58 protein-coding genes (2 of these 58 only partly in view) are annotated in these 54309 nt (G+C 65.4%); 41 read left to right on the top strand and 17 right to left on the bottom strand.

What is annotated here, in order from left to right; genetic code table 11:
- Positions 1 to 256: the 3' portion of an SET domain-containing protein gene (locus NG900_RS21880; protein ID WP_252683668.1), read on the top strand. Its footprint begins 284 nt before the window's first position; 256 of the gene's 540 nt are visible here — the last part of the coding sequence; its start codon lies beyond the left edge, outside the window; the stop codon is at positions 254 to 256.
- Positions 257 to 275: 19 nt separating this feature from the next.
- Here NG900_RS21880 and NG900_RS21875 read toward each other — a convergent pair whose 3' ends face one another.
- On the bottom strand, positions 276 to 1952 hold the full coding sequence (locus tag NG900_RS21875) for a sensor histidine kinase (RefSeq protein WP_252683665.1): 1677 nt from the start codon (positions 1950 to 1952) through the stop codon (positions 276 to 278).
- Between the two features lie 9 nt (positions 1953 to 1961).
- Positions 1962 to 2672 carry a response regulator transcription factor gene (locus NG900_RS21870; protein WP_252683663.1) on the bottom strand — a complete coding sequence of 237 codons (711 nt, stop codon included), beginning with the start codon at positions 2670 to 2672 and terminating at the stop codon, positions 1962 to 1964.
- 93 nt (positions 2673 to 2765) lie between these two features.
- Here NG900_RS21870 and NG900_RS21865 point away from each other — a divergent pair, with 93 nt between their 5' ends.
- Entirely contained in the window at positions 2766 to 2993 is a 228-nt protein-coding gene (locus NG900_RS21865) for a DUF3717 domain-containing protein (RefSeq protein ID WP_252683661.1), read from the top strand.
- A 30-nt stretch (positions 2994 to 3023) separates the two neighbouring features.
- Here the strand turns inward: NG900_RS21865 and NG900_RS21860 are convergent, their stop codons facing one another.
- Both NG900_RS21860 and phhA read right to left on the bottom strand, forming a co-directional pair.
- On the bottom strand, positions 3024 to 3329 hold the full coding sequence (locus tag NG900_RS21860; RefSeq protein WP_252683659.1) for a 4a-hydroxytetrahydrobiopterin dehydratase: 306 nt from the start codon (positions 3327 to 3329) through the stop codon (positions 3024 to 3026).
- A gap of 47 nt (positions 3330 to 3376) precedes the next feature.
- Positions 3377 to 4321: a phenylalanine 4-monooxygenase gene (gene phhA / locus NG900_RS21855; protein WP_252683657.1), complete on the bottom strand. Its 945-nt coding sequence runs from the start codon at positions 4319 to 4321 to the stop codon at positions 3377 to 3379.
- Between the two features lie 137 nt (positions 4322 to 4458).
- Here phhA and NG900_RS21850 point away from each other — a divergent pair, with 137 nt between their 5' ends.
- From NG900_RS21850 to NG900_RS21835, 4 genes are all read left to right on the top strand, one after another.
- Positions 4459 to 4935, top strand: a complete 477-nt coding sequence (locus NG900_RS21850) for an Lrp/AsnC family transcriptional regulator (protein WP_252683655.1) — start codon at positions 4459 to 4461, stop codon at positions 4933 to 4935.
- 96 nt (positions 4936 to 5031) lie between these two features.
- Entirely contained in the window at positions 5032 to 5793 is a 762-nt protein-coding gene (locus NG900_RS21845) for a lysoplasmalogenase (protein WP_252683652.1), read from the top strand.
- 36 nt (positions 5794 to 5829) lie between these two features.
- Positions 5830 to 6831 carry a delta(1)-pyrroline-2-carboxylate reductase family protein gene (locus tag NG900_RS21840; RefSeq protein ID WP_252683650.1) on the top strand — a complete coding sequence of 334 codons (1002 nt, stop codon included), beginning with the start codon at positions 5830 to 5832 and terminating at the stop codon, positions 6829 to 6831.
- Positions 6832 to 7037: 206 nt separating this feature from the next.
- Positions 7038 to 7757: an OmpW/AlkL family protein gene (locus NG900_RS21835; protein WP_252683648.1), complete on the top strand. Its 720-nt coding sequence runs from the start codon at positions 7038 to 7040 to the stop codon at positions 7755 to 7757.
- A gap of 64 nt (positions 7758 to 7821) precedes the next feature.
- On the opposite strand, the gene NG900_RS21830 is transcribed toward NG900_RS21835, so the two are convergent.
- Positions 7822 to 8022: a heavy-metal-associated domain-containing protein gene (locus NG900_RS21830; protein ID WP_252683646.1), complete on the bottom strand. Its 201-nt coding sequence runs from the start codon at positions 8020 to 8022 to the stop codon at positions 7822 to 7824.
- Between the two features lie 146 nt (positions 8023 to 8168).
- Between NG900_RS21830 and NG900_RS21825 the strand changes: the two genes are divergently transcribed.
- The 9 genes from NG900_RS21825 (at position 8169) to NG900_RS21785 (ending at position 18588) form a co-directional block, all read left to right on the top strand.
- On the top strand, positions 8169 to 10403 hold the full coding sequence (locus NG900_RS21825) for a heavy metal translocating P-type ATPase (protein ID WP_252683644.1): 2235 nt from the start codon (positions 8169 to 8171) through the stop codon (positions 10401 to 10403).
- Positions 10400 to 10852: a Cu(I)-responsive transcriptional regulator gene (gene cueR / locus NG900_RS21820; protein ID WP_252683642.1), complete on the top strand. Its 453-nt coding sequence runs from the start codon at positions 10400 to 10402 to the stop codon at positions 10850 to 10852. The genes NG900_RS21825 and cueR overlap by 4 nt, the downstream gene beginning before the upstream one ends.
- Before the next feature lie 65 nt (positions 10853 to 10917).
- Positions 10918 to 11787: an alpha/beta hydrolase gene (locus tag NG900_RS21815; RefSeq protein ID WP_252683640.1), complete on the top strand. Its 870-nt coding sequence runs from the start codon at positions 10918 to 10920 to the stop codon at positions 11785 to 11787.
- A 67-nt stretch (positions 11788 to 11854) separates the two neighbouring features.
- The gene (locus NG900_RS21810; protein ID WP_252683638.1) at positions 11855 to 13489 is read left to right on the top strand and encodes a GMC family oxidoreductase; all 1635 of its coding nucleotides are present in this window, start codon (positions 11855 to 11857) and stop codon (positions 13487 to 13489) included.
- Between the two features lie 234 nt (positions 13490 to 13723).
- Positions 13724 to 14494, top strand: coding sequence for an ABC transporter ATP-binding protein (locus tag NG900_RS21805; protein ID WP_252683636.1), 771 nt, complete (start codon positions 13724 to 13726; stop codon positions 14492 to 14494).
- A 102-nt stretch (positions 14495 to 14596) separates the two neighbouring features.
- Positions 14597 to 15337, top strand: a complete 741-nt coding sequence (locus NG900_RS21800; protein ID WP_252683634.1) for an ABC transporter ATP-binding protein — start codon at positions 14597 to 14599, stop codon at positions 15335 to 15337.
- A 75-nt stretch (positions 15338 to 15412) separates the two neighbouring features.
- On the top strand, positions 15413 to 16621 hold the full coding sequence (locus NG900_RS21795) for an ABC transporter substrate-binding protein (protein WP_252683632.1): 1209 nt from the start codon (positions 15413 to 15415) through the stop codon (positions 16619 to 16621).
- Between the two features lie 81 nt (positions 16622 to 16702).
- Positions 16703 to 17587 (top strand): branched-chain amino acid ABC transporter permease, encoded by an 885-nt coding sequence (locus tag NG900_RS21790; protein WP_252683630.1) that lies wholly within the window; start codon positions 16703 to 16705, stop codon positions 17585 to 17587.
- Positions 17588 to 17595: 8 nt separating this feature from the next.
- Positions 17596 to 18588 (top strand): branched-chain amino acid ABC transporter permease, encoded by a 993-nt coding sequence (locus NG900_RS21785; protein WP_252683628.1) that lies wholly within the window; start codon positions 17596 to 17598, stop codon positions 18586 to 18588.
- Between the two features lie 272 nt (positions 18589 to 18860).
- Here NG900_RS21785 and NG900_RS21780 read toward each other — a convergent pair whose 3' ends face one another.
- A complete protein-coding gene (locus tag NG900_RS21780) occupies positions 18861 to 19085 on the bottom strand; it encodes a hypothetical protein (RefSeq protein WP_252683625.1) in 225 nt (74 codons plus the stop codon).
- Positions 19086 to 19216: 131 nt separating this feature from the next.
- Here NG900_RS21780 and NG900_RS21775 point away from each other — a divergent pair, with 131 nt between their 5' ends.
- Both NG900_RS21775 and NG900_RS21770 read left to right on the top strand, forming a co-directional pair.
- Positions 19217 to 19672, top strand: coding sequence for a hypothetical protein (locus NG900_RS21775; protein WP_252683624.1), 456 nt, complete (start codon positions 19217 to 19219; stop codon positions 19670 to 19672).
- Positions 19673 to 19706: 34 nt separating this feature from the next.
- Positions 19707 to 20465, top strand: a complete 759-nt coding sequence (locus NG900_RS21770) for a sulfite exporter TauE/SafE family protein (RefSeq protein WP_252683622.1) — start codon at positions 19707 to 19709, stop codon at positions 20463 to 20465.
- On the opposite strand, the gene NG900_RS21765 is transcribed toward NG900_RS21770, so the two are convergent.
- Positions 20455 to 20832 (bottom strand): cupin domain-containing protein, encoded by a 378-nt coding sequence (locus NG900_RS21765; RefSeq protein ID WP_252683620.1) that lies wholly within the window; start codon positions 20830 to 20832, stop codon positions 20455 to 20457. The genes NG900_RS21770 and NG900_RS21765 overlap by 11 nt on opposite strands.
- A gap of 166 nt (positions 20833 to 20998) precedes the next feature.
- Here NG900_RS21765 and NG900_RS21760 point away from each other — a divergent pair, with 166 nt between their 5' ends.
- Entirely contained in the window at positions 20999 to 21562 is a 564-nt protein-coding gene (locus tag NG900_RS21760) for a phosphonate degradation HD-domain oxygenase (protein ID WP_252683618.1), read from the top strand.
- On the opposite strand, the gene NG900_RS21755 is transcribed toward NG900_RS21760, so the two are convergent.
- The gene (locus NG900_RS21755; protein WP_252683617.1) at positions 21548 to 22504 is read right to left on the bottom strand and encodes an SDR family oxidoreductase; all 957 of its coding nucleotides are present in this window, start codon (positions 22502 to 22504) and stop codon (positions 21548 to 21550) included. The two genes, NG900_RS21760 and NG900_RS21755, sit on opposite strands and share 15 nt — an antisense overlap.
- Positions 22505 to 22606: 102 nt before the next feature.
- Here NG900_RS21755 and NG900_RS21750 point away from each other — a divergent pair, with 102 nt between their 5' ends.
- The gene (locus tag NG900_RS21750) at positions 22607 to 23503 is read left to right on the top strand and encodes a LysR family transcriptional regulator (protein ID WP_252683615.1); all 897 of its coding nucleotides are present in this window, start codon (positions 22607 to 22609) and stop codon (positions 23501 to 23503) included.
- Positions 23504 to 23515: 12 nt separating this feature from the next.
- Here the strand turns inward: NG900_RS21750 and NG900_RS21745 are convergent, their stop codons facing one another.
- Both NG900_RS21745 and crgA read right to left on the bottom strand, forming a co-directional pair.
- A complete protein-coding gene (locus NG900_RS21745; RefSeq protein ID WP_252683613.1) occupies positions 23516 to 23731 on the bottom strand; it encodes a DUF3820 family protein in 216 nt (71 codons plus the stop codon).
- A gap of 5 nt (positions 23732 to 23736) precedes the next feature.
- Positions 23737 to 24645: a LysR family transcriptional regulator CrgA gene (gene crgA, locus NG900_RS21740; protein WP_252683610.1), complete on the bottom strand. Its 909-nt coding sequence runs from the start codon at positions 24643 to 24645 to the stop codon at positions 23737 to 23739.
- Positions 24646 to 24752: 107 nt separating this feature from the next.
- On the opposite strand from crgA, the gene NG900_RS21735 reads away from it, so the two are divergent.
- The 15 genes from NG900_RS21735 (at position 24753) to NG900_RS21665 (ending at position 39548) form a co-directional block, all read left to right on the top strand.
- On the top strand, positions 24753 to 25358 hold the full coding sequence (locus tag NG900_RS21735) for a short chain dehydrogenase (protein ID WP_252683608.1): 606 nt from the start codon (positions 24753 to 24755) through the stop codon (positions 25356 to 25358).
- Between the two features lie 156 nt (positions 25359 to 25514).
- The gene (locus tag NG900_RS21730; protein ID WP_252683606.1) at positions 25515 to 26681 is read left to right on the top strand and encodes an ABC transporter substrate-binding protein; all 1167 of its coding nucleotides are present in this window, start codon (positions 25515 to 25517) and stop codon (positions 26679 to 26681) included.
- Positions 26682 to 27184: 503 nt separating this feature from the next.
- The gene (gene mnmG, locus NG900_RS21725) at positions 27185 to 29134 is read left to right on the top strand and encodes a tRNA uridine-5-carboxymethylaminomethyl(34) synthesis enzyme MnmG (protein ID WP_252683604.1); all 1950 of its coding nucleotides are present in this window, start codon (positions 27185 to 27187) and stop codon (positions 29132 to 29134) included.
- Positions 29134 to 29814: a 16S rRNA (guanine(527)-N(7))-methyltransferase RsmG gene (gene rsmG / locus NG900_RS21720; RefSeq protein WP_252683601.1), complete on the top strand. Its 681-nt coding sequence runs from the start codon at positions 29134 to 29136 to the stop codon at positions 29812 to 29814. Before mnmG ends, rsmG begins: the two co-directional genes overlap by 1 nt.
- Positions 29815 to 29835: 21 nt before the next feature.
- Positions 29836 to 30621: a ParA family protein gene (locus tag NG900_RS21715; RefSeq protein WP_252683599.1), complete on the top strand. Its 786-nt coding sequence runs from the start codon at positions 29836 to 29838 to the stop codon at positions 30619 to 30621.
- A 19-nt stretch (positions 30622 to 30640) separates the two neighbouring features.
- Positions 30641 to 31555 (top strand): ParB/RepB/Spo0J family partition protein, encoded by a 915-nt coding sequence (locus NG900_RS21710; RefSeq protein WP_252683597.1) that lies wholly within the window; start codon positions 30641 to 30643, stop codon positions 31553 to 31555.
- A gap of 337 nt (positions 31556 to 31892) precedes the next feature.
- The gene (locus NG900_RS21705; protein ID WP_252683595.1) at positions 31893 to 32465 is read left to right on the top strand and encodes an ATP synthase subunit I; all 573 of its coding nucleotides are present in this window, start codon (positions 31893 to 31895) and stop codon (positions 32463 to 32465) included.
- Between the two features lie 229 nt (positions 32466 to 32694).
- Complete coding sequence (atpB, locus tag NG900_RS21700; RefSeq protein WP_252683592.1) at positions 32695 to 33576, top strand: F0F1 ATP synthase subunit A; 882 nt, start codon at positions 32695 to 32697, stop codon at positions 33574 to 33576.
- 80 nt (positions 33577 to 33656) lie between these two features.
- Positions 33657 to 33923, top strand: coding sequence for a F0F1 ATP synthase subunit C (atpE, locus tag NG900_RS21695; protein WP_003262709.1), 267 nt, complete (start codon positions 33657 to 33659; stop codon positions 33921 to 33923).
- Positions 33924 to 34029: 106 nt separating this feature from the next.
- Positions 34030 to 34500, top strand: coding sequence for a F0F1 ATP synthase subunit B (locus tag NG900_RS21690; protein ID WP_009239554.1), 471 nt, complete (start codon positions 34030 to 34032; stop codon positions 34498 to 34500).
- 2 nt (positions 34501 to 34502) lie between these two features.
- Complete coding sequence (locus tag NG900_RS21685) at positions 34503 to 35039, top strand: F0F1 ATP synthase subunit delta (protein ID WP_252683590.1); 537 nt, start codon at positions 34503 to 34505, stop codon at positions 35037 to 35039.
- Positions 35040 to 35112: 73 nt separating this feature from the next.
- Entirely contained in the window at positions 35113 to 36654 is a 1542-nt protein-coding gene (gene atpA / locus NG900_RS21680; RefSeq protein ID WP_252683588.1) for a F0F1 ATP synthase subunit alpha, read from the top strand.
- A 64-nt stretch (positions 36655 to 36718) separates the two neighbouring features.
- Positions 36719 to 37594, top strand: coding sequence for a F0F1 ATP synthase subunit gamma (gene atpG / locus NG900_RS21675; protein WP_252683586.1), 876 nt, complete (start codon positions 36719 to 36721; stop codon positions 37592 to 37594).
- Positions 37595 to 37636: 42 nt separating this feature from the next.
- Positions 37637 to 39040 carry a F0F1 ATP synthase subunit beta gene (gene atpD, locus NG900_RS21670; protein WP_420804180.1) on the top strand — a complete coding sequence of 468 codons (1404 nt, stop codon included), beginning with the start codon at positions 37637 to 37639 and terminating at the stop codon, positions 39038 to 39040.
- A gap of 91 nt (positions 39041 to 39131) precedes the next feature.
- A complete protein-coding gene (locus NG900_RS21665) occupies positions 39132 to 39548 on the top strand; it encodes a F0F1 ATP synthase subunit epsilon (RefSeq protein ID WP_009239559.1) in 417 nt (138 codons plus the stop codon).
- A gap of 94 nt (positions 39549 to 39642) precedes the next feature.
- On the opposite strand, the gene NG900_RS21660 is transcribed toward NG900_RS21665, so the two are convergent.
- Positions 39643 to 42066 (bottom strand): DUF6600 domain-containing protein, encoded by a 2424-nt coding sequence (locus NG900_RS21660; protein WP_252683582.1) that lies wholly within the window; start codon positions 42064 to 42066, stop codon positions 39643 to 39645.
- Positions 42067 to 42655: 589 nt separating this feature from the next.
- Here NG900_RS21660 and NG900_RS21655 point away from each other — a divergent pair.
- From NG900_RS21655 to NG900_RS21645, 3 genes are read left to right on the top strand one after another with little or no spacing between them, the layout of a single operon-like run.
- The gene (locus NG900_RS21655; protein WP_252683580.1) at positions 42656 to 43798 is read left to right on the top strand and encodes an RsiV family protein; all 1143 of its coding nucleotides are present in this window, start codon (positions 42656 to 42658) and stop codon (positions 43796 to 43798) included.
- Between the two features lie 14 nt (positions 43799 to 43812).
- Positions 43813 to 44274, top strand: coding sequence for a CoA-binding protein (locus NG900_RS21650; RefSeq protein ID WP_252683578.1), 462 nt, complete (start codon positions 43813 to 43815; stop codon positions 44272 to 44274).
- 58 nt (positions 44275 to 44332) lie between these two features.
- Entirely contained in the window at positions 44333 to 45292 is a 960-nt protein-coding gene (locus NG900_RS21645; RefSeq protein ID WP_252683575.1) for an alpha/beta hydrolase, read from the top strand.
- Positions 45293 to 45298: 6 nt separating this feature from the next.
- Here NG900_RS21645 and NG900_RS21640 read toward each other — a convergent pair whose 3' ends face one another.
- The 3 genes from NG900_RS21640 to gstA all read right to left on the bottom strand — a co-directional run bounded on the left by NG900_RS21640 (position 45299) and on the right by gstA (position 47556).
- Positions 45299 to 45502 carry a DUF3562 domain-containing protein gene (locus tag NG900_RS21640; protein WP_252683573.1) on the bottom strand — a complete coding sequence of 68 codons (204 nt, stop codon included), beginning with the start codon at positions 45500 to 45502 and terminating at the stop codon, positions 45299 to 45301.
- Positions 45503 to 45684: 182 nt separating this feature from the next.
- Complete coding sequence (gene pstS / locus NG900_RS21635) at positions 45685 to 46746, bottom strand: phosphate ABC transporter substrate-binding protein PstS (RefSeq protein WP_252683571.1); 1062 nt, start codon at positions 46744 to 46746, stop codon at positions 45685 to 45687.
- Between the two features lie 180 nt (positions 46747 to 46926).
- On the bottom strand, positions 46927 to 47556 hold the full coding sequence (gene gstA / locus NG900_RS21630) for a glutathione transferase GstA (protein WP_252683569.1): 630 nt from the start codon (positions 47554 to 47556) through the stop codon (positions 46927 to 46929).
- Between the two features lie 112 nt (positions 47557 to 47668).
- Here gstA and NG900_RS21625 point away from each other — a divergent pair, with 112 nt between their 5' ends.
- On the top strand, positions 47669 to 48550 hold the full coding sequence (locus NG900_RS21625; protein WP_252683567.1) for a LysR family transcriptional regulator: 882 nt from the start codon (positions 47669 to 47671) through the stop codon (positions 48548 to 48550).
- Between the two features lie 39 nt (positions 48551 to 48589).
- Here the strand turns inward: NG900_RS21625 and NG900_RS21620 are convergent, their stop codons facing one another.
- Positions 48590 to 49066 carry a hypothetical protein gene (locus NG900_RS21620; RefSeq protein ID WP_252683565.1) on the bottom strand — a complete coding sequence of 159 codons (477 nt, stop codon included), beginning with the start codon at positions 49064 to 49066 and terminating at the stop codon, positions 48590 to 48592.
- An 80-nt stretch (positions 49067 to 49146) separates the two neighbouring features.
- The gene (locus NG900_RS21615; protein WP_252683563.1) at positions 49147 to 50094 is read right to left on the bottom strand and encodes a sterol desaturase family protein; all 948 of its coding nucleotides are present in this window, start codon (positions 50092 to 50094) and stop codon (positions 49147 to 49149) included.
- A 257-nt stretch (positions 50095 to 50351) separates the two neighbouring features.
- Here NG900_RS21615 and NG900_RS21610 point away from each other — a divergent pair, with 257 nt between their 5' ends.
- A complete protein-coding gene (locus tag NG900_RS21610) occupies positions 50352 to 52154 on the top strand; it encodes a methyl-accepting chemotaxis protein (protein ID WP_252683561.1) in 1803 nt (600 codons plus the stop codon).
- Between the two features lie 11 nt (positions 52155 to 52165).
- Here NG900_RS21610 and NG900_RS21605 read toward each other — a convergent pair whose 3' ends face one another.
- Complete coding sequence (locus tag NG900_RS21605; RefSeq protein WP_252683558.1) at positions 52166 to 52513, bottom strand: GFA family protein; 348 nt, start codon at positions 52511 to 52513, stop codon at positions 52166 to 52168.
- A gap of 187 nt (positions 52514 to 52700) precedes the next feature.
- Here NG900_RS21605 and NG900_RS21600 point away from each other — a divergent pair, with 187 nt between their 5' ends.
- Together NG900_RS21600 and hemE are read left to right on the top strand one after the other, a co-directional pair.
- A complete protein-coding gene (locus NG900_RS21600; RefSeq protein WP_252683555.1) occupies positions 52701 to 53180 on the top strand; it encodes a cupin domain-containing protein in 480 nt (159 codons plus the stop codon).
- Between the two features lie 82 nt (positions 53181 to 53262).
- Positions 53263 to 54309, top strand: the 5' portion of a protein-coding gene (gene hemE, locus NG900_RS21595; RefSeq protein WP_252683553.1) for a uroporphyrinogen decarboxylase. It continues 48 nt past the right edge of the window; 1047 of the gene's 1095 nt are visible here — the first part of the coding sequence; it begins with the start codon at positions 53263 to 53265; its stop codon lies off the right edge, out of view.

Genomic DNA, 54309 nt, shown 5'->3' with positions numbered 1-54309 from the left:
CAAATACGGCGGCAACCGTGCGCGCTGGATCAACCACGCCTGCAAGCCCAACTGCGAGGCGCGTGAGAGCGATGGCCGCGTATTCATTCACGCGCTGCGCGATATCGAGGCCGGCGAAGAACTGTTCTACGACTACGGCCTCGTCATCGAAGGCCGCCAGACCAAGGCGCTGAAGGAACAGTTTGCCTGTCGCTGCGGCGCGAAGAAATGCCGCGGCACGATGCTGGCGCCGCCCGCGAAGACCAAGAAGAAGTAAGCCGCAGGTTCGCCGCGGTTCAGGCGGGGGTGCCCGCCAGCGGCAGGCGTAACACGAAGCGCATCACGCGGCTGCCATCACGGGCCACCGCATCGTCAATCGCGACCGTGCCACCGTGCAGGCGGACGATGTCATGCACGATGGCCAGACCCAGTCCGCTGCCCTGCGGCTGCCCAGGGCGATGATCGGCATCGCCACGGAAGAAGCGCTGGAACACTTCACCGCGGCGTTCAGGCGGAATGCCCGGGCCGTTGTCTTCCACACTCACCACGCCCCACCACTGTGAAGCGGCATCGGCTTCCATGCCGGCACGCAGGGTCACCCGTCCGCCGCGCGGCACATACTTGATGGCGTTGTCGAGCAGGTTGTTGATGGCTTCGCGCAAAAGCAGCACGTTGGCCAGCACCGGCGCCTGCAATGATCCTGGCGAAGTGGCGTCCTGCGGCCACGCCTCAAAGCCGAGATCGAGCCCACGCGCCAATGCACGCGGTACCCATTCCGCGCCGGTATCGAACGCGAGCGCGACCAGATCGACGTGCGTCGGCGGCCCCAACTGATCCAGCGTCATGCCGGGCTCCGCGCGCGCCAGCGTCAGCAGCTGGTTGGACAGGCGCACCGCACGGTTGGCGCCCGACTGTAGTTCCAGCAGGGCAGGCCGCGCGTCTTCCAGCGTCTTGGCATCGACCGCGCGATCGGCATGCAGCTTCAACGCGGTGAGCGGGGTGCGCAACTGGTGAGCCGCATCGGCGATGAACGTGCGCTGCGCTTCCAGTGCGTCGCGCAGGCGTGCGAGCAGCGCGTTCATCGCGTTGATGAGCGGCTGCAGTTCAGCGGGCACGCGTTCGGCGGATTCGGCAGGCAGGGGCGTCACCGACCGGGCGCTCTGCTGGTTGAGCGTGTCGGCCAAGGTTTGCAGTGGCTGCAATTCTTCCTTGAGCACGAGCGAGAGGATCAACCCGCCCACGGCCAGCAGCACGATCAGCGGAATTGATACCGACAGCAGCACTTCCTTGGCCGCCGTATCGCGGTGGTCCAGCAATTCGGCCACTTCCACGACGATGCCGTTCTCGCGCTGCATGGCATCGGGTGGATTGGACGGGTTAAACGCGGGCGCCGTCTGCGCCTGCGTGGGTGCAAGCGCTGGGCGCGTGACGTCGTCTTCAGGATCAGGCGGAGCGGGCTGGCGCGGCGAACGCGGCGTCGACACTTCGGCACTCAGGCCCGGCACCAGCAGGTGCACGGCGCGCACCTGTTTGCCGTCGATCCAGCTATAGAACACGCGTGCTTCGCCAATGCGCACCTGGCCCGAGCCGTAGCCCAGCGGCATGTCGCGCCCGATCAGCGTGCCGGTGGGGCCGGCGATGCGCCAGTAGATGCGATCTTCGCCACTGTTCTGCACCAGCGTCTGCGCGGTGAGGGCGATGTCATGCAGCTTGGCAGCCGGCACGTGCGGACCGGCGATGCGCAATTGTTCTGCCAGTGTGTTGGCCACGCCCACCAGCGCGCGGTCGAACACCTGCGCGGTGTAGTGAGCAGCGAGCCAGTACGACAGCGCACCGGTGCCCACGACCAGCCCGAACAGCGGTGTGGCCAGCGCGCGCAACAGGTGCAGGCGCAGGCTGATGGCGCCATTGCCTGCATCCGCGCCCGAAGCGGATGCCTTTGGCGACGAGGTGGGGCGGTGGCGCTTGAACATGGGCGAGTGCTACGCGGCGGAGCGTGCCTGCAACAGATAACCGAAGCCGCGCACGGTGACGATTTCCGCCTCGGAATGCTCGATCTTGCGGCGCACGCGATGCACATACACTTCGATGGCCGTGTCGCCCACCACGTCGTGGCTGGCCTCGCCGATAGCGTGGCCGAAGCTGGCCAGGTGGTCTTGCAATTGCCCCTTGCTGACCACGCGACCCTGACGCAGCATCAGCAGTTCGAGCACGGCAAACTCGCGCGGCGATAGTTCGAGCGGGACAGCATCGACGAAGATGCGCCGTTCCGCACCGCTCATGCGCAGACGGCCGACCATCACGTCGGGCCGCACCGCCGGCTCCGATGGGTCCCCGCGCCGGCGCAGCAGCGCGCCCACGCGGGCCACGAGTTCGAGCATCTCGAAGGGCTTGAGCAGGTAGTCGTCCGCGCCGGCGTTCAGGCCGTTCACCTTGTCGAGCAGGCCATCGCGGGCGGTGAGGATGAGCACGGGCGTGGCGCGATCGCGCGCGCGGAACTGCGACAGCAGCGTCATGCCGTCGATGCCGGGCAGGCCCAGATCGAGGATCACCAGATCGTGTGTTTGCCGGGCGAGTTGCTCGGCAGCGAACACACCGTCATGCACCACTTGCACGCGGTGGCCCGCCTGCGTGAGCCCGGCGTGGATGCCGCTGGCGATGGCGCGGTCGTCTTCAATCAGCAGGATGCGCATGCATGCAATCCATCGTGAGGGCCGTCAAGACGAGGCCCGGAAAGCGGAGCAGAAAAGAGGAATCGGCGAGTTTGGCAGGGCTACAATGCGCGGATGACCGATGCCATGCTCACCATCACCGACCTGGAGGCCGCCATCAATTTCTGGCGCGCCCGTTCGCCCGCCGAGGGCGAGGAACTGCGGCTGTGTGCCGAGGCGTCGGCGCTGGCCAAGCCGTATGCGCTGATGATTGTACAAGGCGCCACCCGCATCGCCCCGGAGCAATTGGGCGACAAGGCGCGGGCAGCGTATGAGGCGTGGCGCGCAGCCACGCAGGGCTGAGCGCCAGTGCTTGCAGGGTGACTGCGCGGGTTACTTCGCGCCGGTTGCCTTGGCGGCTTGCTCCATGAAGCGCGCGAGATCGGCGTCACGGTGTGTGAGCCCGTTCGCATCATGCGTGGACAACGTGACGTCCACGCGATTCCACACGTTGAACCACTCCGGATGGTGATTCATCTGTTCGGCCTTCATCGCCACGCGCGTCATGAAGCCGAACGCGGCGTTGAAGTCGGCAAAGGTGAAGGTCTTGTGGATGGCGTCGCGGTCGCTCTGCAACTGCCAGCCGGGCAGCTCGGCAAACATGGCCTTGCGTTGGTCTTCGTTCAGGGTCGGCATCATGGTGATCAGCGGAGTTCGGGTGTGAATGCGCGCAGTATAGTCAGCGCTCAAATGTCTGCCGTGTCCGCCCAGCCCTCGCGGTTGCCAACGTTCAGCACGAGATCCCCTTCCACCACATCGCCGGCACCAAAGGTCGGCAGCGCGACGAGTTCTTCATACAGCGGCGTGAAGTCCGGGCGCGTGGCGTCGAACAGCTGCTCGAAGTTGTCGATCGTGAAGTAGGTCTTCTGGAACGTGTCGATGCGGTAGCGCGTGCGCATGATGCGGCGCACGTCAAAGCCGATGCGGTTGGGGCTTGCAGAATCCAGCGCGTAGACCGATTCGCTCTTGCTTGACACGATGCCCGCACCGTAGATGCGCAGGCCAGCCGGCGTGCGGATCAGGCCGAACTCCACCGTGTACCAGTACAGGCGCGCGAGCATGTCGAGCGCGCCCAGGCGTGCCGCTTTCAGGCCACCCTTGCCGTAGGCTTCCATGTAGTCGGCAAAGATCGGATTAATCAACAGCGGCACGTGGCCGAAGATGTCGTGAAAGCAGTCCGGCTCCTGCAGGTAGTCGAGCTGGTCGGGACGGCGCATCCACCAACTGGCCGGGAAGCGGCGGTTGGCGAGGTGATCGAAGAACACTTCATCCGGCACCAGGCCCGGCACGGCAACGATCTGCCAGCCGGTGGCGCGCATCAGCGTTTCATTGAGCTTGTCGAACGAGGGCACGCCTTCGCGGCTCATGCCCAGCGTCGAGAGACCCTGCATGAATTCATCGCACACGCGGCCCGGCAGCAGCGCTTCCTGGCGGTCATACAGGGTGCGCCAAGTGGCATGGTCGGCGGCGGTGTAGCGGTGCACCGGCTGCTCCATGGTGAAGTCGGGGCGCAGCGTCTGGCCGTCCAGGCCGTCGGCAAATTGTTCGCGCAGCTTGTCGGTCAGGGTGCCGTTGAAGCCGGCCGGGGCGGCGTTTTGGGCCGCATCGGGGGCGTGGGTTGCGATGTCCATTTGTAATGTCGATCTCGTCAATCAGAGTCCGGCCAGTGTATTGGCGAGACCACGCGGGTTGGCCGCAAAACCCATGTCCATTGGATTCGGTTTGCAGAAATCATGCAAAATACCGACCTCCAACGCAGGAGATGTGCATGATTTCGCTGGATACCTTCGATCTGGCCCTGTTGGCGGCGCTTCAGCGCGATGGCCGTGCGACGCATCAGCAGCTCTCGGAACAGGTTCACCTGTCGGCCAGCCAGGTGGGACGGCGCTTGGCGCGGCTGGAATCGGAAGGGGTGATCGAGGGCTACCGGGTGGTGCTCTCGCCGACGGGGCTGGGGCTGGGCGTGACGGTGTTCGCCAGCGTCAAGCTCGCGCACCACGGTGACGCGATCGTCGAGCGCTTCCACGAAGAGATCATGCTGCTCGATGCCGTGCAGGAGTGCTATTCCGTGGCCGGCGACGCCGATTACATGCTGCGCGTGGTGGTGCCGGATCTGCCGGCGTTGTCGGAATTCGTCATGCGCAAGCTGATGCGCGTGCCGGGCGTGGACAATGTGCGGTCCAATATCGTCCTGACGGCCTTGAAGCGGGATGGGGCGCTGCCGCTATCCCACCTTCGGGGGTGATGCCTGTGCCTTGCGCCTGGGTGCGCGGCGTGTCACGCTGCAAGCCGGATGGACAGGCTGGATCGACAACGCGCCCGGCTGGGCGGGAGACAACGAATGGTTGAAGGGCACACCACGCATCCGGCGCACGCGCTGGTGCATCTGGCAGGCGGCTACGGCATGCCGGCACGGGTTCGCGCGTGGTGGGTGGCTGCTGCGGTGGCGGGCGTCACGTACGGCGGCATGCTGACCATGGTGGCCGTCGAGGTGCCGCCCGGCACGCCGCTGGTTGGTCGCATCATCGCCCAGCCACTGTGGAAGATGTTGATGGCGCTGCTGTTGGCGCGCGCGGCGGCGCTGCATGAGGTCCCGCGCGAGCGCCGCTGGCTGGTCGGCGCCATGCTGTTTTCCGCCCTGGGCGATCTGTGGCTGGCGTTGCCCGGCTGGAAGCCCTCGTTCATTGCTGGCCTGGGCTGCTTTCTGGTGGCGCATCTGTGCTACCTGCGCGTGCTGGTGGGGCTGCGGGGCGCATCGTCACCGATCCGGATGATCGGTGTGGGCGCCATGATGGGCGTGGCCATCGGCATGCTGGTCTGGTACTGGCCGGGGCTGGGCGAGATGAAAGGGCCGGTCATCGTCTACATGCTGGTGCTGTCGTCGATGGTGTGCGCAGCGCTGCTGGCACGTCTGCCGGGGCCGCTGACGGCCTGGGGTGCGCTCGCCTTTGCCGCGTCTGACGCGATGATCGGCATTAGCGTGTTCGTCTTTCCGTTCACCGATCATGAACTGGCGATCTGGTGGAGCTACGCCGCCGCCCAACTCCTCATCAGCGCAGGGCTGCTGACGCGCCGCACACCGCCGGCGCGCCGGGCAGCCTGAGTTTGTCCGACGTTTCTTCCGCTGCAGGAGCCCCCGATGCTGCAGACCCTCGACGCCGCCGCCACGGCTGCCCGCCTACCGTATGCCGCCTTGGCCGATGCCATCGCCCAGGTGTTGCGCGATGCGCGCGCCGGCCGGGCCCAGGCGCCGGCACGGCTGGTGATGCCCGTAGCGGGCCCGGGCAGCTTGCTGCTGATGCCGGCGTCCAACGCCAACATCGCCATCACCAAGATGATCACCGTGCATCCGCACAACCCCGCGCAGGGCTTGCCGGCCATTCACGGCGAGGTGGTGGTGATGGACGCCCGCACCGGTGAGCGCCGGCTGATGCTCGATGGGCCCACCGTCACCGCGCACCGCACGGCGGCCGTGTCGCTGTTGGCTGCTCGTTTGCTGGCGCCGGAACCGGCGGGTGATCTGCTGTTGATTGGTGCCGGTGCACAGGCAAGGGCACACCTGGAAGCCTTCCGCTTCGGGCTGGGCACGCGGCGCGTGACCATCATCGCGCGCACCGCCGCCAGTGCCGAAGGGCTGGCGGCCCACGCCCGCGCACTTGGCATGGACGCTACCCCAGTGGCCGGCGCCGATGCGGCGGGCGTGGCGAGCGCCGCCCGCACGGCGCTGCCGCGGACATCGCTGGTGATTACCGCGACGCCCTCTGCGCAGCCGGTGCTTCCCGACTTGGCGGAGCCGGATCACGCTTCCGGCTATGCCTGGGGCGCCCATCACTTCATCGCGGCCGTCGGCGCGTTCCGGCCCGATATGGCCGAACTGCCGCCGCGCCTGTGCGTGCACGCTGCGGCTGTTGATAAGCTCTACGCCGACACGCTCGTCGACCTGGAAGTGGAAGCCGGCGACCTGCTGCAGGCCGGCGTGCCGTGGTCGCGTGTGCGGCCGCTACAACAGTGCATCGACATGCCGCCGGACACGCGTGCGAAGTCCGCGCCGGTGTCGCCGGTGGTGTTCAAGAGTGTCGGCAGTGCCCTGTGGGATCTGGCCGCGTGCGTGCTCGCGCTGTCCAAGTCCAAGCCTGTTTAAAAACGGCGCATGTGCCGAGAAAGGCCGCCGCAAAACAATCTTGCGCGGCGCTTATAACAGGAAACCTCTAGAAAAACGGTTCTAGCCAAGGCAATCACACAGGATAATGGCCGTCCCTTCCGCCCTGGGAGGAGACTGAGAACGCACCGGCAAACGCACCCGCCGTGTTTGCCTCGGATGCGTCAGACACTGGAGCACATACAGAGATGGCCTATAAGAAAGCACTGGCGGCCGCCGCCGGGATGATCCTCGCCACCGCCGCGCACGCACAAGCTGCCGGCAGCAACATCGTCAGCCTGGGCTGGTTCCGCGTGATGCCGAACAGCTCGAGCGACCCGCTGTTGGTCAAGAGCATCGGCGGCATGCCTGTCAACCAATCGCAGTCGGGCACTGGCGCCAAGGTCAAGGATGCCGATACCGTTGGCCTTGCCTTCACGCATTTCTTCACCGACAACGTTGCCGTGGAACTGGTGGGCGGCATCCCGCCGCGCCACAAGGTCGAAGGTGCGGGCTCGCTCTCGAGCTATGGTGAAATCGGCTCCGTCAAGCAGTGGAGCCCGGCGATCGTGGCCAAGTGGTACTTCCTGGATGCGGATAGCAAGTTCCGTCCGTATGTGGGCGCGGGCCTGAACTACACGTGGTTCTCCGACGAGAAGATCACCAGCAGCGCGTTCCAGACCAAGCTGGGCGGCCCGGGCAGCACGAGCAGCGTGTCGGCCGACAGCTCGCTCAACCCGGTGCTGAACGTGGGCGCGACCTACGCCGTCACCAAGGACTGGTTCGTCGGTCTGTCGGTGTCGTATCTGCCGCTCAAGACGACGGCGACGATCGACACCAAGACGGCCACGGGCGTCCACGTCGTGAGCGAAGCGAAGATCAAGATCAACCCGGTCGTGACCTTCCTGAACGTCGGCTACCGCTTCTGAGCGGCTGCGGCGCAAACAAAAAGGCGTGCCACTGCGGCACGCCTTTTTTGTTACCTATGACCCGTCAAGCGACGGATTTGACCGGGTAACCGGCCTGCTCGATGGCGGCCTTCACGGCATCGGTGCTGGCGGCGCCGGTGACGGCCACGGTCTGTTTATCAAGATCGACCTGCACTTGGGCGCCGGCATCGACTTGCTGCACCGCGCGGGTGACGGCCGAAACACAATGGCCGCAGCTCATGCCTTCAACGGAAAACGTCGTCATGGTTGGCTCCAGAAAAGAAGGGGGGGGATACGTGTTGCCAGTATGAACCCTCCCATCGTGGGAAGCGCAAGCGTAAAATGGGCGCTTGACCTTGCCAAGATGGGAAGGTCTAGGGTGATGCCATCTTCCTCAGATCGGACGCTTTCATGACTGCCGCCAGCCCCGTCGTCGACATGACTGAGGTTGCCTCAACCGACCTCGATATCAGTGGGATGACCTGCGCCGCCTGCGCGGGCCGGGTCGAACGTGCCCTGCGCGCCGTGCCTGGCGTGACGGATGCAAGCGTGAACCTTGCCACCGAACGTGCCCGTGTACAGGGTGCGGCTGCGGCGGATGCGCTGGTCGCCGCTGTGTCGGGCGCCGGCTACGAGGCGCACATTGCGTCCGACGAAACTGCCACGCCTGGTGCTGCCGAACCCGATTTCTGGGAGGGCGCCGGCCCGGTGTGGATTGCCGCCGCGCTGTCGGTGCCGCTGGTGTTGCCGATGATCGCCGGCTGGTTCGGCAGCGGCTGGATGCTGCCCGCCTGGGTGCAGTGGCTGCTGGCAACGCCGGTGCAGTTCGTAGTCGGCGCGCGTTTCTACAAGGCAGGATGGAAGGCGGTGCGTGCGGGTGCCGGCAATATGGACTTGCTGGTCGCGCTGGGCACGTCGGCCGCGTATGGTTTGTCGCTGTGGCTGTGGTGGCGCGCGGGTGCAGACGGGATGCACCATGAGCCGCATCTCTACTTCGAGAGCGCCGCCGTGGTCATTACGCTGGTGCGCCTGGGCAAGTGGCTGGAAGTGCGCGCCAAGCGGCAGACGGCGCAGGCCATCCGCGCGCTGCAGGCGTTGCGCCCCGATACCGCGCGCGTGCGCGGTGCGGACGGCACGCTGCGCGACACGCCTGTCGCCAAGGTGCGGGTGGGCGATGTGGTGTCGGTGCGCGCGGGTGAGCGCATCCCCGTGGACGCCGTGGTGCTGGAAGGTGCCAGCCATGTCGATGAATCGATGTTGACGGGCGAAAGCCTGCCTGTGCCCAAGCACGAAGGCGATCGCGTGACCGCCGGCGCCATCGCCACCGACGGCGTGCTGCTGGTGCGCACCACGGCCATCGGCGCAGACACGATGCTCTCGCGCATCATCCGCCTGGTGGAAGACGCACAGGCCGCCAAGCCACCGATCCAGCAACTCGTCGATCGCGTCAGTGCGATCTTCGTGCCGGCCGTGCTGGTAGCGGCGTTGCTGACGCTGGGCGGTTGGGCTATCGCCGGGGCCGGATGGGAGGCAGCCATCGTCAACGCGGTGGCGGTGCTGGTGATCGCCTGCCCCTGCGCGCTGGGGTTGGCCACGCCGTCGGCCATCATGGCGGGCACCGGTGCGGGCGCGCGGCGCGGCATTCTGATTGCCGATGCGCGCGCACTGGAGCGTGCGCAGCAGGTGGACTTCGTCGTCTTCGACAAGACCGGCACGCTCACCGTTGGCCAACCGCGCGTCACGGCGGTGGAGGCAGCGCCGGGCATCGATGCCAGCGCGGTGCTCCATCAACTCGTCGCGCTGCAAGCCGAGAACACGCACCCGCTGGCGCAAGCCACGCGTGAGTACGCGATTGCGCAGGGTTACGCGATCACCCCTGCGCAATCGCCGGAAGTGCTGGCCGGACGCGGCACGCGCGGCATTGTGAATGGCGCATCGCTGCAGCTCGGCAACGCGCGCTGGATGGACGAACTGGGCGTCGATCGCAGCGCTTTGCAGCTGCGTGCCGACGCGTTGGAAGCGCAGGGCAACACGGTCTCGTGGCTCGCGCAGCGCAGTGAAGGCGGTGTGCAGTTGCGCGGCCTGATTGCCTTCGGGGATGCGCTCAAGCCGGGCGCCAGGGACGCCGTCGCTGCGCTGCAGGCCCGGGGCGTGCGCACTGCACTCGTGACGGGCGACAACGCCGGAGCCGCACGCAGCGTGGCCGATGCGCTCGGCATTGACGAAGTGGCTGCGCAGGTGCTGCCGCAAGACAAGGCCGCACGCGTGACGGCCTGGCAGCAGAGTGGTCATGTGGTCGCGATGGTGGGCGACGGCATCAACGATGCGCCTGCGTTGGCAGCGGCCGATGTCGGCATCGCCATGGCCACCGGCACCGATGTCGCGATGCAGGCCGCGGGCATCACGCTCATGCGTGGCGAGCCGCGTCTGGTGAGCGACGCGCTCGACCTCTCGCGCCGCACCGTCGCCAAGATCCGGCAGAACCTGTTCTGGGCGTTCATTTACAACGTGGTGGGCATTCCGCTGGCGGCCTTCGGCTTGCTCAGCCCCACCTTCGCCGGCGCCGCGATGGCGTTCTCCAGCGTGAGCGTTGTCACCAACGCGCTGATGCTGCGCCGCTGGCACGCTACCGGAGATAAGGCATGACGCGACGCGATCTCAACGTAAACCAAGGCCCGGTCAATATCGGCGAGGCCGCCCGTGCCAGCGGCGTGTCGGCCAAGATGATCCGCTATTACGAGAGCATCGGCCTGCTTCCGCCGAGCCCGCGCACCGAGGGCAACTACCGCATGTACGACGCGCGCGCAGTGCACGTGCTGCGCTTCATTCACCGGTCGCGCTCGCTCGGGTTCGCGCTGGAAGAGATCCGCACACTGCTCTCGCTGTGGAATGACCGCGAGCGTGCCAGCGCCGACGTGAAGGCCATCACCCTGCGCCACGTGGCCGACCTCGACGCGCGCATCGGCGAGTTGCAAAGCATGCGCGACACGCTCATGACGCTCGCCAACGCGTGCCACGGCGATGACCGGCCCGATTGCCCCATCCTCGCAGGCGTAGCAGGCGAGAGCGATGGCAAGGACGCCTGCTGCCACTGATGCAACCCTCCATTGCGCCGTAGGACGTCTATGCCACAATCTGGCAACCCAAGGAGGAGACGCCGATGACGCAAGCCCCCGCTCAGGCCACCGCCCATCCCGCGCTGGAAACACGCCAGCGCATGAAGGACGGCACTGAACTGCTGGTCCGCACCTGGTTGCCCGACACGCAAGCGGGCGAGCCGCGCGGGACAGTCATCCTCGTTCACGGCATGGCAGAGCACAGCGGGCGGTATCCCCATGTCGCCAAGGTGCTGACCGATCTCGGCCTGCGTGTGCGGGCTTTTGATTTGCGCGGCCACGGCAGGAGCGGCGGCCCGCGCATGGCGCTCGACGCGCCGGACAACTACCTCACGGACCTTGCAGAAATCGTCGATGCGGCTGTCGCCGAATGGCACGAGATGCCGTTCGTACTGGGGCACAGCATGGGCGGGCTGATCGTTGCGCGCTTTACGACCGCGCGCATCCGGCCGGTGCGCGGCGTGCTGCTGTCATCGCCCGCGCTGCGCGTCAAGCTGCCCCCAGGCACGGGGATCGTGCGCGGCATTCTGTCGGCGCTGGCGCCCAAGCTGGCGGTGCCCAATCCGGTGGACCCCTCCAAGCTCTCGCATGATCCGACGGTGGCCCCGGCCTATCGCGCCGACCCGCTGGTGCAGGGCACGATCAGTGCTTCGCTGCTCGAATTCATGCTCAATGCAATCACGCAGGCACAGCAGGATGCACCGCGCCTGGAAGCGCCGATGCTGCTGATGGCGGGCGGGGCGGATTCGATAGTGGACCCCTCCGGCAGCCGGGATTTCTACGCGAACGCTCCCGAAGATCTGCGCACGCTGGCCTGGTTCGACAGCGGCTATCACGAGATCTTCAACGAAGCCGAACCATTGCGAACCGAGGTGTTCGGGAAGATGCGGGAGTGGCTTTCCTCGCGGATTTGATGTGCAGTGAATGGGTTGGATCACAAGAACAAAAACCAATAACACCAAGGCAAAGAAGCACGGAGACATGGACACCTACGACTACATCATCATCGGCGCAGGCTCCGCAGGCTGCGTCCTGGCCAACCGCCTGACGCAAGACCCGGACGTCTCCGTGCTGCTGCTGGAGGCCGGCGGCAAGGACGACTACCACTGGATCCACATCCCCGTCGGCTATCTGTACTGCATTGGCAACCCGCGCACCGACTGGCTCTACCGCACGCGTGAAGAACCTGGGCTGAACGGCCGTTCGCTCGGCTACCCGCGCGGGCGCGTGCTGGGCGGCTGCTCGTCGATCAACGGCATGATTTACATGCGCGGCCAGCGCGAAGACTACGACGGCTGGGCCGCCATTACCGGTGATGACTCGTGGAAGTGGGATGCCGTGTTGCCGCTGTTCAAGGCCAGCGAGAACCACCACGGCGGCGCCAGCGCATGGCATGGCGCGGATGGCGAATGGCGCGTCGAGCCGCAGCGCCTGCACTGGCAGGTACTCGAAACCTTCATTGAAGCGGCCGTGCAGGCCGGCATTCCGCGCACGAGCGATTTCAACCGTGGGGATAACTTCGGTGTCGGCTACTTCGAGGTCAACCAGAAACGCGGTATCCGTTGGAACACCGCCAAGGGTTTTCTGCGCCCGGCATCGCAACGGCCGAACCTGACCATCATCACCGGGGCGCAGGTGCGTGCGCTGACGTTTGACGGCAAGCGCTGCACGGGCGTGACGTATCGCGGAGGCGGTCACGACCACACGGTGGCCGCGCGTGAGGAGGTGATTCTGTCGGCGGGCGCGATCAACTCGCCGCAGTTGCTGGAGCTGGCGGGCATCGGCCAGCCGGAACGGCTGCAGGCGCTGGGCATTGCCGTGCGCCAGGCGCTGCCGGGCGTGGGCGAGAACCTGCAGGACCACCTGCAACTGCGCAGCGTGGTCAAGGTGCATGGCGTGCCGACGCTCAACACGCGTGCGTCGAACTGGTGGGGCAAGGCGCTGATCGGCATGCAGTACGCGTTCAACCAGAGCGGGCCGATGAGCATGGCGCCGTCGCAGCTTGGCGTGTTCGCGCGCTCGAATCCGCAAGTGGCGCGGCCGGATGTGGAATACCACGTGCAGCCGCTGTCGCTCGACAAGTTTGGTGATCCGTTGCACGCGTTCAATGCGTTCACCGCGAGCGTGTGCAACCTGCGGCCGACCTCGCGCGGCACGGTGCACGTCACGTCGGCCGATCCGTTTGCCGCGCCGACGATCGCGCCGAACTACTTGTCCACAGAGGAAGACCGCAAGGTTGCGGCCGATTCACTGCGCCTCACGCGCCGCATCGTCGCGCAACCTGCGTTGGCCAAATACAAGCCGGAAGAATATCTGCCCGGCGTGGCCTTCCAGACTGACGAGGACCTGGCTCGCGCAGCCGGCGAAATCGGCACGACCATCTTCCACCCGGTTGGCACCTGCCGCATGGGGCGTGCGGATGACGCAAACGCGGTGGTCGACGCGCAACTGCGTGTGCGCGGCATCGAGGGCTTGCGTGTGGTCGATGCTTCCGTCATGCCGACCATTACGTCGGGCAACACCAACTCGCCGACGATCATGATTGCGGAGAAGGCGAGCGAGATGATTCGGGCGGCCCGCAAGGTGCGGGTGCGGGGTGAGGCCGCCGTGGTTTGAGTGCCAACGACACGGGCCTGACACACCGCCCGTGTCATATCGATACGCAATCCGCATCACCCCCATACGTAACTCTACGTAACCCCCTCCGGGGAGCTGGAAAACCAGTGCTGGCGCGGGTTTCCGGCGCGTAAGCAGGGTGTAATCGTCTCGGTAAAAACCCCGATGTTTTGCGACGCAACAGCCGTTGACAATCATCCGCACCATAAAAAGGGCGGGAGACCAGAGGGAATCATGGCGCAGGACATCATTCTCGAAACGCGCGGACTGACCAAGGCCTTCAAGGGCTTTACCGCCGTGTCCGACGTCAACCTGCGTGTGCAGCGCGGGTCGATCCACGCGCTCATCGGCCCGAACGGTGCCGGCAAGACGACCTGCTTCAACCTGCTGACCAAATTCCTGGTGCCCACGCGCGGCACGATCCTGTTCAACGGCCTCGATATCACGTCGGAAAAACCGGCGCAGATCGCACGCCGCGGCGTAATCCGCTCGTTCCAGATCTCCGCCGTGTTTCCGCATCTGACCGTGATGGAAAACGTTCGCGTTGGACTGCAGCGCCAACTTGGGTCGGCATACGCGTTCTGGCAAAGCGAGCAATCGCTCAATGTCTTGAATGACCGCGCGATGGCGCTGCTCGAACAGGTGGGCCTGACGCAGTTTGCGCACACCGTGACGGTGGAGCTGCCCTACGGCCGCAAGCGCGCGCTGGAAATTGCCACCACGCTGGCGATGGAGCCCGAGCTGATGCTGCTCGACGAGCCCACGCAGGGCATGGGCCACGAAGATGTAGACCGCGTGACGGAGCTGATCAAGCGCGTGGCCGAGGGCCGCACGATCCTGATGGTCGAACACAACATGAACGTGGTCTCGTCCATCGCCGACAAGATCACGGTGCTGCAGCGCGGCCAGATTCTGGCGGAAGGCCCGTACGAGGAAGTGTCGAAGAACCCGCAGGTGATGGAAGCCTATATGGGCACCGCCGATGCGGCGCTGGAAGGCCACTGAGTCCATCAAGGCCATTGAAGCAGTCGGCCGGCGCAGACCGGCCAGCGATGTAGCCGTTTGCTGCATCACCGAACGCTTGACCCGAACACACGAGAACACTGCATGAGCACGCCCGCGCTCCAGATCAAGGACTTGCACGCCTGGTACGGTGAATCGCACATCCTGCATGGTGTCGACCTGACCGTGAACCGCGGCGAGGTCGTCACGCTGCTCGGCCGCAATGGCGCAGGCCGCACCACCACGCTGCGCGCCATCATGGGCCTGGTGGGCTCGCGCAAGGGCTCGATCGTCGTACATGACGCCAGCGGCCAAGGCGTGGAGACCATCGACCTGCCCACGCACAAGATCGCCCACTGTGGCATCGGCTACTGCCCGGAAGAGCGCGGCATTTTTTCCAGCCTGTCGTGCGAAGAGAACCTGATGCTGCCGCCGGTGCTGAAAGGGCAGGTGGCCAAGTCGGGCAATGTCGGCATGAGCATCGACGAGATCTACGAGATGTTCCCCAACCTGAAGGAGCGCCGCCAGAGCCAGGGCACGCGCCTCTCAGGCGGCGAGCAGCAGATGCTGGCGGTCGGACGCATCTTGCGCACGGGTGCGAACCTGCTGCTGTTGGATGAAATTTCCGAAGGCTTGGCTCCGGTGATCGTGCAGGCGCTGGCCCGCATGATCCTGATGCTCAAGAAGCGCGGCTATACGGTGGTGATGGTGGAGCAGAACTTCCGCTTTGCCGCGCCACTGGCCGACCGCTTCTATGTGATGGAACACGGCCGCATCGTCGAGCGTTTCGAGGCGGCGCAGTTGCAGGACAAGATGCCGGTGCTGCACGAACTGCTCGGCGTTTAAGACGATTTCCCCATCGATTTGCAAGACCCATGCGCCAGCGCGATCCGCGGCGCGCACGACACAGGAGACAAGACCATGACACTCAAGAAGCTGGCAGGTGCATTGATGGCGGTGGGGCTGGGCGCAGTCGCATTCGGCGCGCACGCCCAGGTAAGCGGCGACAAGGTGAAGATCGGCTACATCACCGATCTGTCCGGCCTGTACGCCGACATCGACGGGCAGGGTGGCGTCGAGGCCGTGAAGATGGCAATCGAGGATGCGGGCGGCAAGGTGCTCGGCAAGCCGATCGAGCTGGTCACGGCCGATCACCAGAACAAGGCCGACATCGCGGCCTCCAAGGCGCGCGAGTGGATGGACCAGCAAGGCCTGGACATGCTGCTGGGCGGCACGAACTCCGCCACCGGTCTGGCAATGGCCAAGGTGGCTGCCGAGAAGAAGCGCGTGTTCATCGACATCGGTGCCGGCACGGCACGTCTGACCAACGAAGAGTGCACGCCGTACACGATCCACTATGCATATGACACGGTGGCGCTGGCCAAGGGCACCGGCAGCGCGGTGGTCAAGCAGGGCGGCAAGTCGTGGTTCTTCCTGACCGCCGACTACGCCTTCGGTCACTCGCTGGAGAACGACACCGCTGCCGTGGTCAAGGCCAATGGCGGCACGGTGGTGGGTTCGGTCAAGCATCCGCTGTCGGCATCGGACTTCTCGTCGTACCTGCTGCAGGCGCAATCGTCCAAGGCGCAGATCTTGGGCCTGGCCAATGCGGGTGGCGACACGATCAACTCGATCAAGGCGGCCAAGGAATTCGGCATTACCAAGTCGATGAAGATCGCCGGCCTGCTGATGTTCATCAACGATGTGCACAGCCTGGGCCTGCAAACGGCCGAAGGCCTGCTGATGACCGACAGCTGGTACTGGGACATGAACGACGCCACGCGCAAGTTCGCCAACCGCTACTTCGGCAAGATGAAGAAGATGCCGAGCAGCTTGCAGGCCGCCGACTACTCGGCCGTGTCGAACTACATCAAGGCGGTGGCCGCCGCCGGCACGGATGACCCGGACAAGGTGATCGCCCAACTCAAGAAGACGAAGATCGACGACTTCTACACCAAGGGCACTATCCGCCAGGACGGCCGTGCCATCCACGACATGTACCTGCTGCAGGTGAAGACCCCGGCCGAATCGAAGAAGCCGTGGGATTACCTGAAGGTCGTGGCGACGATTCCGGGCGAGCAGGCGTTCACCACGCCGGCTGAGTCGAAGTGCTCGCTGATGAAGAAATAAGCAGGTAAGCACCGGCGCTGCTGCCCGCGTGGGCGGCGGCGCCGTCAATGTTGTCGGTGTGGTGTTCTCTTTCTGACCGCGATGGAAATCTTCGGCGTTCCGCTACCGGCCATGCTCAGCCAGTTGCTGCTGGGCCTGGTCAACGGTTCCTTCTATGCGATGTTGAGCCTGGGCCTTGCGGTCATCTTCGGGCTGCTCAACGTCATCAATTTCGCGCACGGTGCGCTGTTCATGCTGGGCGCGGTGCTCACGTGGATGGGCTTCTCGTACCTGGGCGTGCCGTACTGGGCGATGCTGGTGCTCTCACCGCTGGTGATCGGCGTGCTGGGCATGGTGATCGAGCGCACGCTGCTGCGCTTCATCTACAAGCTCGACCACCTGTACGGTCTGCTGCTCACGCTGGGCGTGACGCTCGTCATTGAGGGCGTGTTCCGTGCCATTTACGGTGTGTCGGGCCTGCCGTACACCACGCCCGTACTGCTGCAGGGCGCGACTGACCTCGGCTTCATGATGCTGCCCAACTATCGCGCGTGGGTCGTGGTGGCGTCGCTGGCGGTGTGCTTTGCCACGTGGTTCATGATCGAGAAGACGAAGCTGGGCGCGTATCTGCGCGCTGGCACCGAAAACCCGAAGCTGGTCGAAGCGTTTGGCGTGAACGTGCCGTTGATGGTCACGCTCACCTACGGCTTTGGCGTGGCGCTGGCGGCGTTTGCGGGTGTGCTGGCGGCGCCGGTCATCCAGATCTCGCCGCTGATGGGGCAGAGCATGATCATCACCGTGTTTGCGGTGGTGGTGATCGGCGGCATGGGGTCGATCCTGGGTTCGATTGTCACCGGGTTGGGCCTGGGCGTCATTGAGGGGCTGACCAAGGTGTTTTATCCACAGGCGTCATCCACAGTGGTGTTCGTGATCATGGTGCTGGTGCTGCTGGTGCGTCCGGCCGGCCTGTTCGGTAAAGAGAAATAAGCAGCGCTATGCAAAACACCTCTTCCTCTTCAATCAAATACGTCCTGTACGGCCTGCTGCTGGTCGCATTGATTGCCGCGCCGCTGGTGGGCGCGTATCCGGTATTTGTCGCCAAGCTGCTGTGCTTTGCGCTGTTTGCTTCGGCCTTCAACCTGCTGCTGGGCTATACCGGGCTGCTGTCGTTCGGGCATGCGGCGTTCTTCGGCGGCGCGGGCTACGTGGCCGGCTACATGATGCGCGACCTGCATGTCACGCCGGAGCTGGGCCTGCTGGCCGGCACGGCCGCCGGGGCGTTCATCGGCCTGGTCGTCGGCCTGCTGGCCATCCGCCGCCAGGGCATCTACTTCGCGATGATCACGCTGGCGCTGGCGCAGATGCTGTACTTCTTCTGCCTGCAGGCGCCCTTCACCGGCGGGGAAGACGGCCTGCAAGGCGTGCCGCGCGGCAAGCTGTTTGGCGTGCTCGATCTGTCGAGTGACCTGACGCTGTACTACGTGGTGCTGGCGATCGTGGTGGTGGCCTTCCTGCTGATTGTGCGCACGATCCACTCGCCATTCGGGCAGATTCTCAAGGCCATCAAGGAGAACGAGCCGCGCGCCACGTCCCTCGGTTACGACACCGACCGCTTCAAGCTGCTGGCCTTCGTGCTGTCGGCCGCGCTGACTGGCTTGGCCGGCTCGCTCAAGACGCTGGTGCTGGGTTTCGAGACGCTGACGGACGTGCACTGGTCAATGTCCGGCTCGGTGATCCTGATGACGCTGGTGGGGGGCCTGGGCATTCTGTCGGGCCCGCTGTTGGGCGCGGCGCTGGTGATTGCGCTGGAAAACAAGCTTGGTGACATCGGCACCTTCCTGGCGGGCGCCACGGGCATCGACGGCTTCAATGTCCTCGGTGAATCGGTGACGACGGTGACGGGCGCGATCTTCGTGATCTGCGTGCTAACCTTCCGCCGCGGCATCATGGGCGAGATCGCGGCCCGGGTGCCCTGGCTGCGGCGTTAAGGTCACAATGGCCGGTGATGCCTCCGAGATCCCTCCGAAAGGGTGAGCTTTGTACCGATTTGGTGCTTACGGCACCGTAAGGGTTTGCTCTAGTTGCTGCATTGCGGTGCATCTTTTACAGTCTCGTTACGGTTTTCGCACGAGATAAATGAGGCGGGAGCGAGGAGACGACAGCACACACCGCATGTACGGTGGAGATGCAAAATAGAATAAAGGCCCTGCCGGGCGATCCCCGGCAGGGCCTTTTAGTTTTGTGCGTTCAGTTTGTGCGCTCAGTCGACGGCATTCGCCGCCAGCAGTGCCCGGCCCCGGGCGCTGACCGTCACCAGATGCGTTTCCGGGGCACAGTCCACCAGCCCATCGATGCACGCGTCCTCCCAGATCGACAAGCGCGGACACGACGTCCGCCAGGTTTCCAGCACTTCGGAATAAGGCCTGGGCCGCTCGGCCAGCGACTGCAGCAGTTGCAGGGTGAGGGCGCGGGTCGGGTCGGCCATGGTCGGGCTCCGTCTGGCAGGTTATCCACATGTCCACAGTCTCGTCGCCATCGATCCACAAGAGAAATGCATTCGGTGTCGACGCCTATGCGGGCGCTGCATGACAATGGCGCCTTCGTCCAGAGCCGCCCATGATCCTGTCAACCCGTCTTGCCACGCCGGATGACCGGCCGCGTTTGCTGACCGCCATCGCGGCGGCCGCGTCGATTGCCGCGCCGCTGCAACGGGCGCATGCCGTCGATACGGTGCTAGCCCAGCCCAGCGTGCATCCGTGTTTTCTCATTGAGGCGGGCGGGGCGCTGGTCGGTGTGGCGCCCATCACGCTGATGCCGCACCTGATGTTGGGCGGGCTGGTGGCGTGGCTGCCCGTTGGCGTCATGGTGCTATCGGGCGGCGCGGCCACGCCGAGCGTCACCCTGACCGCCTTGGCGGCCGTCAATGAGTACGCTCGCGCACATGGCATACTCCACGTCCTGCTGCCGCCCACCGCCCTTGCCGCAGACGAAGCCGCAGCGCTTGGCTTCACTGTGGACAACTCCGGTTGCTGGCGCCGCAGTGCACCGCCGTCGCCCAAGTCGCTGGGCTAGTCGTTTCTGATCCCTGTCTGTTTTTGTTTCCCTGATGGAATTCGCTTTGCTCGCCGTGGCCGGCTTTCTGGCCGGCCTGATCGATGCCGTGGCCGGTGGCGGCGGCCTGGTGCAGATTCCCGCGCTGTTCTCCGCGTACCCGAACATCGCGCCGGCCACGCTGATCGGTACCAACAAGGTCGCATCGATGTCGGGCACGGCCACAGCCGCCGTGCGCTACGGCCGCACGGTGCGCATCTACTGGGGCGCGACGGCGCCGGCGGTGGTCACGGCGTTTGCCTGTTCGCTGCTGGGCGCGTGGGCGCTTATGCATATCCCGGCCGAACCGTTGCGCCGCGCACTGCCGTTCGTGCTCGCGCTGCTGCTGATCTATACGGTGGCCAAGAAGAACCTCGGTGCGGACCACGCCCCCAGCCTCAAGGGCTGGCGCGAGCGTGCGGCGGCGCTGCTGGCCGGGGCCGCCATCGGTTTCTACGACGGCGTATTCGGCCCGGGCACCGGCAGCTTTCTGATGATCGTGTTCGTGCGCGTGTTTGGTTACGACTTCCTGCACGCCTCGGCGTCCACCAAGATCGTCAACCTGGCGACCAACGTGGCGGCCTTGCTGCTGCTGGCCGCCAAGGGCCATGTGTGGTGGCAGCTCGGCGTGGTGATGGCGGTGGCCAACGTGGCTGGCAATCAGGTCGGCAGCCACCTTGCGCTGCGGCACGGCAGCCGCTTCGTGCGCAAGGTGTTCATCGTGGTGGTGCTGGCGCTGATCTTGAAGACGGCGTACGACGCCTTCATCCGTTGAGCTGGGTATCGAGCGTCACGGTGCGCTCGGTGACGACATCGCCCGTGTGCTGCGTGGTGACGGTCTCGATCAGCATGATTCCGCACTCTTCATCGGCGACAGGAAAGTGCCGCACGCCGCGTGGCACCACGCAGAATTCGCCCGGGCCGAGGTGCACGTCGGCGCGGTCTTCGAAGGCGATCTTCAGGCGGCCGTAGACCACGAAGAACAGCTCGTCCTCATTCGGATGGTCGTGCCAGACGAACTCGCCCTTGAGCTTGGCGACCTTGATGTACTGATCGTTGACCTGGCCGACGACGCGTGGCGACCAATACTCCGTCACCTGTTCCAGCGCGTGCGCCACGTGTACGGATTGACCTGCGAGCATGATGCGCTCCGATGTGTGGGAGACCCTGAAGATAAGGGCGGCACGTGCGCATTCCCAACCAAACTTTCTAATCGCACCGATCACGCGGGCTAATGCGCGGCGCGCTGTCACCGCGCTGCCGCACGCGTCGGCTATTCTGGAGGGCCCCGCTTTCTCGCGCGCAATCATGGCCCTGAGTCTCGACGATATCCGCACGCTGTTCGACCGCCACGGCGATATCGCCTACACCGGCGAGCCCGTCTCGCAACTCGAACACGCGTTGCAGACGGCGGCGCTGGCAGAAGAGGCCGGCGCGTCGGATGCGCTCGTTACCGCGGCGCTGCTGCATGACCTCGGCCACCTGCTCAACCTGCAGGGCGATACACCGAGCGCGCACGGCATCGACGATCAGCATCAGTATTTCGTGTTGCCATTCCTGCGCGCGACGTTTCCCGATGCGGTGCTCGAACCCATTCGCCTGCATGTGGATGCCAAGCGCTGCCTCTGCGCGATCGACCCGCATTACTACGCGCGGCTGTCGCCGGATTCCGTGCGCAGCCTGGCGCTGCAGGGTGGCGTGTTCTCGGCGGAAGAGGCCGAGGCGTTCATGCAGCGCCCTTACGCGGCCGACGCGTTGCAGCTGCGCCGCTGGGATGACCTCGCCAAGGCGGAAGGTCATTCGACGCCCGGTCTTGCGCATTTCCTGGCGGCGGCCGCACGCGTGGCAAAAGCAACGTCACAGGCAGCGTAGGCTGCGCAGCGTGGCGCCGACGGCTTCGTCCCACGGCGTGTGCGGCTCAGCGCCGAGCGCTTGCACGAGCTTGGCGTTGTCCATGCGCACCGGGTGTTGCCACAGGTAACGCATCTCGCGCATCTCCCGCAGCATCTCCGAGAACGGCGCCAGCGCTGGCAACACCCACCACGGGAACGCGCGCGTCTTGACCGGGTGGCCTACGGCGCGGCCGATCGATGTGGCCATCTGCGTGCCGTCCGCGTCCCAGTGGCCACGCATGTGATAGACGGCGAAGTCGGGCAAGCGATCGCCTTGCTCGACCAGGCGCAGCATCGTCTCGGCCACGTCCGGCAGATAGGCCCATTGGTGGCCGATGCCACGCGCGCCAGGGTAGGTGAGGGTGCCCACGGGCTTGCCCGGTTTGATCAGCGCGCCGGCAAACCAGGTGTTGGTGGTCTGCGGCCCAAAGAAATCGCCCGCGCGCACGATCAGGCTGCGCACGCCATCCGCGCTGGCGGCCTGCATGCGGCGCTCCAGCTCCACACGGATCTTGCCCTTGCGCGTGAGCGGCTGTTGCGCGGTGCTTTCACGCAGCACCGGGAACGTCTCCGGCGCAAAGTTGTACACCGTGCCCGGCAGCACAATGCGCGCATCCGAAGCGCGGGCGGCGGCGATGGTGTTGTCGATCATCGGCAGGACCTGGCCGGCCCAGTTCTTGTAGCCCGGCGGGTTGACGGCGTGGACGATCAGCGCCGCGCCTTGCGCCGCGTTGACCACGTCTTCGCGCACCATCGCATCGCCGCGAATCCATTCGAAAGCGGTGTTGCGGCCGGTGAGTGCATCGGGGTTGCGCTGCAGCGCCCGCACATGCCAGCCGCGCGCCACCAGACGCCGTGCCACTTCGCCGCCGATGCCGCCGGTGGCGCCCAGTACCAATGCAATGCGTTTTGCCTGTTCCATGACCGTGCTCCGAGGTGAGTGAGCGTTGCGATGGAGGCATTCTGGGCGCGCCTGTGCTTCAATGGAATTGTTGATGATGAGCGTGCAGCTATACGAATTTGTATGAATAAGACGGAGCCGGGCTGGGAGTTGTATCGGACGTTTCTCGCCGTGGTGCGAGAGGGTTCGCTGTCGGGCGCGGCGCGCGCGCTGGGGCTGACACAGCCGACGGCTGGGCGCCATGTCGATGCGCTGGAACGGGCGCTGGGCATGTCGCTGTTCATCCGCACGCAGCAGGGGTTGAGCCCGACCGAGGCGGCGCTCTCGCTGCGGCCGTTCGCGGAATCACTGGAAGCCACGAGCGCGGCCTTGCTGCGCGCTGCCTCCAGCCAGGGCGAGGGCGTGCGCGGCACGGTGCGCATCACCGCCAGCGAGGTGGTGGCGGTGGAGGTGCTGCCGCCCATCCTCGCCGACCTGCACGCCGCCTATCCGGAGCTGACGCTCGAACTGGTGCCCTCCAATCGCCTGGAAGACCTGCTGCGCCGCGAGGCCGACATCGCCGTACGCATGCAGCCGCCGAGCCAGGGCGTGCTCGTCGCGCGGCACCTGGGCGGCATCGAACTGGGCATCTTTGCGCACCGGCGTTATCTCGCGCAGCGCGGCGTGCCGGCCACCGTGGAAGATCTCGCAGGCCACACGCTGATCGGCTACGACAAGGAGAACGCTTTCCTTCGCAGCATGCGCGCGCGGTTGCCGTGGATTCAACGCAACCGCTTCGCGCTGCGCACCGACAGCGATCTTGCCGCGATTGCCGCGCTGCGCGCGGGCTTTGGGGTCGGCTTTTGCCAGGTCGGCCTGGTGCGGCACAACCCCGATCTGGTCCGGCTGTTTGCCGATCAAGTGTCGATCACGCTCGACACTTGGCTCGCCATGCACGAAGACCTGCGCGACAGCCCGCGCTGCCGCGTCGTGTTCGATGCGCTGGCGGCGGGGCTGCTGCGTTACATCAACGACGACTGAGCGATCGCGCGGCTAGCGATGCTGGCGCAGCGGGTCGAGCAGGCCCTTGAGGCCGTTGTGGTCCAGCTCCTGCATCAACGCCAGCAGGCGGCCGATCTGACCCGGCGGAAAGCCCTCGCGCGCAAACCAGTTCAGGTAGTGACCCGGCAGGTCGGCGATGAGTCGGCCCTTGTACTTGCCGAAGGGCATTTGCGTGGTGACGAGGCGTTGGAGGTCTTCGGGCTGCATGGGCGCTATTTTGCCGCTGATGTGGGTACGTGCGCGCCGACGTGCTCGAGCAAATGCGCGACAAAACCGGAGAGCTTCGGCAACGGCCGCCGATCCTGCCGATACACGATATGAATCGGCCGAGCCTCGGGCGCATAGGCTTGCAGCACACGCACGAGCCGCCCGTTCGCCAAGTCTTCGGCAACGAGCACTTCGGGCTGCAGCAGCAGGCCCGCCCCGGCAATCGCCGCCATGCGCAGGCCGTGGCCGTCGTTGCACGTGAACGCCGGGTCGTCGCGCCAGGGTGTGTCGCCATCCCACCCGCGCAGCTGCCACGCATTGCGGCTGTTCCACACCATGTGCGAGAGACAGCGATGCTGCGGCAGGTCGGCCGGGGTCTCCGGGCGCCCGTGCCTCGCGAGGTAATCCGGCGATGCGCAGATGACCATGCGGTACACGCACAGCGGCTTGGCCACCAAGTCGGCATCGCCTAGCGGCCCGATGCGAATGGCGAGATCGAACCCTTCGTCGACCAGGTCAACCATGCTGTTGCTTAGGTTCAGTTCCACGCGCACCTGGGGATGCGCCCGCTGGAACGTCGCCGCGAGCGGGGCGATGACGCAGGCGCCGAAGGTGGTCGGCGCGCTGACCTTGAGCGTGCCAGATGGCGATGCCCGCAGTCGCTCCACGGACGTCTCCGCCCAGCGCACCTGTTCCAGCACGCGCTTGGCATCTTCGTAGAACACGCGGCCGGCGTCGGTCAGGCTCTGGCGGCGCGTGCTGCGCTGGAGCAGGCGGGCGCCCAGTTGCGTCTCCAGCGCGTTCACGTACTTGCCGACCATCACGGCCGACATCTCAAGCCGCGCCGCCGCCTCGGTGAAGTTGCCGCCTTCCACCACGGCGACAAAGGTTTCCATGCTGCGCAGCTTGTCCATATTCCGAACCAATGATTAGGAATAGTCGAAGTTATCACGTCTTTATCGTGTTCAGGTTTCGGCCAAGAATGGATGCCATTCCAACTGGATTTGCGAAGGAGTACAGCATGAAGATCGTCGTGATTGGTGCCAGCGGCACGCTTGGCCGCGCTGTGGTGGCGGAACTGGAGCAGGGCGGGGCGCACGAGATCATCCGCGTCGGCCGCACGCGCGGCGAGCACCAGGTCGACATCACCAACGCCGATAGCGTGGCGGCCTTGTTCGACAAGTTGGGGCGCGTGGACGCGATCGTCTCCACCGCCGGCAACCTGTTCTTCGGGCCGCTGACCGAGATGTCGGCGGCAGACTTCAACATCGGACTGCAGGACAAGCTGCTGAGTCAGGTGCGATTGGCGCTCGTCGGGCAGCACTATCTGAGCGACGGCGGCTCGATCACGCTCACCACCGGCATCGTCGGCCAGGAGCCGATCGCGCAGGGCGCGAACGCGACCGCCGTGAACGCGGGAGTGGAGGGCTTTGTGCGGGCGGCCGCGTGCGAGCTGCCGCGCGGTATCCGCATCAACGCCGTGAGCCCGACGGTGCTGACGGAATCGATGGAGGCCTACGGCCCGTTCTTCCCTGGTTTCGAGCCCGTGCCGGCAGCGCGCGCGGCGTTGGCCTACCGGCGCAGCGTGGAGGGCGTACAGAGCGGACGGGTGTATCGCGTGGGTTGAGTCTGCATGGGTCATGAACACGTTAAGGTTCGGGGTATCTCCCCCTTGCCCGCGTGGCGTGACTCCTTCTAGACTCCTTCATCCCCGACCCAGCGGTCGGTCAATTTCCAGATTCAGGGCGGGCGCAGAACCTGCCCGCACACTTCAGGAGACGGCATGAAGGTTTCGCGCGCTACCCCGATCGCAAAGGCGGCCCTCGCCGCGACGGCGCTCTTGGCGCTGTCCGCCGGCACGGCATTCGCCCAGGTCAAGGTCGGCATCACGGTGTCGGCCACGGGTCCGGCGGCTTCGCTGGGGATTCCCGAGAAGAACACCGTGGCGCTGCTGCCCAAGGAAATCGCCGGCAAGAAGATCGAGTACATCGTGCTCGACGATGCTTCCGACACCACCACCGCCGTCAAGAACACTCGCAAGCTCATCACCGAAGACAAGGTCGACCTGGTGATCGGCTCGACCGTCACGCCCAACTCGCTGGCGATGGTCGATGTGGTGGGCGAGAACGAAACACCGATGATCACGCTGGCCGCATCGGCACGCATCATCGAGCCGATGGATGCCAAGCGCGCGTGGGTCTTCAAGACGCCGCAGAACGACTCGCACATGGCCACCGCCATTGCCGAGCACATGGCCAACCACGGTGTGAAGACTGTCGCGCTGATCGGCTTTGCCGATGCCTACGGCGATTCGTGGGCGCAGGAGTTCGACAAGGTGGCGACGCTGCGCAAGCTGAAGGTCGTCGCCAACGAGCGCTTTGCGCGTACCGACACGTCGGTGACGGGGCAGGTGCTGAAGATCATGGCGGCCAATCCGGATGCGGTGCTGATCGCAGGCTCGGGTACGCCGGCCGCGCTGCCCGAGCGCGCGCTCAAGGAACGCGGCTACAAGGGCAAGCTGTACCAGACGCACGGCGTGGCGAACGCCGACTTCCTGCGCGTGTGCGGCAAGGACTGCGAAGGGACGTTCCTGCCGGCGGGCCCGATCCTCGTCGCCGAGCAGTTGCCCGACAGCAACCCGGTGAAGAAGCCGGCGCTGGCCTACAAGACGGCGTATGAGAAGGCGTATGGCGGGCAGGTTTCCACCTTCGGCGGCCACATGTGGGATGCAGGTCTGCTGTTTGCACATGCGATGCCCGAGGCGTTGAAGAAGGGGCAGCCGGGTACGCCGGCGTTCCGCAAGGGGCTGCGGGATGCGATGGAGTCGACGAGCAATCTGGCGATCTCGCACGGCGTGATGAACATGAATGCGAAGGACCACCTGGGGCTGGACCAACGGTCTCGCGTCATGGTTGAAATCAAGGATGGGAAGTGGAGGCTGCAGAATTGATCTGACGCTTTAGCTGCCGTTGTCTGAACGCCGTGCCTCTTGGGGTGCGGCGTTTTGTTTTTGGCGTTGGTGGTTTGCTGCTGTTTCCTCCCCTGCCGGGGCCGACTGACTTTTCTTGTCTTGCCAAGAAAAGTAAGCAAAAGAAGACGCGCCCGAGATGGCGACTCCCCTTGGACTTCTGTGACCGGGCGAGGAGGGAGGCACACTCGCTATGCGCAGACAGCCTCCCTCCTTGTTCCGCCCGCTCACAAAAATCCAAGGCGCCACCTAGGGCAGGGTCCGGCCACACCGTCGGTGCATCGGTCTTGGCGTTGCTGGTTTCACGCGCCGGTGTGTTTCACGTGAAACACAAACAGTGCGGAACAAGCGGTGCATGTTTCACGTGAAACACGAAATGCGGATGAATTTCGTCTCGATTGCCGCATCGTCGAACTGCGGTGTAGCTGCGCGACTTATAATTCCGCTTCTCCAAATTTCCGATGCCTCCATGCGAGGAGGAAGCCATGCTGTATCCAATTGAATTCGATGTGATCGTGGTGGGTGGCGGACACGCCGGCACCGAGGCTGCCTTGGCGGCGGCGCGGATGGGGTGTCAGACCCTGCTGCTGACGCACAACATCGAGACGCTGGGGCAGATGAGCTGCAACCCGTCGATCGGGGGCATTGGCAAGGGCCATCTGGTCAAGGAAGTGGATGCGCTGGGCGGGGCCATGGCCATCGCGACGGACGAGGGCGGGATCCAGTTCCGCATCCTCAATTCCAGCAAGGGCCCGGCTGTCCGCGCGACCCGCGCCCAGGCGGACCGTGTGCTGTACAAGGCAGCCATCCGCCATCGCCTGGAAAACCAGCCGAACCTGATGCTGTTCCAGCAGGCCGTCGAAGACCTGCTGGTAGAGGGTGACCGCGTGGTCGGGGCGGTGACGCAGGTGGGCGTGCGGTTCCGTGCACGTGCCGTGGTACTGACGGCGGGGACGTTCCTCGACGGCAAGATCCACGTGGGCCTGAACAACTACACCGGCGGCCGGGCGGGTGACCCGGCGGCGGTGTCGCTGTCGGCACGTCTGAAAGAGTTGAAGCTGCCGCAAGGGCGCCTGAAGACCGGCACGCCGCCTCGGATTGACGGCCGGACCATCAATTTCTCGGTGCTGGAAGAGCAGCCGGGCGATCTGGATCCGGTGCCGGTGTTTTCGTTCATGGGCCGCGCGGACATGCATCCGCGCCAGGTGCCGTGCTGGGTCACGCACACCAACGAGCGCACCCACGACATCATCCGTGCCGGGCTCGACCGCTCGCCCATGTATACAGGCGTGATCGAAGGGGTGGGGCCGCGCTACTGCCCGAGCATCGAAGACAAGATTCATCGCTTCGCCAGCAAGGATAGCCACCAGATTTTCCTAGAGCCGGAAGGCTTGGCGACCAACGAGTTCTACCCGAACGGCGTGTCGACCAGCCTGCCGTTTGACGTGCAGCTGGACTTGATCCACTCGATGCGCGGTCTGGAGGATGCCCACATCCTGCGCCCCGGCTACGCCATTGAGTACGACTACTTTGACCCGCGCGGGCTGAAGGCTTCGCTGGAATCCAAGGCGATTTCCGGGCTGTTCTTCGCTGGTCAGATCAACGGGACGACCGGCTATGAAGAGGCCGCCGCCCAAGGGCTGCTCGCCGGCATCAACGCCGGTCTGCAAGTGCAGGGCAAGGATGCCTGGGCGCCGCGCCGCGACCAAGCCTATCTGGGCGTGCTCGTTGACGACCTCATCACCCGTGGCGTGACCGAGCCGTACCGCATGTTCACCAGCCGCGCAGAGTTCCGCCTGAGCCTGCGCGAAGACAACGCCGACATGCGCCTGACCGAAGTGGGCCGCCAGCTTGGCGTAGTTGACGACGTCCGGTGGGATGCCTTCAACCGCAAGCGCGATGCTGTTTCACGTGAAACAGAGCGTCTGAAATCGACGTGGGTGAACCCAGCCACGCTCCCGCTGGAAGACGCCGAGCCCGTGCTGGGGAAGGGCATTGAGCGCGAATATGCGCTGGCCGATCTGCTGCGCCGTCCGAACGTGTCGTACGAATCGCTGATGGGCATGCAGGGTGGTAAGTACGCGCTCGAAGCGCCGCTGGCGGAAGACCCGCTGCTGGCCGAGCAAATCCGCGAGCAGGTTGAGATCGGCATCAAGTACCACGGCTACATCGCCCGCCAGGCCGATGAAGTGGAGCGCCTAGGTGCCAACGAGAACACGCGCCTGCCGGCTGATTTTGATTACGCGCAAGTGCGCGGCCTGTCGATCGAGGTGCAGCAGAAGCTGGCCAAGCACAAGCCCGAGACCATCGGGCAGGCGTCGCGTATCTCCGGCATCACGCCGGCAGCGGTGTCGCTGTTGCTGGTACACCTAAAGAAGGGCGTGCTGCGCGGCCAAGTCGGCCCCCGCACCGACGCGCAAGGCGAGGCCGCTTGATGCCGAATGCACTGACGAATGTGCCGACTGAGGCCCGATCGGAGCTGGAAGCGGGCGCGCGCGCGCTAGGCTTGTCGCTGAACGAAGTGCAGCTCGATCGCCTGCTGGCGTACCAGGGGCTGCTCGCCAAATGGAACCGCGTCTATAACCTGACCGCGATCCGCGATACGGGCGACATGCTGACGCATCACCTGCTGGATTCGCTTTCGGCCGTATCGCGCATTGCCGAGTTGGCGCGCAGTGCGCAGCCTGACGCACCGCGCGTGCTGGACGTTGGTTCCGGTGGCGGCCTCCCGGGCATTCCACTGGCGATCGCGTACCCGGATGTCAGTGTCACGATGGTCGACATCGTGCAGAAGAAAACCGCCTTCCTGACGCAGTGTCGCGCCGAGCTTGGCCTGACCAATGCCCAGTCGCACTGGGGTCACGTGGAAAAGCTGGACGACGCCACCGGCTATGGCGTCATCACATCGCGCGCGTTTGCTGAGTTGGTTGATTTTGTGACTCTGGCTGGCCATCTGCTCGCGCCGGGCGGCCGCATGGTCGCCATGAAGGGCGTGCGCCCGGACGCTGAAATCGAGCGCCTGCCCGCAGGCTGGAAAGTCGAAGCCATTGAACGCCTGACCGTGCCGGGGCTGTCGGCCGAGCGTCACCTGGTCATTCTCGCGCCGTCGGCGTGAGTCATTCACCGCAGAGGAGTCATGTCGAATACTTTCGTGATCGCCAACCAGAAGGGCGGGGTCGGCAAGACCACCACCACGGTGAACCTCGCGGCCGGGCTGGCTGCGCAAGGGCAGCGCGTGCTGCTGGTCGACCTGGACCCGCAGGGCAATGCCTCCATGGGTTCGGGTATCGACAAGCACACGCTCGAATTCAGCGTGTACCAGGTGCTCGTCGGTCTGGCGACGATTCCGCAGGCGCGCCAGCGCTCCGAAGCTGGCCGCTATGACGTGCTGCCCGCCAACCGCGATCTGGCCGGCGCCGAAGTCGAGCTGGTCGACCTGGAGGATCGCGAGAATCGCCTCAAGCTCGCACTGGCCGAGGTGGCCGATGACTACGATTTCGTGCTCATCGATTGTCCGCCATCGCTGTCGATGCTGACGCTCAATGGCTTGTGCGCCGCGCACGGCGTGGTCGTGCCAATGCAGTGCGAGTACTTCGCGCTCGAAGGACTCTCCGATCTGGTCAACACCATCAAGCAGGTGCACGCGAACCTGAACCGTGAGCTGAAGGTGATCGGCCTGCTGCGCGTGATGTTCGACCCGCGCGTGACGCTGCAGCAGCAGGTGTCAGCGCAGCTGGAGTCACATTTTGGCGACAAGGTTTTCAAGACGGTGATCCCGCGCAACGTGCGCCTGGCTGAGGCGCCGTCCTACGGCATGCCGGGCGTGGCGTTCGATCCGGCATCGAAGGGTGCCAAGGCCTACCTGGATTTCGGCGCCGAGATGATCGCGCGCGTGCGGCAGATGGCCGACGTGCCGGCTTGATGCGGGAAAGAGGAACCACATGAGCACGATGAAGAAAAAGGGATTGGGCCGGGGCCTGGAAGCACTGCTCGGCAGTCCCGCCGAGATTGTCGAAACCGCCAAGCAGGAGGGCGCCCCGACGGTGCTGAAGCTCGAGCAGATGCAGCCCGGCAAGTACCAGCCGCGCACGCGCATGGACGAGGGTGCCCTGCAGGAATTGGCCGCGAGCATTCGGGCGCAAGGCCTGATGCAGCCGATCCTGGTGCGCAAGGTTGAGTCGGACGGCCCGAAGCCAAAGTACGAGATCATCGCTGGCGAACGCCGCTTCCGCGCCTCGCGCCTGGCCGGCCTGACCGAAGTGCCGGTGCTGGTGAAGGACGTGCCGGACGAGTCGGCCGCCGCCATGGCGCTGATCGAGAACATTCAGCGTGAAGACCTGAACCCGCTCGAAGAAGCGCAGGGCATTGCGCGCCTGGTCCGCGAGTTCCAGTTCACGCACGAGCAGGCGGCCGAATCGGTTGGGCGCTCGCGTAGTGCCGTGTCCAACCTGCTGCGGCTGCTCAACCTTGCCCAGCCGGTGCAGACCATGCTGATGGCCGGGGACCTCGACATGGGCCACGCCCGCGCGCTGCTCGCCGTCGATGGTGCATCGCAGATCACATTGGCAAACCAGATCGTCAACAAGCGTTTGTCGGTGCGCGAGACGGAAAAGCTGGTTACGTCGACGCTCAAGCCGTTCGAACTGAAGTCGCTCAAGCAGAAGGGCGGTCACCAGAACGGGCGCGATGTCGCGCGCCTGGAAGAAGAGTTGGCGGACCTGCTCGGGTTGAGCGTGCAGATCAAGCTTGCCGCCAAGGGGCGCGGCCAACTGACGGTGCAGTTCGGTAGTCTGGACGAGTTCGACGGCTTGCTCGAGCGCCTGCGCCCGGACGGCGGCGACGAAGCGCACGCTTGATGAGCGCAACTGCTGCGACAGTTTGACGCAGGGGCGGTCTCTCCCCGTCATTGAGCCATTTGCGGGCAGCCAATTGCACCGAATCGGTGCAATTACCTCGTGAGTCATCGACGCGGGATGTCGGCAACACCATCATGAAATCGACGGGGGCACCGCTCCATCAGGCGGATCCGGTGCCCCGGCAACCGCGCCCGAAGGCGCGCAGAGCGCGGGAACATCGCTGCCAGGAGTGCTGTCGAAGGCGCCCGCACGAGGGTGCGCTTGCGCGTTGACTGGCGAACGTCATGTCCCGTAAAATCGTGCGGTTTTAAATCCGCCTGACCCAAAGCGGTGCGGCATGATGAAAGACCATTCTTCCATGCAGCCAGCCACGCGGCAACGGCCCGATTCTTACGCTTCGTTGGAAGCCGCCCGATCCCGATCGGCGCAGGCTCCGAAGCGCGACGATTGGGATGACGACGCAGGAAAGGCGGAGCCGCCGGCGCATGTGCTCTCGCATGACGAAGCGGTTGCGCTGTTCGGCGAACAGGCTTTGCGGGCCTCGCGTATTACGCCGCTTTCCATCGTGCTCGGCCAGGTGGCCATCACACTGCTGTGTGCGCTCGGATGGTATGTCGGCAGCTGGTTCACGGGGTCGGGCGCTGCGCAGGCCGGCGAGGCAGCGTTGTCGGCCCTGCTGGGCGGCGGCGTGTGCGTGGTGCCCTCGGCATGGTTCGCGATGCGACTGTCGACGGCCAAGGGGTTCGAGTCCATCGCCCGGCTGGTGGTGGGCGAAGCGATCAAGGTGCTCGGCACGGTCGCGCTGCTGGTGATTGTGGTGGTGATGTTCAAGGGGCTGCATTGGCCGCCCTTGCTGATCACCCTGATCCTGGCGCTCAAGATGTACTGGGTGGGTCTCGCGCTGCGGTAGCGCGATGAGCGAAACCCGGCCCGCCATGATGCGGCGGGCACCGGAAGTGTTGGCACGTGGCAGGAACCGCGGCAGGAGAAGCTCCGGTTCATTGCGCTGACACTCCGCAAGAATAAGGTGGCACGTTCAAGTCGCGTGCAGTCCGCGATCTCTAGGGAAACCTGTTGAGCATCGGGCGCGAGCAAGAACGGATCACGAAGAATGTTTCGCAATATTGGACTGAATCATCATGGCAACTGAAGTCGCAGAAGCCGCCGGCCACGCCGCCGAGCACGCTCTCACGCCTTCCGCGTATATCGCGGAGCATTTGCAGAATTTCAATAGCGTCGGCGGCAAGCAGATGTCGGTCGTCGACTTCTCCGTCATCAACTGGGACACGATGTTCTGGTCCGTGTTGATGGGCGCCATCGGCATCATCTTCCTCGGCATGGCTGCGCGCCGTGTCACCTCCGGCGTTCCCGGCCGTTTCCAAGCCTTCGTTGAACTGGTTGTCGAGATGGTCGACGACCAGGCCAAGGGCATCATCCACGGCGATCGTTCCTGGATTGCTCCGCTGGCCCTGATGGTCTTCGTGTGGGTCACGCTGATGAACGCGGTCGACTTGATCCCGGTGGACTGGGTCACGGGCGTCAACCACCTCCTCGGCACCTTCGGCGTGCACGTGCCGCACCATCGCGCAGTGGCCACGGCCGACCTGAACGGCACCTTCGGCATGTCATTCGCTGTGCTGATCCTGATGATCTACTACAGCTTCAAGATCAAGGGTGCGGGCGGCTTCGCACACGAGCTGCTCTCCGCCCCGTTCGGCGCCAAGTGGTACCTCGCGCCGTTCAACCTGATCCTCAACATCATTGAATTCCTCGCCAAGGCTGTGTCGCTGGGCATGCGGTTGTTCGGCAACATGTACGCGGGCGAACTGGTGTTCCTGCTGATCGCGCTGCTTGGCTCGATCTGGACGTTCGGTGCTGATTTCTCGGCACTGGGTTTCGTGGGTCACGTGGTGGCCGGTGCAGTGTGGGCGATCTTCCACATCCTGATCGTTCTGCTGCAAGCGTTCATTTTCATGATGCTGACGCTGGTGTACATCGGCCAGGCACATGATCACCACTAAGTAGCGGTTCAGGTTCTCCGGTTCCGTTTGGTTTTTTCAAGTTCCTAAGTTCTTAGTCTTTCACGTAAAAGGGAGTCATCATGCAAGCATTTCTCGCCAACATCCAAGGTCTGACCGCCATCGGTATCGGCATCATCATCGGCCTGGGTGCCATCGGCGCCTGCCTCGGCATCGCACTGATGGGCGGCAAGTACATCGAAGCCTGCGCACGTCAGCCTGAGCTGATGAACCCGCTGCAAACCAAGATGTTCCTGCTGGCTGGCCTGATCGACGCGGCATTCCTGATCGGCGTTGGTGTGGCCATGCTGTTCGCGTTCGCCAACCCGCTGCTGTCGGTCATCAAGTAATTCTTTTCGGTCTGCATGATGCCGGAGGCGGCCTGGGTGAACGCACCGCGTAACCCTCGCCGCTTCGTGCATTGATCCGTAGTCTCAATACCGAAAGGAACACACCATGAACCTGAACGCCACACTCGTCGCGCAGATGGTCGTGTTCTTCATCCTGTGGTGGGTTGTCGCCAAATTCATTTGGCCGCCCCTGGTGAAGGCGCTCGACGAACGCGCGAAGAAAATTGCCGATGGCCTGGCCGCTGCCGATAAGGGCAAGGCCGAGCTCGAGCTGGCCAACAAGCGGGTCGAGCAGGCACTGACCGAAGCGCGCAATGAAGGCGCGCAGCGCATCGCGGACGCTGAAAAGCGTGCCCAGATGAGCGCCGAAGAGATCAAGCAAAACGCCCAAGCCGAAGCGGCGCGCATCATCGCGCAAGCCAAGGCAGAAGCCGAGCAGCAAACTGTGCGCGCGCGTGAATCGCTGCGTGACCAGGTTGCCACGCTGGCAGTCAAGGGCGCCGAGCAGATCCTCAAGCGTGAAGTCAATGCGCAGGTCCATGCCGATCTGCTCAATCAACTCAAGGCTGAGCTGTAATCATGGCAGAACTCGCAACCGTTGCCCGTCCGTACGCAGAGGCGCTGTTCCGCGTGGCGAAGGCCGGCAATCTGGGTGCATGGTCTGAGCTCGTGTCGGAAATGGGGCAAATTGCCGCCGTGCCCGACATGAAGGCAGTCGCCGATGATCCGAAGCTCTCCAAAGCCGATGTGGCGGGGATCTTCCTGTCGGCGCTGAAATCTCCGGCTTCGCATGAGGCGAAGGAACTGGTTGGCCTGCTGGTGGCCAACAAGCGCCTGTCGCTGCTGCCGGAAATTGCCGCGCAATTCCATGTGCTGCGGAATGCCAGCGAAGGCGCCGCCGACGTCGAGATCACCAGTGCGTTCCCGCTTGAGGGCGCGCCCCTGACCGAACTGGTCGCCACGCTCGAACGCAAGTTCGGCAAGAAGCTGCAGGCTCACGTGAGTGTCGATCCTTCGTTGATCGGCGGCGTGCGCGTGCAGATTGGCGACGAAGTGCTCGACACCTCGGTGCGCGCGCGCCTGACGCAGATGCAGTCTGCGCTGACCGCCGCGTAATGCTGTTTCGCGAGGCGCTGATGCAATCGACGATATCGCGCCCGCAGACAGATTGAAGAATTAGGAGCATTCGATGCAACTGAACCCCTCCGAGATCAGCGACCTGATCAAGACCCGTATCGAGGGCTTGAAGGCTGGCGCTGACGCAAAGAACACCGGCACGGTCATTTCCGTGACGGACGGTATCTGCCGCATTCATGGCCTGTCGGGCGTGATGCAAGGCGAAATGCTGGAATTCCCGGGCAACACGTTCGGCCTCGCGCTGAACCTCGAGCGCGACTCCGTCGGCGCTGTGGTGCTGGGTGACTACGAGCACATTTCCGAAGGCCAGGAAGTCAAGTGCACCGGCCGCATTCTGGAAGTGCCGGTTGGCCCGGAACTGCTGGGCCGCGTGGTCAACGCACTGGGCCAGCCGATCGACGGCAAGGGCCCGATCAACGCCAAGAAAACGGATGTGATCGAGAAGGTCGCCCCGGGCGTGATCGCACGTCAGTCGGTGAGCCAGCCGGTGCAGACCGGCCTGAAGTCGATCGACGCGATGGTGCCAATCGGCCGTGGCCAGCGTGAGCTGATCATTGGCGACCGCCAGACCGGCAAGACCGCCGTGGCCGTCGACGCCATCATCAACCAGAAGGGCAAGGGCATCTTCTGCGTGTACGTGGCAATCGGTCAGAAGGCTTCGACGATCGCCAACGTGGTGCGTAAGCTCGAAGAGCACGGCGCGCTGGAATACACGATCGTGGTGGCCGCTGCCGCTTCGGACTCTGCTGCCATGCAGTACCTGTCGGCCTACGCCGGCTGCACGATGGGTGAATACTTCCGCGACCGCGGTGAAGACGCCCTGATCGTGTATGACGATCTGACCAAGCAAGCTTGGGCCTACCGTCAGGTTTCGCTGCTGCTGCGCCGCCCGCCTGGCCGTGAAGCCTACCCGGGTGACGTGTTTTACCTGCACTCGCGTCTGCTGGAGCGCGCTGCCCGTGTGAACGCTGACCACATCGAAAAGATCACCAACGGTGAAGTCAAGGGCAAGACCGGTTCGCTGACCGCACTGCCCGTGATCGAAACGCAGGCCGGCGACGTGTCCGCCTTCGTTCCGACCAACGTGATCTCGATTACCGACGGCCAGATCTTCCTGGAAACCGACCTGTTCAACGCAGGTGTGCGCCCCGCTATCAACGCCGGTATCTCGGTGTCGCGTGTGGGTGGTGCCGCTCAGACCAAGGTCATCAAGAAGCTGTCCGGCGGTATCCGTACCGACTTGGCCCAGTACCGTGAACTGGCTGCGTTCGCGCAGTTCGCCTCGGATCTGGACGAAGCGACCCGCAAGCAGCTCGAGCGCGGCCGCCGCGTGACCGAACTGCTCAAGCAGCCGCAATACCAGCCGCTGCAAGTGTGGCAGCTGGCCGCGTCGCTGTACGCAGCCAACAACGGCTTCCTCGACAACGTGGACGTGAAGGACATCCTGGCTTTCGAAAAGGGCCTGCACGACACGCTGAAGACGAAGTACGCCGATCTCATCAACCGCATCGAAGATACGAAGGATCTGTCGAAGGACGATGAGGCCGCACTGCGTGCCGCGATCGAGGATTTCAAGAAGTCCGCCGCGTTCTAACCGCGTCATTCCCGAAACTGGCTGTGCGTAGCCTGCGCAGCCAGGTTTGAACGGAGAGGAAGAAATGGCCGGAACAAAAGAAATCCGCACGAAGATCAAGAGCGTGCAAAACACGCGCAAGATCACCAAGGCGATGGAAATGGTCGCCGCATCCAAGATGCGCAAGGCGCAGGAACGGATGCGCGCTGCCCGCCCGTACGCCGAGAAGATCCGCAACGTGGCTGCGCACATGGCGCAGGCCAATCCGGAATACAAGCACCCGTTCATGGTGGAGCGCGACGTCAAGCGTGCCGGCCTGATCGTGGTGACCACGGACAAGGGCCTGTGCGGTGGCTTGAACACCAACGTGCTGCGCGCCGTGACCAACCAGTTGCGCGACCTGCAGAACAAGGGCGTCGAGACGCAAGCCACCGCCATCGGTACCAAGGGCACGCAGTTCCTGGGCCGCGTCGGTGCGAAGGTTGTTTCGAACGTCGTGCATCTGGGCGACACGCCGCATCTGGAAAAGCTGATCGGCGCGATCAAGGTCCAGCTCGACGCATTTACTGCCGGTGAGATTGACGCCGTGTACCTCGCGTACACGCGCTTCATCAACACGATGCGGCAGGAACCGGTGGTCGAGCAACTGCTGCCGTTGACGGCCGACAAGCTGACGCAGAGCGACGCCGAAAAGCAGGCCTACTCGTGGGACTACATCTACGAGCCGGACGCGCAGACGGTGGTCGACGAGCTGCTGATCCGCTACGTCGAGGCGCTGGTGTACCAGGCGGTGGCCGAGAACATGGCCTCCGAGCAATCGGCCCGGATGGTGGCGATGAAGGCGGCTTCGGACAACGCGAAGAACGTGATCGGCGAACTGCAACTGGTCTACAACAAGACCCGTCAGGCAGCGATTACGAAGGAACTGTCCGAAATCGTCAGCGGCGCAGCGGCAGTCTGATAGCCACGGCAAAGAATCAAGTTATTGGAGATACAAATGAGTATCGCAAACGGAAATATCGTGCAGTGCATCGGCGCCGTGGTGGACATTCAGTTCCCGCGCGACGCGATGCCGAAGGTCTACGACGCGCTGGTGCTGGATGACAGCAACGACGCTTCGTTCGCCGAGAAGGGCCTGACCTTCGAAGTGCAACAACAGCTGGGCGACGGCGTGGTGCGTACCATTGCGCTGGGTTCGTCCGACGGTCTGCGTCGCGGCATGCGCGTGAGCAACTCCGGTGCGCCGATTTCGGTGCCGGTGGGCCACGGCACGCTGGGCCGCATCATGGACGTGCTGGGTCGTCCCATCGACGAAGCCGGCCCGATCGCCTGCGACGAAAAGCGCGCGATTCACCAGAAGGCCCCGAAGTTCGATGAGCTGTCGCCGTCGGTTGACCTGCTGGAAACCGGCATCAAGGTGATCGACTTGGTCTGCCCGTTCGCCAAGGGCGGTAAGGTGGGTCTGTTCGGTGGCGCCGGCGTCGGCAAGACCGTGAACATGATGGAGCTGATCAACAACATCGCCAAGCAGCACTCGGGCTTGTCGGTGTTTGCTGGCGTGGGCGAGCGTACCCGTGAGGGCAACGACTTCTACCACGAAATGAAGGACTCCAACGTGCTCGACAAGGTGGCCATGGTGTTCGGCCAGATGAACGAGCCGCCGGGCAACCGTCTGCGCGTGGCGCTGACCGGCCTGACGATGGCTGAGCGCTTCCGCGACGAAGGCCGTGACATCCTGTTCTTCGTCGACAACATCTACCGCTACACGCTGGCCGGTACCGAAGTGTCGGCACTGCTGGGCCGTATGCCTTCGGCTGTGGGCTATCAGCCGACGCTGGCTGAAGAAATGGGCAAGCTGCAGGAACGTATTACGTCGACCAAGACCGGCTCGATCACGTCGATCCAGGCCGTGTACGTGCCTGCCGATGACTTGACCGACCCGTCGCCGGCAACGACCTTCCTGCACCTGGACTCGACCGTCGTGCTGTCGCGTGACATTGCTGCACTGGGTATCTACCCCGCAGTGGATCCGCTGGACTCGACCTCGCGTCAGCTCGACCCGCAGATCGTGGGCCAGGAGCACTACGAAGTCGCCGACCGCGTGAAGAAGACGCTGCAGCGCTACAAGGAACTGCGCGACATCATCGCGATTCTGGGCATGGACGAACTGTCGCCGGAAGACAAGCTGGCCGTGGGCCGTGCTCGTAAGATCCAGCGTTTCCTGTCGCAGCCGTTCCACGTGGCCGAAGTGTTCACGGGTTCGCCGGGCAAGTACGTGCCGCTGAAGGAAACCATCCGCGGCTTCAAGATGCTGGTGGACGGCGAGTGCGATCACCTGCCGGAACAGGCGTTCTACATGGTCGGCTCGATCGACGAAGCCTTCGAGAAGGCCAAGAAGCTCCAGTAAGCGTGATGTCTGGCCTTGCGCGTAAGCCAGGGCCAGTACTGGCTTTCTGAAGTCCATTCAGAAAGCCGCTTTTCTGAGCAAAGGAATCGAGATGGCAACCATTCATGTAGACGTCGTCAGCGCTGAGCACGAGATCTTCTCCGGCAATGCCAAGTTCGTGGCACTGCCGGGTGAAGCGGGTGAGCTGGGCATTCTGCCCGGCCACACGCCGCTGATCACGCGCATCAAGCCGGGCGCCGTGCGCATCGAGAAGGAAGACGGCGGCGAAGAGTTCGTGTTCGTTGCCGGTGGCATTCTCGAAGTGCAGCCGAAGAAGGTGACCGTGCTGGCCGATACCGCAATCCGCGGTCACGACCTGGACGAAGCCAAGGCGAACGAAGCCAAGCGTGCGGCCGAAGAGGCGCTGCAGAATCAAAGCAGCGACCTGGATCTGGCCCGTGCACAAGGTGAACTGGCTGTGGCCGCTGCGCAGCTGGCAGCGATCGCGCGTCTGCGTCGCAAGCGCTAAGGCAGTAGTGTGTGCCGGCTGGTGTCATCGGCCGGCGCAGAAAAAAAAAGCAGCCCCGAAGGGCTGCTTTTTTTTTGCCTGTCGGCTGGCGCGGTCAGCGGTGTTCCCCTTCGCGCCGTTCCTCGCCACGGTTGCCTTGCGGATGCGGCTGGGCTTCGTGGTGCTCCTGCCGGGGTGGCTGCGCCTGGGGCTGAGGTGGTTGCGGCCGCGCTTCCGGCGGGCGTGGTTGTGGCTGCGGCGGATGGAATTCCGGTGCACGCGGCTGCGGCTGGGGTTGCGGCGGACGCATCTCCACAACATGCGGTTGCGGCGCAGGACGTGGTGCTTCCATGCGCGGTTGCGGCGGGCGTTGTTCCGGCTCGGGGCGTGCGCGCATCTGCGGCGGAGCGTTGGGCGGGCGCTCCTGCATCGTCGGCGCGGGATTGCCATTGAAACGATTCGGCTCCTGCGCGCCGCGCTGCGGCTGAGGCGTCTGCGTGGCGGCTTGCGGTGGCTGTGGATGGGGCTCGAAAGCACGGCGCTCGTCGCGCGGCGCATCAGGCGTGCCCTCGTGCCGTGGTGGGCGGGTCGTCATGCCGGCCGGACCCGGTGGTGCTTGTGGTGCCTGTGCTGCTGGCGGCTGCCACGGGTGTTCTTGCGATGCGCCAGCACCCGGCTGCGGACGCGGACGATTGATCGAGCTCGGCGGCATCAGCGCCTGTGGGGCAGGTTCCCGCTGGGCGCCGTGCGGTCCGTTCTGCGGGTTCGGCGTGTTGGGGTTGGGCGAGCCCATCAATCCCATTGCGCCGCCAGGGCCGCGCTGCTCCGGCGGGCGTGCCGGTTCGTTCACCGGGTACGCCGCTCCATTGGGGGCGGCGCGCGTGAGGCGCAGACCGGCGGCCTGGGCAGCAACCGGTGCCGCCGGTACTTCAGCGGTGGCGCGGCCACGCGTTGCCACATGTGCTCCCATGTTGCCGCCCGTCCATGCCGGGCCCACACCGGGCAGCGTTCCGCCTTGCGAGCGGAAGCGGTCTGCCAGGGCATCGCGTCCGCCCGCAGGCAAGCTGGGCGCGCGCACCGCAATCGCCTGTCGCGCAAACGCCTGCTGTGGCGGTTGGGAATGCGGACCCGCGTTGGCGGCCGCGCCCAGCAGGCTGGTACGCACCGGTGCCAGCGCCGGCGTCGACACGAACTGCGCATGCGCAATCTGTGCACGCATCTGTTCGGGCCGCAGATGCGTCATCGCTGGGCCGACCGGCTGGCCATTCACGAAGGTTTTGGCGGGCACAGCCGTGAGCGCGGCCGGATTGTTGGCGTTAACGTACGTGACCCGGTTCCCGTTCCGGATGTGGGTCACGTTGTTGTTGATGATGGTCTTGTTGACGGTGATGTTGTTGACCACCACCGTGCGGTTGATGTTCGTCACGTAGGTCGGGCTGGCCGCATATACGGGGCGATACGCTTCGCCCGGCGCCAGCGGGAACCACGCCACGCCCGGCGAGCCGATCGAGATGTTGATTCCCCAGCTCACGCCGCCGCCGCCGCCGCCACCGACGAAACCGACCAGCGCCGGCGCATACACCGGACGCGGCACCACCGGCCCGGGCACCCAGCACCACGTCGTGCCGACGTACGCCCAGCGACCATAGTGGAACGGTGCGAAGCCCCAGGGGGCGTCGTCGACCCACGTCCAGCCCCACGGTGCCACCCACGCCCAGTGTCCGGTGCGATACGGCGCCCAGCCGACCGGGACGGCACGCGGCACCCACACGGCGCCATAGCCGTCTTCTTCGCGCCACGTGCCGTAGTCGTCGAGGGCTTCGTAGCCGGTCATTTCGCGGCCAACGTAGCGGGCCGAAACGGACGCATCTTCACGGGCATCGCGCGATTCGGCCCAGCGGTCGAAGGCGTCGCGCCCGGGGTTGTCGGTGCCGCCGGCCTCGGCGAGGTCCGTGCCGTCGAAGCGGACTTGCTGCCCGGCGCCGAGCGGGGTGGAGCGGTCATCGCCGTAGGCCGTGCCCTGGCCACGCCAGACGGTGACAGTGGTGCTGGAGCCATCCGGCGCGACGTCGAGGCGGTATTCGCCGGGCGCTTGCGGTGTGAAGGCGAGGTTGGGGGTATCGATCTCGACGGTTTGATCCGGCGGCAGCGCGCGCACGCGCACCGACAGCGCACCCTGTGTGAGCTTGATTTGCGTGTTGCGGTCGTCCAGATCGACCAGCGTGGCGCCCGTGTTCTGCCCGAGCCGCACTGCGGTGGAACCGACGTGCAGTTCGCTGCGGCTGCCTTGGTCGGACCACAGCCGGTCGCCGGTGGTGAACGGGCGGTTGAGCGACGCGCCGGCCCAGTCGTCGGAGCCGGCGGGCGCGAAGCTCACCGCGCCCGAGAAGTCGGACAGCCGTGCCACCCGTGAAGCCGGATCGGCGGCCATCGCAGCATGCGTACCGCAGACGAGCAGTACAGCTGCAACGCCCACGGCGCGCAGCACCTGCGGCAGCCGCACGCCGGCGCGGAAAGAACGACGGGAGGCATTGGACATGATGAGCCCTCGTTTTTATGGCGGCATGCGCCGCGTGGATGTCTCCATTTAACGCGGTGGCTGCAGAAGGGTCGACTTGCCTTTGTAAGAGCGTGTATCCCGAGCGGGATGGGCCGATCAGCGGATCGGAAGCGGGGCGTGTGGTGAGCGGGCGCGCGAATTGCGCAGGCAAAAAAAAGCGCGCGGGCCGGGGAGCGCCGCGCGGACGGGAAATCCCTTCGAGGGGTCAATTCGAAAGGGAGGGGTAACCGTGCCCCGGAGAATGTGTCGTTGTGGCTGGGGTCGGCGGGCAGGCCATCCGATGCTCAACATGGCGCACAACAATTGGACACAAACGCTGGGGTGCGAAGGCATTGTGGGCGACCGCCCTGTCCTGAGGCGTAACAAAGTGTGTCGGAGTGCAATCGAATGCAAGCGCTGTAGGCGTCGCTCGAGGTGACGTAAAGAGCCCGCTGGAACACCGTTCGGGGAACGCCTACTGCACTTGCACAGTCCCACTGATTTGCCGCTTCGGCAGACCGGGCTTGAACAAACGCGGCACGGCGGCCGGTGTCCTAGTCTGGGCGTGTCGGGTTCATAGGAGGGAGGCATGCAAAGGCATGCGGTGCACCATGTGTTGCAGAAATCGATCGGAGTCAGGGCTTTTGTTACCTTGATGGGGACACTGGGCGGGGTTGCGGCCGCACAAGCGGGTTCGGAAGCGGCCTCCGCGCCCTCCGCCCTGCCTGCGAGTGCCCCGGCCGCCTCCGCGCCTGTTGCTTCTGCACCAATTGCCCCCCTTGCAAAATCGAAAGAGCAGCACGAGCGTCTTGCCGGCGCTTTCTGGCAAGGCACGGTAGGCAAAGGCGCCGACAGCCCCGCTTGGAACCTGTGGCTGAACGTGTATGACCCGCCGCCCAAGGCGCAGGAGGGCGACAAGGACCCCGTCGCCGACACCCTCACCGGCGAGGCCTACGACGACCGCCCCCAAGGTCGCGCCTTCTGGTCCATCGAAGGCCGCAACGCGCCCGAACGCCGCTTCGTGTGGCGTGAGCGTGCCGAGGCGCTCGATGCCGCTGGCCAGGCGGTCATGCGCGAGGGTGGCACGCTCTCCGGCGCCCTCTCGGTCGACGGCACCACCGCCACCGGCACCTGGAGCGATGGCGGCCGCAGCCAGCCCTTCACGCTCAAGCGCGCGGCACGCTATCAGGAAGCCATCAGTGCCTCCGGGCAGGCCCGGCTGACCGAGCGCTACCCCGTCACCGGCGATGCCGCCATCGACGCCCTGGTGCAGTCGCTGCGCGTCCGCCGCTGCGACCAGTACGACACCGAATGCGTCATCCGCATCAGCGCCATCGGCCTGGGCGACACCGTGAGCCTGCTGCGCATGGTGTGGGCCTACAGCGGCGGCGCCCACGGCAACTACAGCTTTGCCGGCGGCAACTGGCGACGTGGCGCGCAGGGTTTTCTGCCGATCGCGCTGGCCGACGTGCTGAACCCGACCTCGGCCTGCCTGCAGAGCTTCAACACGCAGCTCGTCGATGCGCTCAAGCGCGAAGGGGCGCCCGAAGCGTCGCGCGGTGCGCTCAAGGAGAAGGACCTGCGTAACGCCGCGTTTCCGTTTACGCTGCAAGGCGACCGCATCGTCGTGCATTACGGGCCGTATGAAGTGGGGCCGTATTCGTCGGGTGCGTTCCGCGCCGCCGTGCGGCTTGATGATCTGGGCGCCGCATGCAAGCGGCCCACCACCTGAACGCAACACCCACCATGTCTGCCAATCCTTCCTACGTCGACGAACAAGCCACCATGCGCCGGCTGCTGTCCGGCAAGACCATTGCCGTGGTCGGACTGTCGCCGCGGCCCACGCGGCCCAGCTATGACGTGGCGCGCTATCTGCAGCAGGCCGGCTACCGCATCGTGCCCGTCAACCCGCAGCATGCGGGCGAAGACGTGCTCGGCGAGCCCTGCTACGCCACGCTGACCGAAGCCGCCACGACGCTCGCCGCCGCTGGCCAGCGCATCGACCTGGTCGACATCTTCCGTCGCGCCGAGCAGGTCCTGCCCGTCGTGCAGGAGGCCGTGGCGCTGCGCGTGGGCGGTATCTGGGTGCAGCTCGGCATCGTGAACGACGAGGCGATGGCCGTGGCACGCAACGCCGGCATTCCGGCCGTGCAGGACCGCTGTACCAAGATCGAGCACTGGCGGCTCGGCATCGGCGCCCAGGACTGACGGCGTGCGCATTGCCGCGCGCGCTACACTCTGACGGTCATTGCATCCCACGCACATCATGGCCGTCGATCCGCAAATCCTGCAGTTCTACCAGCGTGTTGCCGAGCAATTCGGCGCACTGCCCCCACCTGAAGATGCCTGCGCACAGCGCGCGCGCTTCGAGGCGATTGCCGCGCTGTCCGCCCGGCCCGATCCGGAAGGCATCGAGGTGTCCGACCTGAGCCTGCCGCTGGCGGGCCGCACGCTCGATGCCATCGTGTTCCGCCCGCAGGGTGTAGCCACGCCGCGCCTGCTGGTGTGGTTCCACGGTGGCGGCTGGGTCGTGGGCGCGCCGCGCACGACGCATCGCATGCTTGCTGCGCTGATCGCGCTGGACACAGGCTGCGCGGTGGTCAGCGTCGATTACCGCCTCGCCCCCGAGCATCCGTTTCCCGCCCCCGCCGACGATGCACGCGATGCGCTGGCCTATCTGGCCGAGCAACGCGCCGAACTCGACTTCGACCCGGACTTTCTCGCGGTCGGCGGTGACAGTGCCGGGGGCCATCTTGCCGTCCAGGCCACGCAGGCCGTGCATGCAACGGTCCGGCCCGGCCTCGTCAACGCGCAGTTCCTGCTGTATCCGGTCACCACGCCGGCGTTCGGCAGCGAGAGCTACAACGCGTTCGCGCAGGGCCCCGGCCTCACGCGCGACGAAATGCGTTGGTACTGGGAGAAGTTCATCGGCGCTGACGCACTCGCCAGGCCGCTTGCGGAGCAGGACGCACGCGTCTTCCTGATGGCGCAGCCGCCGAAGCACACGCCGCCCGACACGGTCGTCATCGTGGCCGCGCACGATGTGCTGCGCGACGATGGCCTGCGCTACGCCGATTACCTCGTGCAGCACGGCGCCCAGGTCATCACCATCGAGGCGTCGGGCATGACGCACGGCTTTGCGCGCATCCAGTTCGAGGCCGAGCGCGCACGCGAATGGATGCGCCGCGCGGCGCACGCCTTCGTCGGGATGATCAGCGGGGAGTAACGCGCGTCAGCGCGGCGGTGTGCGGCGCGGGCGGAAGGCGGCCATCACGCGGCGCGCGACGAACAGCGCGAGATAGTCGTGCACGCGCGCATCGGCGGCCAAGATGCGCATGGTTTCGATGTACTGGGCGCGCACGAGGTCGGCCGGCGCGCCGGTGTCGTGGGCGATCTGGTCGATCTGCTCGTCCTGATCTGCGATGGCGGTACCCATGTCTGCTTCCCGTTGTTGCTCTGGCAGTGACGCGCGGGGCGACTTTGCGCGGCGAGTGACCACTATAGGAAACTCGCTGAAACAATCTACCCCTGTTGCAAAGCTTTCGACGGGCGTCTGCCCAGCATCAAAACGGCGCGGTTGCCGGGGCAAAAACTGCGCCGGCATTATCCATCTGCTGCTTATTTGCCCCAGCTTGCCGGCATGCTCTGCAGGCCGATAGTCGTGCCCGACGCATCCGTCACGCGCGCCAGTTCACGGTACGCAATCGCCTGCACGCGCTCGGGCAGCGGCACGAATTTGGCACGCGCAGCCAGTTCGTCGCCGTGGAAGTAGCCCCACGTCAGAAACTTCAGCGCGGCCAGCGTGCGCGGGCCGGACTGGCTCACGGCCGGCACGACGATGAAGGTGCCCATGGTGATGGGCCACGTCTCTGCGCCCGGCAGGTTGACCAGCGGCGCGGTGAAATCGCCCTTGCGGTTCCATGCGCTCTGCACCACGGCTTCGCGGAAGCCGCCGACCTGCGCGCTGACGAACCGGCCCGCGAAGTTGCGCAGCTGCACGGCGTTCAGATCGTTGTCGAGGACATAGTTGTAGTCGACATAACCGATGGCGCCGGAGGTGGTCTGCACGGCCTTGACCACATCGCCGCTGCCCTTGGCGGCAGTGAAACCCGCGGGCCAGTTGACGGTCGACTGGGTGCCGTAGGCGCGCTTCCAGTCAGGGCTGACGGCGCCCAGGTAATCGGTGAAGTGATACGTCGTGCCCGAGCCATCGGCCCGCACCACCGGTCGGATCTTCAGCTTGGGCAGCGTCATGCCGGGGTTCAGCGCCCGCAGTTCGGGCGCGTCCCAGCTCTCGACCTTGCCGAGGAAGATCTGCGCCAGCAGTTCGCCCGTCAGCTTGAGCTGCCCGCGCGGTACGCCCGGCACGTTCACGAACGGCACCGCGCCCGTCACCACCGACGGCACGCAGACGAGCCCCGCCTTGGCCGCATCGGCGGCGGAGAGCGGCACGTCCGATGCACCAAAATCCACCGAACCGGCACGAATGCGCTTCAGGCCTTCTCCTGACCCCACGGCGTCATAGTTGAGCGCCACCCCCGACGACGCGGCATACCCGGCCGACCAGACGCGATAGACCGGCGCAGCGGCCGTCGACCCCGCGCCGCGCACTTCCGCGCGGGCGAGAACGGGCAAGCCCGCAGCGGCAACCGCCAGGGCGAGAACAACGTGCTTGAACATGGGAAAACCTGCGGACGGCAGAAGACGCAAAGCCGCGATTGTAGCGACGTGTGACGCGCAACGCCGGATGGGCGCGCCTTACGACATGCGGAGCTGTTGTAAGACGTTCCGCAAACGTTGGGCGGAGTCGGGTGGGGGATCGGCGACGTTGCTAGCCCGCCGACCCCGCATGCCCACGTGTCAGGCGACGGCGCTGGCGGCGTCGGCCTTGACCAACCCTTCCGCCTTCAACGCTGCTTGCACCTGCGGCCGTGCGCTCACGCGGGCCATGTACGCCTGCACGTTCGGGTACGCCGTCATCGGCAGCGCCAGGAAGTTGGACCAGTTCAGCACCGTGAAGGCATAGGCGTCGGCCACGCTGTAGGTGTCGGCCAGGTACGGCTGCTTGGCGAGGCGCGCGTCGAGTTCGGCAAAGCGCTTGGCGAGCTTGTCCTTGGCGCCCTGGCGCGTGGCTTCGGGCGTGTCCTTGTACCAGAGCGGGCCGAAGCCCTTGTGCAGCTCGGTGCTGACGAAGGTCAGCCACTCGATCACGGCCAGGCGCTGCGCGCTGCCGGGCTTGCCGATCAGGGCATGCGCCGGGTCGAGGTCGGCCACGTACTGCAGCAGCGCGGCGGCTTCGGTGTGGCGCGAGCCGTCCGACAGCTCCAGCAGCGGCACGTAGCCGCGCGGCGAGATCGAATAGAAATCCGTGCCGTCGGCGGTGAGGTGCTTGGTGAGGTCAACGGCGGTCAGGTCAAACTGCGCGCCCACTTCACGCAGGGCGATGTGCACGGCCAGCGAGCAGGCGCCGGCGGAGTAGTAGAGCTTCATGATCGTTGTGTCCAGACAGGTTGGGAATGCCGCAGACGGCGTTGCGCCGCGGTGGCGGTATCAACACTGTAGGATTGCGCGTATGCCAATGAAATAGGCGAGATAGAAAACCATGCTTGCAAAAACGCAATACAGCCTGAGCGCAGCCGACCTGGAGATCGTGCTTGCGATGGTGCGCACCGGCACGCTGGCGGCTGCGGGTGAGCGGCTGGGCGTGGATGCGTCCACGGTGTTCCGGTCTTTGCAGCGCATCGAGCGCGGGCTGGGGCAATCGCTGTTTGCGCGTTCACGCACGGGGTATCTGGCGGGGGAGCTGGCGCACTTGCTGGCAGAGCAGGCCGAGCAGGTGGAGTCGGCACTGGAAGCCGCGCGCTCGGCGGTGCATGCGGCGCCGGACCAGGTGTCGGGCACGGTGCGCATCACCACCACGGACACCATCCTCGTCGGCCTGGTCGCGCCCGCGTTGAAGGTGCTGCAGGCCCAGCACCCGAACCTGAACTACGACCTGCGCGTAGGCAACGAGCTGGCCAGCCTGACCCGGCGCGATGCCGACATTGCCGTGCGGGCCACGCGCCGCCCGCCGCAGCATCTGGTGGGCAAGCATATCGGCTCGATCCGTGTAGGGCTCTATGCCGGGCGCACCAGCGGTGTCACCTACGCAGACGTGGAAGCCGGCCGCCCGCCGTGGATCGCCATCGACGACGCGATTCCGGAGCACCCGTCCGTCAGCTGGCGCAAGCGGCATTTCCCGAAGGTCATGCCCACGTACTTCGTCAACAGCCTGCAGATTGCGGCCGAGATGGTGGGCATGGGGATGGGCGTCGGTATCCTGCCGATCGTGATGGCGCAGGCGCGCGGCGATCTGGTGACGCTGCGGGATCTGGCGGATGCCAACCAGTCAGAGCTGTGGCTGCTGACGCATCCGGAATCGCGCCACCTGCGGCGCATTGCGGTGGTGTATGGGCATCTGGCGCAGACGCTGCGCCTGCCGTGAAGCAGGAGCGGGACGGGCCCCTGCGTTCTGCTCCGTGGCTTACTTGATGAAGAGGATGGTTTCCACTTCGTCGTTGTTCAGCAGGAAGGTCGTCGTCGTGACGTCGTCAAAGTAGTACGTGTAGGTGGTCCTGTTGGCGAATGTTCCCGTTTTGACCGGATTGCCGAGGGCCTTGGTGAGCGTAACGACGTCGTCGCCGACATGGACGCCGCCTACGCTGCCCTTGAAGGGCGCATCCACGCGATAGGTCGTCACGCGGTCCTTCTCGAAGAACACCCAGATACCCTTGGTCTTCAGGCGCAGCTGCTTCTTCTTGGGCAACGCCGGGTTGGGCTGATCCATCGGCTCGGGATCGAGCGTGGTGCCCAGCGCGCGCTTGACGTCGTCGACGGAGTCACCGAGCTTGACGGGCAGATCTGTCACGGTAGGGGCGGCGAATGCGGTGCCGTGACAGGCAAGCAGCAGCGTAGCCATCGCGGCGGCAAGGCGCCACGAACGTGGGAAGGCGATCGGCATGGTCGTGGAAAGCGTGAGGATGGACGGATCGAGGCTAGCAGAAACCTTTCGCGCTGCCTCGTATGCGGAAGGAGGGGGTGTCACGAAGACACAACGGCTTCCGCGCCCGGTCCGGACGGCTCGGGTGGCGCGAACGCGCTGGCCGTTGCGGCACGCCGGCGTAATTCCTCCGTGGTCTCGCCGTTGCCGTCGGGCCGCCAGCCTGGCGGGCGAAGCAGGTAGCCGACCACGTCGCGGGCCGAGCGGGCCGTCTTCAGGTCTTGCCACAGCGCACGCCAGTGCGCGAACTCGATCGTCAGCAGGTTGTACGTGCGCATCGGATGCACGAGGCCGTAGCGGCAGGGCACATCGCGGCGTTCGGGGATGTACGTGCCGAACAGTCGGTCGAACACGATCAGCACGCCGCCGTAGTTGCCGTCGAGGTATTCGAGGTTGGAGGCGTGGTGCACGCGATGCGCCGACGGCGTGTTGAGCACCCATTCCAGCGGGCCGAGGCGCGGGATCCAGGTGGCGTGAATCCAGAACTGGTACAGCAGGTTCAGCGACAGCAGCATCAGCACGATGCGCGGCGGCATGCCCAGCAGCGGCGCCAGCGCGAAGAACGCCAGCGTGCCGGTCAGCCGGCCCGTCCAGCCGAAGCGGTAGGCGGCCGAGAGGTTCAGGTCATTCGGCGAATGGTGGATGGCGTGCGTGCACCAGAACCAGCGCACGCGGTGCGCGGCCCGGTGGTACCAGTAGTAGCAGAACTCCTGGCCGAGAAAGCAGGCGGCCCAGCCGGTCCAGTGGTCCATCGGCAGGGTCCAGAGGCGGTGCTGGTAGACCCAGTCCAGGCCGTTCACCCAGAAGGCCACCGGCAGCAGCCAGCGCAGTGGGTACTCGCGTACCAGGAAATCCACCACCGACACGCCGGCGGCCTTCCAGTCGTAGCTGCCCCATCCGTTGCGTAGCGAGAGCACGATCGCTTCGGCCAGAGACGACACCAGCACGACCACGACGGCAATCTTCAGGATGGTGAACAGCACGGCCATGGCACGCGGCTCCGGCGAATGATGCCAGCGACGGTACTGCAAACGGTATTGAGGCGGCAATCGGGGCAGACGCCGAGATGTCTTACACCGTGTTCGGCGTGCCGCTGCGGGAGGACGGGCACTGCCGCCTCAAGTTCGGGCGGGCGCTGCCGTAGCTGGTTGGGTGGCCCCCGACAGCCGGCAGTCGGTTCTGGAGGGCGCTACGGCACGCACCGTACGCAGTCAGATTCACGCAGGACGTTCCACCTAGAAGAATCATGATCTCCTCCCTCCGCACCCGCATTCTCCTCATCTCGTCGGCCACCGTGATCGGTGCACTGGCGCTGTCTGGCGCCGCCACGTATTCCATTGTGCGCACCAACACGATGGAAACCATCGACCAGAACCTCGCCGCCATCGCCAGCGGCAACACGCTGGCCATCGACAAATGGGTCGCGGCCAAGGCGCAGGCCGTCAAGGCCACCGCCGGCGTGATCGAGCAGGGCGACCCGCAAGGCTTCGGCAAGCAGATGGGCAACGCCAACGGCTTCCCCATCATCACGATCGGCTGGGCCGACAAGTCGTTCATCTCCACCAGCAGCACCACGCCCAAGGACTACGACCCGACGTCGCGCCCCTGGTACAAGCAGGCGATTGCCGCGGGCCAGCTGCTCGTCACCAAGCCTTATGGCGACGTGTCGACCGGTGTGCCGTACGTGTCGTTTGCCGCGCCGCTCATGAAGGGTGGCGAGGCCACGGGCGCGTTGTCGGGCGCCGTGCCGCTCGATGGCGTGCGCGAAGTGGTGGCGGCGGTCCACCCGACGCCGTCGAGCCTCGCCTTCGTGGTCGCCAAGGACGGCCAGGTGATCGCCCACCCCGACGCAAAACTGATGCTCAAGCCGGCGACCGACATGGCGGCATCGCTCAACGCCGACGCACTCGCCAACCTGGCCAAGGCCGCCGCGCCGCTGGAAGTGGAGCTGGGCGGCGCCGCCAAGCTGCTCAAGGCGCAGGCCGTGCAGGGCACCGACTGGTATCTCGTGATTGCGCTGGACAAGGCCGAGGCCACCGCCGGTTTGCGCAACGTCGTCAAGGCGCTGGGCGTCGCCATGGTGCTGCTGACGCTGGCCGCCGTGGGCATCGCTGCGTTCTTCACCTCGCAGTCGTTCCGCCGCCTCTCGCAGGTGCGCGATGCAATGGACACCATCGGCGCCGGCGGCGGCGATCTCACCCACCGCCTGCCCGTGGTCGGCAACGACGAGGTCGCGCAGATCAGCGCGTCGTTCAACACCTTCATCGACAAGATCGGCGAGGTGCTGCTGGAAGTGCGCGCCGGCGTCGACAACATGAAGTCGGCTACCGGCGAGATCGAGATGGGCAACCGTGACTTGTCCAACCGCACGGAAGCCTCGGCCAGCAACCTGCAGGAAACCTCCGCCGCGCTCACCGAGCTGACCACCAGCGTGAAGAACTCCGCCGATGCGGCCGTGCAAGCCACGCGCCTGGCCAGCGATGCCAGCGATGCGGCAACGCGCGGCGGCGAGGTCGTCTCCAGCGCGGTCAGCACGATGGACGAGATCGCCAGGTCGTCGGCACGCATCACCGAGATCATCGGCGTGATCGACAGCATCGCGTTCCAGACCAACATCCTCGCGCTGAATGCCGCGGTGGAAGCTGCCCGTGCCGGCGACAACGGCCGCGGCTTTGCCGTGGTGGCCGGCGAGGTGCGCACGCTCGCCCAGCGCAGCGCCACCGCCGCGCGCGAGATCAAGGACCTGATCCAGTCATCGGAGGCCAGCGTGAAGACCGGCGCCCAGCGTGTGCAGGCCGCCGGCGCGACAATGCAGGAGATCGTGCAGGGTATCGAACGCGTCGCCCGCATCATCGGCGAGATCGACGGCGCGATGCACGAGCAGAGCGCCGGCATCAGCCAGATCGATCGCAGCGTCGCCGAGATGGATCAGGCCACGCAGCAGAACGCCGCGCTGGTGGAGCAGTCGACCGCCGCCTCGTCGATGCTCAACGAGCAGGCGCATGGCCTGGCGCGCACGGTGGGGCTGTTCAAGCTGCGTGCGGGCTAAGCGGCGCGAAGTTACATCGCACGCCCGTTGAAATGCTTGACGGGCACGCTGTCCAGGTCGATGTCTTCCAGGCAGCGGATGTTGACCGCGATCATTGGCGCGCCGTCGGGCATCACGCCTTCGGCATACGGGTGGATGCCGCAGTTCGGGCAGAAGCGGTGGTTGATCACGTGCTTGTTGAAGATGTAGGTGCTGGCGTTGGCCTCGGGCGTGAGCAGCTTCACCTTGTCGCGGGGCACGAACCACAGCAGTGACCCCTTGCGCTGGCAGATCGAGCAGTTGCACGCCATGGCGCCCTCGGGATGGCCTTCGACTTCGAAGGCGACGCGTCCGCAGTGGCAGCTTCCCTTGTGTGTCATACCGGGCTCCTTCAGATGTGTTTGCAGTCGGATGGGCGTCGTCCACTATAGGTGAGCCGGTTGGCGGGCGCCGGGCGCTCGGGAATCGCCCTAGGTCTCGGTGCCCACGCGCCGATGCGACAATCGCCACGCATACGCCACACGGATCGCCGCGCCCTGACGGCGGCCGCGTCATGAGGAGGGCCCCATGCATCGCCATCGTCCTGTTGCTGTCGTACGCGCGGTTTGCGCCGCCGTTGCATTGACCGGTTGCGCCGGAGCGTTGGCACAGGCCTCCGCACCGGCGGCGGCCGCCGCTGCGCCGCCGCCGCTCACGCCGCAGATCGCCAACATGGGCGGCATGTCTGCGGAGGACATCGGCCCCGTCATCGCCGAGATGGGCACGCTGCGCACCAAGACCCTGGTCGCCACGGCCAACGGCACGGTGGGCATCCAGGTGGGCACCGTGGCCAAGCACACGCATACCTACTCGGACGAAATCCAGTACGTGATGTCGGGCACAGCCACCGTCTGGCTCGACAACGCACCGCGCGAGGTGCGGGCGGGGGACCTGATCGTCATTCCGCACGGCGTGGTGCATGGAACGTTGACCACCAGCACGGATTTCAAGTCGATGGCGATCAAGCTGCCGCCGCAGCGCGCGGGGGATACCCACAAGGTGCCGTGAGCTGTGCCGGGTATTGGTGTGGATCAGGGCGGGATCAAAACACCATCCCTTACAATGGCGCCCTCCTGAAGAGACCATCGCCATGTCCGCACCGCTCGCCAACGACACCTTCCTGCGCGCCCTGCGCCGCCAGCCCACCGAGTACACGCCGCTGTGGCTGATGCGCCAGGCTGGCCGCTACCTGCCTGAGTACAACGCCACGCGCGCCCGTGCGGGCAGTTTCCTCGGGCTGGCCAAGTCCCCGGCGTACGCGACGGAAGTGACACTGCAGCCGCTGGACCGTTACCCGCTCGACGCGGCGATCCTCTTCTCCGACATCCTGACCGTGCCCGATGCCATGGGCTTGGGCCTGTCGTTCGCGCAGGGCGAGGGCCCGCGCTTTGCCAAGCCCGTGCGCTCGGAAGCCGACGTGGCGGCGCTGTCGGTGCCGGACATGTCCCAACTGCAATACGTGTTCGACGCGGTAGCCGAAATCCGCCGCGCGCTGGTGCAGGACAGCCGCCAGCGCGTGCCGCTCATCGGCTTCTCGGGCAGCCCCTGGACGCTGGCCTGCTACATGGTCGAAGGCGGCGGCTCGGACGACTTCCGCACCGTCAAGTCGATGCTCTATGCGCGCCCGGACCTGATGCACCGCATCCTGGAGATCAACGCGCAGGCCGTGATCGACTACCTGAACGCGCAGATCGATGCCGGTGCCCAGGCCGTGCAGGTGTTCGACACCTGGGGCGGCGCGCTGGCCGACGGCATCTATCACGAGTTCTCGCTGGCCTACATGCAGCGCGTGGTGGAAGGCATCCGCCCGGGCGCCGATGGCCAGCGCGTGCCGGTCATCCTGTTCACCAAGGGCGGCGGCCTGTGGCTCGAAGCCATGGCCGAAACCGGCGCCGATGCGCTGGGCGTGGACTGGACGGTCAACCTGCAGCTCGCTCGCCAGCGCACCGGCGGCCGCGTCGCCTTGCAAGGCAACCTGGACCCGACCGTGCTGTTTGCCGAGCCGGAGGCGATTCGCGCACAGGCGCGCCGCGTGCTGGAAGACTACGCCGCTAGCGGCGACAGCGACGGCCACGTCTTCAACCTGGGCCACGGCATTTCGCAGTTCACCCCGCCCGAAGCGGTGACGGTGCTGGTG

Source organism: Ralstonia soli, from assembly GCF_023955655.1.
Classification (GTDB): domain Bacteria; phylum Pseudomonadota; class Gammaproteobacteria; order Burkholderiales; family Burkholderiaceae; genus Ralstonia; species Ralstonia soli.
The sequence above is the reverse complement of the archived record's forward strand: the minus strand, read 5'-3'. Positions and strand labels throughout refer to the sequence as shown.

What these genes read in the sequence shown, in the direction of transcription:
- NG900_RS21875 (WP_252683665.1), bottom strand. Translation starts at nt 1,952, where the DNA reads ATGTTCAAGCGCCACCGCCCCACCTCGTCGCCAAAGGCATCCGCTTCG.
- NG900_RS21870 (WP_252683663.1), bottom strand. Translation starts at nt 2,672, where the DNA reads ATGCGCATCCTGCTGATTGAAGACGACCGCGCCATCGCCAGCGGCATC.
- NG900_RS21865 (WP_252683661.1), top strand. Translation starts at nt 2,766, where the DNA reads ATGACCGATGCCATGCTCACCATCACCGACCTGGAGGCCGCCATCAAT.
- NG900_RS21860 (WP_252683659.1), bottom strand. Translation starts at nt 3,329, where the DNA reads ATGATGCCGACCCTGAACGAAGACCAACGCAAGGCCATGTTTGCCGAG.
- phhA (WP_252683657.1), bottom strand. Translation starts at nt 4,321, where the DNA reads ATGGACATCGCAACCCACGCCCCCGATGCGGCCCAAAACGCCGCCCCG.
- NG900_RS21850 (WP_252683655.1), top strand. Translation starts at nt 4,459, where the DNA reads ATGATTTCGCTGGATACCTTCGATCTGGCCCTGTTGGCGGCGCTTCAG.
- NG900_RS21845 (WP_252683652.1), top strand. Translation starts at nt 5,032, where the DNA reads ATGGTTGAAGGGCACACCACGCATCCGGCGCACGCGCTGGTGCATCTG.
- NG900_RS21840 (WP_252683650.1), top strand. Translation starts at nt 5,830, where the DNA reads ATGCTGCAGACCCTCGACGCCGCCGCCACGGCTGCCCGCCTACCGTAT.
- NG900_RS21835 (WP_252683648.1), top strand. Translation starts at nt 7,038, where the DNA reads ATGGCCTATAAGAAAGCACTGGCGGCCGCCGCCGGGATGATCCTCGCC.
- NG900_RS21830 (WP_252683646.1), bottom strand. Translation starts at nt 8,022, where the DNA reads ATGACGACGTTTTCCGTTGAAGGCATGAGCTGCGGCCATTGTGTTTCG.
- NG900_RS21825 (WP_252683644.1), top strand. Translation starts at nt 8,169, where the DNA reads ATGACTGCCGCCAGCCCCGTCGTCGACATGACTGAGGTTGCCTCAACC.
- cueR (WP_252683642.1), top strand. Translation starts at nt 10,400, where the DNA reads ATGACGCGACGCGATCTCAACGTAAACCAAGGCCCGGTCAATATCGGC.
- NG900_RS21815 (WP_252683640.1), top strand. Translation starts at nt 10,918, where the DNA reads ATGACGCAAGCCCCCGCTCAGGCCACCGCCCATCCCGCGCTGGAAACA.
- NG900_RS21810 (WP_252683638.1), top strand. Translation starts at nt 11,855, where the DNA reads ATGGACACCTACGACTACATCATCATCGGCGCAGGCTCCGCAGGCTGC.
- NG900_RS21805 (WP_252683636.1), top strand. Translation starts at nt 13,724, where the DNA reads ATGGCGCAGGACATCATTCTCGAAACGCGCGGACTGACCAAGGCCTTC.
- NG900_RS21800 (WP_252683634.1), top strand. Translation starts at nt 14,597, where the DNA reads ATGAGCACGCCCGCGCTCCAGATCAAGGACTTGCACGCCTGGTACGGT.
- NG900_RS21795 (WP_252683632.1), top strand. Translation starts at nt 15,413, where the DNA reads ATGACACTCAAGAAGCTGGCAGGTGCATTGATGGCGGTGGGGCTGGGC.
- NG900_RS21790 (WP_252683630.1), top strand. Translation starts at nt 16,703, where the DNA reads ATGGAAATCTTCGGCGTTCCGCTACCGGCCATGCTCAGCCAGTTGCTG.
- NG900_RS21785 (WP_252683628.1), top strand. Translation starts at nt 17,596, where the DNA reads ATGCAAAACACCTCTTCCTCTTCAATCAAATACGTCCTGTACGGCCTG.
- NG900_RS21780 (WP_252683625.1), bottom strand. Translation starts at nt 19,085, where the DNA reads ATGGCCGACCCGACCCGCGCCCTCACCCTGCAACTGCTGCAGTCGCTG.
- NG900_RS21775 (WP_252683624.1), top strand. Translation starts at nt 19,217, where the DNA reads ATGATCCTGTCAACCCGTCTTGCCACGCCGGATGACCGGCCGCGTTTG.
- NG900_RS21770 (WP_252683622.1), top strand. Translation starts at nt 19,707, where the DNA reads ATGGAATTCGCTTTGCTCGCCGTGGCCGGCTTTCTGGCCGGCCTGATC.
- NG900_RS21765 (WP_252683620.1), bottom strand. Translation starts at nt 20,832, where the DNA reads ATGCTCGCAGGTCAATCCGTACACGTGGCGCACGCGCTGGAACAGGTG.
- NG900_RS21760 (WP_252683618.1), top strand. Translation starts at nt 20,999, where the DNA reads ATGGCCCTGAGTCTCGACGATATCCGCACGCTGTTCGACCGCCACGGC.
- NG900_RS21755 (WP_252683617.1), bottom strand. Translation starts at nt 22,504, where the DNA reads ATGGAACAGGCAAAACGCATTGCATTGGTACTGGGCGCCACCGGCGGC.
- NG900_RS21750 (WP_252683615.1), top strand. Translation starts at nt 22,607, where the DNA reads ATGAATAAGACGGAGCCGGGCTGGGAGTTGTATCGGACGTTTCTCGCC.
- NG900_RS21745 (WP_252683613.1), bottom strand. Translation starts at nt 23,731, where the DNA reads ATGCAGCCCGAAGACCTCCAACGCCTCGTCACCACGCAAATGCCCTTC.
- crgA (WP_252683610.1), bottom strand. Translation starts at nt 24,645, where the DNA reads ATGGACAAGCTGCGCAGCATGGAAACCTTTGTCGCCGTGGTGGAAGGC.
- NG900_RS21735 (WP_252683608.1), top strand. Translation starts at nt 24,753, where the DNA reads ATGAAGATCGTCGTGATTGGTGCCAGCGGCACGCTTGGCCGCGCTGTG.
- NG900_RS21730 (WP_252683606.1), top strand. Translation starts at nt 25,515, where the DNA reads ATGAAGGTTTCGCGCGCTACCCCGATCGCAAAGGCGGCCCTCGCCGCG.
- mnmG (WP_252683604.1), top strand. Translation starts at nt 27,185, where the DNA reads ATGCTGTATCCAATTGAATTCGATGTGATCGTGGTGGGTGGCGGACAC.
- rsmG (WP_252683601.1), top strand. Translation starts at nt 29,134, where the DNA reads ATGCCGAATGCACTGACGAATGTGCCGACTGAGGCCCGATCGGAGCTG.
- NG900_RS21715 (WP_252683599.1), top strand. Translation starts at nt 29,836, where the DNA reads ATGTCGAATACTTTCGTGATCGCCAACCAGAAGGGCGGGGTCGGCAAG.
- NG900_RS21710 (WP_252683597.1), top strand. Translation starts at nt 30,641, where the DNA reads ATGAGCACGATGAAGAAAAAGGGATTGGGCCGGGGCCTGGAAGCACTG.
- NG900_RS21705 (WP_252683595.1), top strand. Translation starts at nt 31,893, where the DNA reads ATGATGAAAGACCATTCTTCCATGCAGCCAGCCACGCGGCAACGGCCC.
- atpB (WP_252683592.1), top strand. Translation starts at nt 32,695, where the DNA reads ATGGCAACTGAAGTCGCAGAAGCCGCCGGCCACGCCGCCGAGCACGCT.
- atpE (WP_003262709.1), top strand. Translation starts at nt 33,657, where the DNA reads ATGCAAGCATTTCTCGCCAACATCCAAGGTCTGACCGCCATCGGTATC.
- NG900_RS21690 (WP_009239554.1), top strand. Translation starts at nt 34,030, where the DNA reads ATGAACCTGAACGCCACACTCGTCGCGCAGATGGTCGTGTTCTTCATC.
- NG900_RS21685 (WP_252683590.1), top strand. Translation starts at nt 34,503, where the DNA reads ATGGCAGAACTCGCAACCGTTGCCCGTCCGTACGCAGAGGCGCTGTTC.
- atpA (WP_252683588.1), top strand. Translation starts at nt 35,113, where the DNA reads ATGCAACTGAACCCCTCCGAGATCAGCGACCTGATCAAGACCCGTATC.
- atpG (WP_252683586.1), top strand. Translation starts at nt 36,719, where the DNA reads ATGGCCGGAACAAAAGAAATCCGCACGAAGATCAAGAGCGTGCAAAAC.
- NG900_RS21665 (WP_009239559.1), top strand. Translation starts at nt 39,132, where the DNA reads ATGGCAACCATTCATGTAGACGTCGTCAGCGCTGAGCACGAGATCTTC.
- NG900_RS21660 (WP_252683582.1), bottom strand. Translation starts at nt 42,066, where the DNA reads ATGTCCAATGCCTCCCGTCGTTCTTTCCGCGCCGGCGTGCGGCTGCCG.
- NG900_RS21655 (WP_252683580.1), top strand. Translation starts at nt 42,656, where the DNA reads ATGCAAAGGCATGCGGTGCACCATGTGTTGCAGAAATCGATCGGAGTC.
- NG900_RS21650 (WP_252683578.1), top strand. Translation starts at nt 43,813, where the DNA reads ATGTCTGCCAATCCTTCCTACGTCGACGAACAAGCCACCATGCGCCGG.
- NG900_RS21645 (WP_252683575.1), top strand. Translation starts at nt 44,333, where the DNA reads ATGGCCGTCGATCCGCAAATCCTGCAGTTCTACCAGCGTGTTGCCGAG.
- NG900_RS21640 (WP_252683573.1), bottom strand. Translation starts at nt 45,502, where the DNA reads ATGGGTACCGCCATCGCAGATCAGGACGAGCAGATCGACCAGATCGCC.
- pstS (WP_252683571.1), bottom strand. Translation starts at nt 46,746, where the DNA reads ATGTTCAAGCACGTTGTTCTCGCCCTGGCGGTTGCCGCTGCGGGCTTG.
- gstA (WP_252683569.1), bottom strand. Translation starts at nt 47,556, where the DNA reads ATGAAGCTCTACTACTCCGCCGGCGCCTGCTCGCTGGCCGTGCACATC.
- NG900_RS21625 (WP_252683567.1), top strand. Translation starts at nt 47,669, where the DNA reads ATGCTTGCAAAAACGCAATACAGCCTGAGCGCAGCCGACCTGGAGATC.
- NG900_RS21620 (WP_252683565.1), bottom strand. Translation starts at nt 49,066, where the DNA reads ATGCCGATCGCCTTCCCACGTTCGTGGCGCCTTGCCGCCGCGATGGCT.
- NG900_RS21615 (WP_252683563.1), bottom strand. Translation starts at nt 50,094, where the DNA reads ATGGCCGTGCTGTTCACCATCCTGAAGATTGCCGTCGTGGTCGTGCTG.
- NG900_RS21610 (WP_252683561.1), top strand. Translation starts at nt 50,352, where the DNA reads ATGATCTCCTCCCTCCGCACCCGCATTCTCCTCATCTCGTCGGCCACC.
- NG900_RS21605 (WP_252683558.1), bottom strand. Translation starts at nt 52,513, where the DNA reads ATGACACACAAGGGAAGCTGCCACTGCGGACGCGTCGCCTTCGAAGTC.
- NG900_RS21600 (WP_252683555.1), top strand. Translation starts at nt 52,701, where the DNA reads ATGCATCGCCATCGTCCTGTTGCTGTCGTACGCGCGGTTTGCGCCGCC.